This window comes from Rhizobium sp. CG4 (assembly GCF_023701965.1).
Classification (GTDB): Bacteria; Pseudomonadota; Alphaproteobacteria; order Rhizobiales; family Rhizobiaceae; genus Agrobacterium.
Genome location: NZ_JABAEG010000001.1, coordinates 114,361 through 169,911, shown reverse-complemented (window position 1 = coordinate 169,911; position 55,551 = coordinate 114,361). Strand labels below are relative to the sequence as shown.

The 55,551-nt window shown below is 55.8% G+C and carries 57 protein-coding genes (2 of these 57 cut by a window edge); 31 read left to right on the top strand and 26 right to left on the bottom strand.

The window, feature by feature from the left end:
* Nucleotides 1-108: the 3' portion of a ribosomal maturation YjgA family protein gene (locus tag HGO37_RS00840; RefSeq protein ID WP_250981772.1), read on the top strand. The gene continues 333 nt to the left of window position 1, outside the view; the window shows 108 of its 441 coding nt (coding positions 334-441); the start codon falls outside the window, past its left edge; the stop codon is at nt 106-108.
* On the opposite strand, the gene msrQ is transcribed toward HGO37_RS00840, so the two are convergent.
* Both msrQ and msrP read right to left on the bottom strand, forming a co-directional pair.
* Nucleotides 50-709: a protein-methionine-sulfoxide reductase heme-binding subunit MsrQ gene (gene msrQ / locus HGO37_RS00835; protein ID WP_250981771.1), complete on the bottom strand. Its 660-nt coding sequence runs from the start codon at nt 707-709 to the stop codon at nt 50-52. The genes HGO37_RS00840 and msrQ overlap by 59 nt on opposite strands.
* Nucleotide 710: 1 nt before the next feature.
* The gene (gene msrP, locus HGO37_RS00830; protein WP_250981770.1) at nt 711-1,652 is read right to left on the bottom strand and encodes a protein-methionine-sulfoxide reductase catalytic subunit MsrP; all 942 of its coding nucleotides are present in this window, start codon (nt 1,650-1,652) and stop codon (nt 711-713) included.
* A gap of 311 nt (nt 1,653-1,963) precedes the next feature.
* On the opposite strand from msrP, the gene ilvD reads away from it, so the two are divergent.
* From ilvD to HGO37_RS00810, 4 genes are all read left to right on the top strand, one after another.
* Nucleotides 1,964-3,799 (top strand): dihydroxy-acid dehydratase, encoded by a 1,836-nt coding sequence (gene ilvD / locus HGO37_RS00825; protein WP_192488657.1) that lies wholly within the window; start codon nt 1,964-1,966, stop codon nt 3,797-3,799.
* 184 nt (nt 3,800-3,983) lie between these two features.
* Entirely contained in the window at nt 3,984-5,012 is a 1,029-nt protein-coding gene (locus tag HGO37_RS00820) for a serine hydrolase domain-containing protein (RefSeq protein WP_250981769.1), read from the top strand.
* A 109-nt stretch (nt 5,013-5,121) separates the two neighbouring features.
* The gene (locus tag HGO37_RS00815; RefSeq protein WP_250981768.1) at nt 5,122-6,528 is read left to right on the top strand and encodes a DegQ family serine endoprotease; all 1,407 of its coding nucleotides are present in this window, start codon (nt 5,122-5,124) and stop codon (nt 6,526-6,528) included.
* 195 nt (nt 6,529-6,723) lie between these two features.
* On the top strand, nt 6,724-7,995 hold the full coding sequence (locus HGO37_RS00810) for a replication-associated recombination protein A (RefSeq protein ID WP_502941378.1): 1,272 nt from the start codon (nt 6,724-6,726) through the stop codon (nt 7,993-7,995).
* A 69-nt stretch (nt 7,996-8,064) separates the two neighbouring features.
* On the opposite strand, the gene HGO37_RS00805 is transcribed toward HGO37_RS00810, so the two are convergent.
* A complete protein-coding gene (locus HGO37_RS00805) occupies nt 8,065-8,466 on the bottom strand; it encodes a lysozyme inhibitor LprI family protein (RefSeq protein ID WP_250981766.1) in 402 nt (133 codons plus the stop codon).
* A 326-nt stretch (nt 8,467-8,792) separates the two neighbouring features.
* Nucleotides 8,793-9,104: a DUF1883 domain-containing protein gene (locus tag HGO37_RS00800; protein ID WP_192488662.1), complete on the bottom strand. Its 312-nt coding sequence runs from the start codon at nt 9,102-9,104 to the stop codon at nt 8,793-8,795.
* Nucleotides 9,105-9,473: 369 nt separating this feature from the next.
* Here HGO37_RS00800 and HGO37_RS00795 point away from each other — a divergent pair, with 369 nt between their 5' ends.
* The 5 genes from HGO37_RS00795 (at nt 9,474) to HGO37_RS00775 (ending at nt 15,600) form a co-directional block, all read left to right on the top strand.
* The gene (locus HGO37_RS00795) at nt 9,474-11,288 is read left to right on the top strand and encodes a methyl-accepting chemotaxis protein (protein ID WP_250981765.1); all 1,815 of its coding nucleotides are present in this window, start codon (nt 9,474-9,476) and stop codon (nt 11,286-11,288) included.
* Nucleotides 11,289-11,449: 161 nt separating this feature from the next.
* The gene (locus tag HGO37_RS00790; protein ID WP_250981764.1) at nt 11,450-12,664 is read left to right on the top strand and encodes an extensin-like domain-containing protein; all 1,215 of its coding nucleotides are present in this window, start codon (nt 11,450-11,452) and stop codon (nt 12,662-12,664) included.
* A gap of 335 nt (nt 12,665-12,999) precedes the next feature.
* Nucleotides 13,000-13,821 (top strand): sulfite exporter TauE/SafE family protein, encoded by an 822-nt coding sequence (locus tag HGO37_RS00785; RefSeq protein WP_192488665.1) that lies wholly within the window; start codon nt 13,000-13,002, stop codon nt 13,819-13,821.
* 94 nt (nt 13,822-13,915) lie between these two features.
* Entirely contained in the window at nt 13,916-14,842 is a 927-nt protein-coding gene (locus tag HGO37_RS00780) for an ABC transporter ATP-binding protein (protein ID WP_192488883.1), read from the top strand.
* Nucleotides 14,839-15,600, top strand: a complete 762-nt coding sequence (locus tag HGO37_RS00775; protein WP_250981763.1) for an ABC transporter permease — start codon at nt 14,839-14,841, stop codon at nt 15,598-15,600. Before HGO37_RS00780 ends, HGO37_RS00775 begins: the two co-directional genes overlap by 4 nt.
* A 17-nt stretch (nt 15,601-15,617) precedes the next feature.
* Here the strand turns inward: HGO37_RS00775 and HGO37_RS00770 are convergent, their stop codons facing one another.
* A complete protein-coding gene (locus HGO37_RS00770) occupies nt 15,618-16,325 on the bottom strand; it encodes a TIGR02281 family clan AA aspartic protease (protein ID WP_250981762.1) in 708 nt (235 codons plus the stop codon).
* 52 nt (nt 16,326-16,377) lie between these two features.
* Complete coding sequence (locus HGO37_RS00765) at nt 16,378-17,160, bottom strand: adenosylcobinamide-GDP ribazoletransferase (protein WP_250981761.1); 783 nt, start codon at nt 17,158-17,160, stop codon at nt 16,378-16,380.
* A gap of 141 nt (nt 17,161-17,301) precedes the next feature.
* On the opposite strand from HGO37_RS00765, the gene cobT reads away from it, so the two are divergent.
* The gene (gene cobT, locus HGO37_RS00760) at nt 17,302-18,318 is read left to right on the top strand and encodes a nicotinate-nucleotide--dimethylbenzimidazole phosphoribosyltransferase (protein ID WP_250981760.1); all 1,017 of its coding nucleotides are present in this window, start codon (nt 17,302-17,304) and stop codon (nt 18,316-18,318) included.
* Between the two features lie 15 nt (nt 18,319-18,333).
* Nucleotides 18,334-18,738: a diacylglycerol kinase gene (locus HGO37_RS00755; RefSeq protein ID WP_250981759.1), complete on the top strand. Its 405-nt coding sequence runs from the start codon at nt 18,334-18,336 to the stop codon at nt 18,736-18,738.
* 5 nt (nt 18,739-18,743) lie between these two features.
* On the opposite strand, the gene HGO37_RS00750 is transcribed toward HGO37_RS00755, so the two are convergent.
* Nucleotides 18,744-20,282 carry a sensor histidine kinase gene (locus HGO37_RS00750; RefSeq protein WP_250981758.1) on the bottom strand — a complete coding sequence of 513 codons (1,539 nt, stop codon included), beginning with the start codon at nt 20,280-20,282 and terminating at the stop codon, nt 18,744-18,746.
* Nucleotides 20,283-20,390: 108 nt separating this feature from the next.
* Between HGO37_RS00750 and HGO37_RS00745 the strand changes: the two genes are divergently transcribed.
* From HGO37_RS00745 to HGO37_RS00735, 3 genes are all read left to right on the top strand, one after another.
* Nucleotides 20,391-20,969 (top strand): thermonuclease family protein, encoded by a 579-nt coding sequence (locus HGO37_RS00745; protein WP_250981757.1) that lies wholly within the window; start codon nt 20,391-20,393, stop codon nt 20,967-20,969.
* 15 nt (nt 20,970-20,984) lie between these two features.
* The gene (locus HGO37_RS00740; RefSeq protein ID WP_250982376.1) at nt 20,985-21,614 is read left to right on the top strand and encodes a uracil-DNA glycosylase family protein; all 630 of its coding nucleotides are present in this window, start codon (nt 20,985-20,987) and stop codon (nt 21,612-21,614) included.
* A 65-nt stretch (nt 21,615-21,679) separates the two neighbouring features.
* A complete protein-coding gene (locus tag HGO37_RS00735; protein WP_192488673.1) occupies nt 21,680-22,171 on the top strand; it encodes an Lrp/AsnC family transcriptional regulator in 492 nt (163 codons plus the stop codon).
* 2 nt (nt 22,172-22,173) lie between these two features.
* On the opposite strand, the gene HGO37_RS00730 is transcribed toward HGO37_RS00735, so the two are convergent.
* The 6 genes from HGO37_RS00730 to HGO37_RS00705 form a co-directional block, all read right to left on the bottom strand.
* Nucleotides 22,174-22,860, bottom strand: a complete 687-nt coding sequence (locus HGO37_RS00730; RefSeq protein ID WP_250981756.1) for a DNA alkylation repair protein — start codon at nt 22,858-22,860, stop codon at nt 22,174-22,176.
* A gap of 150 nt (nt 22,861-23,010) precedes the next feature.
* Nucleotides 23,011-23,838 carry a class I SAM-dependent methyltransferase gene (locus HGO37_RS00725; RefSeq protein WP_250981755.1) on the bottom strand — a complete coding sequence of 276 codons (828 nt, stop codon included), beginning with the start codon at nt 23,836-23,838 and terminating at the stop codon, nt 23,011-23,013.
* A gap of 89 nt (nt 23,839-23,927) precedes the next feature.
* The gene (locus HGO37_RS00720; RefSeq protein ID WP_250981754.1) at nt 23,928-24,194 is read right to left on the bottom strand and encodes an usg protein; all 267 of its coding nucleotides are present in this window, start codon (nt 24,192-24,194) and stop codon (nt 23,928-23,930) included.
* Nucleotides 24,195-24,354: 160 nt separating this feature from the next.
* The gene (locus tag HGO37_RS00715) at nt 24,355-25,185 is read right to left on the bottom strand and encodes an ABC transporter permease (protein WP_250981753.1); all 831 of its coding nucleotides are present in this window, start codon (nt 25,183-25,185) and stop codon (nt 24,355-24,357) included.
* Entirely contained in the window at nt 25,182-25,985 is an 804-nt protein-coding gene (locus tag HGO37_RS00710) for an ABC transporter permease (protein WP_192488678.1), read from the bottom strand. Before HGO37_RS00710 ends, HGO37_RS00715 begins: the two co-directional genes overlap by 4 nt.
* A 112-nt stretch (nt 25,986-26,097) precedes the next feature.
* Nucleotides 26,098-26,871: an ABC transporter substrate-binding protein gene (locus HGO37_RS00705; RefSeq protein ID WP_250981752.1), complete on the bottom strand. Its 774-nt coding sequence runs from the start codon at nt 26,869-26,871 to the stop codon at nt 26,098-26,100.
* Nucleotides 26,872-27,170: 299 nt separating this feature from the next.
* Here HGO37_RS00705 and HGO37_RS00700 point away from each other — a divergent pair, with 299 nt between their 5' ends.
* Nucleotides 27,171-29,279 (top strand): OmpA family protein, encoded by a 2,109-nt coding sequence (locus tag HGO37_RS00700; protein WP_250981751.1) that lies wholly within the window; start codon nt 27,171-27,173, stop codon nt 29,277-29,279.
* A gap of 76 nt (nt 29,280-29,355) precedes the next feature.
* On the opposite strand, the gene HGO37_RS00695 is transcribed toward HGO37_RS00700, so the two are convergent.
* Nucleotides 29,356-30,282: a pseudouridine-5'-phosphate glycosidase gene (locus HGO37_RS00695; protein ID WP_250981750.1), complete on the bottom strand. Its 927-nt coding sequence runs from the start codon at nt 30,280-30,282 to the stop codon at nt 29,356-29,358.
* A 30-nt stretch (nt 30,283-30,312) separates the two neighbouring features.
* Nucleotides 30,313-31,254, bottom strand: coding sequence for a carbohydrate kinase family protein (locus HGO37_RS00690; protein ID WP_250981749.1), 942 nt, complete (start codon nt 31,252-31,254; stop codon nt 30,313-30,315).
* A 246-nt stretch (nt 31,255-31,500) separates the two neighbouring features.
* Here HGO37_RS00690 and recA point away from each other — a divergent pair, with 246 nt between their 5' ends.
* Together recA and alaS are read left to right on the top strand one after the other, a co-directional pair.
* Entirely contained in the window at nt 31,501-32,589 is a 1,089-nt protein-coding gene (recA, locus tag HGO37_RS00685; protein WP_192488683.1) for a recombinase RecA, read from the top strand.
* Nucleotides 32,590-32,797: 208 nt separating this feature from the next.
* The gene (gene alaS, locus HGO37_RS00680; protein WP_250981748.1) at nt 32,798-35,461 is read left to right on the top strand and encodes an alanine--tRNA ligase; all 2,664 of its coding nucleotides are present in this window, start codon (nt 32,798-32,800) and stop codon (nt 35,459-35,461) included.
* A gap of 75 nt (nt 35,462-35,536) precedes the next feature.
* Here alaS and HGO37_RS00675 read toward each other — a convergent pair whose 3' ends face one another.
* Entirely contained in the window at nt 35,537-36,163 is a 627-nt protein-coding gene (locus HGO37_RS00675; protein WP_250981747.1) for a glutathione S-transferase family protein, read from the bottom strand.
* A 126-nt stretch (nt 36,164-36,289) separates the two neighbouring features.
* A complete protein-coding gene (locus HGO37_RS00670) occupies nt 36,290-37,504 on the bottom strand; it encodes an NADP-dependent isocitrate dehydrogenase (protein WP_192488686.1) in 1,215 nt (404 codons plus the stop codon).
* A gap of 210 nt (nt 37,505-37,714) precedes the next feature.
* Here HGO37_RS00670 and HGO37_RS00665 point away from each other — a divergent pair, with 210 nt between their 5' ends.
* From HGO37_RS00665 to HGO37_RS00650, 4 genes are all read left to right on the top strand, one after another.
* Nucleotides 37,715-38,248, top strand: coding sequence for a hypothetical protein (locus HGO37_RS00665; protein WP_250981746.1), 534 nt, complete (start codon nt 37,715-37,717; stop codon nt 38,246-38,248).
* A 92-nt stretch (nt 38,249-38,340) separates the two neighbouring features.
* On the top strand, nt 38,341-39,186 hold the full coding sequence (locus tag HGO37_RS00660; RefSeq protein ID WP_250981745.1) for an RNA methyltransferase: 846 nt from the start codon (nt 38,341-38,343) through the stop codon (nt 39,184-39,186).
* A complete protein-coding gene (murI, locus tag HGO37_RS00655) occupies nt 39,167-39,970 on the top strand; it encodes a glutamate racemase (RefSeq protein WP_250981744.1) in 804 nt (267 codons plus the stop codon). The genes HGO37_RS00660 and murI overlap by 20 nt, the downstream gene beginning before the upstream one ends.
* Nucleotides 39,971-40,033: 63 nt before the next feature.
* Nucleotides 40,034-40,672 carry a LysE family translocator gene (locus tag HGO37_RS00650; protein WP_250981743.1) on the top strand — a complete coding sequence of 213 codons (639 nt, stop codon included), beginning with the start codon at nt 40,034-40,036 and terminating at the stop codon, nt 40,670-40,672.
* A 71-nt stretch (nt 40,673-40,743) separates the two neighbouring features.
* Here the strand turns inward: HGO37_RS00650 and HGO37_RS00645 are convergent, their stop codons facing one another.
* A complete protein-coding gene (locus HGO37_RS00645; RefSeq protein WP_192488691.1) occupies nt 40,744-40,911 on the bottom strand; it encodes a Thivi_2564 family membrane protein in 168 nt (55 codons plus the stop codon).
* A gap of 126 nt (nt 40,912-41,037) precedes the next feature.
* Here HGO37_RS00645 and HGO37_RS00640 point away from each other — a divergent pair, with 126 nt between their 5' ends.
* Nucleotides 41,038-41,463: an OsmC family protein gene (locus tag HGO37_RS00640; RefSeq protein ID WP_250981742.1), complete on the top strand. Its 426-nt coding sequence runs from the start codon at nt 41,038-41,040 to the stop codon at nt 41,461-41,463.
* A 10-nt stretch (nt 41,464-41,473) separates the two neighbouring features.
* On the opposite strand, the gene HGO37_RS00635 is transcribed toward HGO37_RS00640, so the two are convergent.
* The 3 genes from HGO37_RS00635 to HGO37_RS00625 are packed head-to-tail and all read right to left on the bottom strand — an operon-like array spanning nt 41,474 to nt 44,677.
* The gene (locus HGO37_RS00635) at nt 41,474-41,980 is read right to left on the bottom strand and encodes a peptide deformylase (RefSeq protein ID WP_250981741.1); all 507 of its coding nucleotides are present in this window, start codon (nt 41,978-41,980) and stop codon (nt 41,474-41,476) included.
* 40 nt (nt 41,981-42,020) lie between these two features.
* Entirely contained in the window at nt 42,021-42,365 is a 345-nt protein-coding gene (locus tag HGO37_RS00630) for a hypothetical protein (protein ID WP_250981740.1), read from the bottom strand.
* Nucleotides 42,365-44,677, bottom strand: a complete 2,313-nt coding sequence (locus HGO37_RS00625) for an FdhF/YdeP family oxidoreductase (protein WP_250981739.1) — start codon at nt 44,675-44,677, stop codon at nt 42,365-42,367. Before HGO37_RS00625 ends, HGO37_RS00630 begins: the two co-directional genes overlap by 1 nt.
* Before the next feature lie 401 nt (nt 44,678-45,078).
* Here HGO37_RS00625 and mgtE point away from each other — a divergent pair, with 401 nt between their 5' ends.
* Nucleotides 45,079-46,503 carry a magnesium transporter gene (gene mgtE / locus HGO37_RS00620; protein ID WP_250981738.1) on the top strand — a complete coding sequence of 475 codons (1,425 nt, stop codon included), beginning with the start codon at nt 45,079-45,081 and terminating at the stop codon, nt 46,501-46,503.
* Nucleotides 46,504-46,685: 182 nt separating this feature from the next.
* The gene (locus tag HGO37_RS00615; protein ID WP_192488697.1) at nt 46,686-47,072 is read left to right on the top strand and encodes a MerR family transcriptional regulator; all 387 of its coding nucleotides are present in this window, start codon (nt 46,686-46,688) and stop codon (nt 47,070-47,072) included.
* 51 nt (nt 47,073-47,123) lie between these two features.
* Here HGO37_RS00615 and HGO37_RS00610 read toward each other — a convergent pair whose 3' ends face one another.
* Nucleotides 47,124-48,095, bottom strand: coding sequence for an acetyltransferase domain-containing protein (locus HGO37_RS00610; protein ID WP_250981737.1), 972 nt, complete (start codon nt 48,093-48,095; stop codon nt 47,124-47,126).
* Nucleotides 48,096-48,158: 63 nt separating this feature from the next.
* Nucleotides 48,159-48,851 carry a DUF599 domain-containing protein gene (locus tag HGO37_RS00605; RefSeq protein WP_192488699.1) on the bottom strand — a complete coding sequence of 231 codons (693 nt, stop codon included), beginning with the start codon at nt 48,849-48,851 and terminating at the stop codon, nt 48,159-48,161.
* A 623-nt stretch (nt 48,852-49,474) separates the two neighbouring features.
* On the opposite strand from HGO37_RS00605, the gene cobU reads away from it, so the two are divergent.
* Entirely contained in the window at nt 49,475-49,996 is a 522-nt protein-coding gene (gene cobU, locus HGO37_RS00600) for a bifunctional adenosylcobinamide kinase/adenosylcobinamide-phosphate guanylyltransferase (RefSeq protein ID WP_250981736.1), read from the top strand.
* Between the two features lie 44 nt (nt 49,997-50,040).
* On the opposite strand, the gene HGO37_RS00595 is transcribed toward cobU, so the two are convergent.
* Nucleotides 50,041-50,757, bottom strand: a complete 717-nt coding sequence (locus tag HGO37_RS00595) for a hemerythrin domain-containing protein (RefSeq protein WP_250981735.1) — start codon at nt 50,755-50,757, stop codon at nt 50,041-50,043.
* Between the two features lie 70 nt (nt 50,758-50,827).
* Here HGO37_RS00595 and ccoN point away from each other — a divergent pair, with 70 nt between their 5' ends.
* The 4 genes from ccoN to ccoP are packed head-to-tail and all read left to right on the top strand — an operon-like array spanning nt 50,828 to nt 54,224.
* Nucleotides 50,828-52,450 (top strand): cytochrome-c oxidase, cbb3-type subunit I, encoded by a 1,623-nt coding sequence (gene ccoN / locus HGO37_RS00590; protein ID WP_250981734.1) that lies wholly within the window; start codon nt 50,828-50,830, stop codon nt 52,448-52,450.
* Nucleotides 52,451-52,461: 11 nt separating this feature from the next.
* On the top strand, nt 52,462-53,193 hold the full coding sequence (gene ccoO / locus HGO37_RS00585; RefSeq protein WP_192488702.1) for a cytochrome-c oxidase, cbb3-type subunit II: 732 nt from the start codon (nt 52,462-52,464) through the stop codon (nt 53,191-53,193).
* Nucleotides 53,194-53,204: 11 nt separating this feature from the next.
* The gene (locus HGO37_RS00580) at nt 53,205-53,357 is read left to right on the top strand and encodes a cbb3-type cytochrome c oxidase subunit 3 (protein WP_250981733.1); all 153 of its coding nucleotides are present in this window, start codon (nt 53,205-53,207) and stop codon (nt 53,355-53,357) included.
* Nucleotides 53,358-53,360: 3 nt separating this feature from the next.
* Entirely contained in the window at nt 53,361-54,224 is an 864-nt protein-coding gene (gene ccoP / locus HGO37_RS00575; protein ID WP_250981732.1) for a cytochrome-c oxidase, cbb3-type subunit III, read from the top strand.
* 46 nt (nt 54,225-54,270) lie between these two features.
* Here the strand turns inward: ccoP and HGO37_RS00570 are convergent, their stop codons facing one another.
* Both HGO37_RS00570 and HGO37_RS00565 read right to left on the bottom strand, forming a co-directional pair.
* Nucleotides 54,271-54,621, bottom strand: coding sequence for a VOC family protein (locus HGO37_RS00570; RefSeq protein WP_250981731.1), 351 nt, complete (start codon nt 54,619-54,621; stop codon nt 54,271-54,273).
* Between the two features lie 13 nt (nt 54,622-54,634).
* Nucleotides 54,635-55,039: an SRPBCC family protein gene (locus tag HGO37_RS00565; protein WP_250981730.1), complete on the bottom strand. Its 405-nt coding sequence runs from the start codon at nt 55,037-55,039 to the stop codon at nt 54,635-54,637.
* 130 nt (nt 55,040-55,169) lie between these two features.
* On the opposite strand from HGO37_RS00565, the gene ccoG reads away from it, so the two are divergent.
* Nucleotides 55,170-55,551, top strand: partial view of a cytochrome c oxidase accessory protein CcoG gene (ccoG, locus tag HGO37_RS00560; RefSeq protein ID WP_250981729.1) — the 5' end (the start) only. The gene runs 1,205 nt beyond the window's last position; 382 of the gene's 1,587 nt are visible here — the first part of the coding sequence; its start codon is at nt 55,170-55,172; its stop codon lies off the right edge, out of view.

Below are 55,551 nucleotides of genomic sequence, written 5' to 3'. Positions count from 1 at the left end.
TCGCTGTGGAATATAGCCTGTTACATCACCGGCATAGTGGCTGCCGCATTTATTGCCGAACGGCTTTCTGGTTGGTGGCAACGGCGCTGCGTTTCTTCCATGCCATGATCCTTGGTCGCATCAGCCGGTAGGCAACCAGCAGAACCGGCAGCGCCATGTGGATGAAAGGCCCGAGCGTGATGGACTTGACGGCCATCGAGTAGTGCAGGGCGCCACCCAGGATGATCAGATAGACAAGTTTGTGCAGCCTGATCCAGTTTTTGCCAAGCTTTCGGATCGACAGATTGTTGGATGTCACTGCCAAGGGAATGAGCAGCACAAGACAGGCCATGCCGATGGTGATGTAGGGCCTGCGGGCAATGTCGGCAAGGATCGACAGCATGTCCAGCCGCTTGTCGAGCAGCATATAGGTGGCAAAATGCATGATAACATAATAGAACGCCAGAAGGCCGAGCGCCCTCCGGTAACGCACCCAATTGATGCCGGTAAAGTCACGCAGCGTGGTGATGGCCAGCGTGGCAATCAGAAAGCGCAGCGCCCAGATACCAAGCAGGTGTTCAAAGTCCTTGACCGGGTTGGGGCCAAGCTGCCCGCTGGCGCCCAGGTAGAAATACCACGCGGCCGGACAGAGCCCGATGATGTAGAGCAGCCAGATGCTGGCCGCATGGAAACGGCGTGGAAGTGCTGGAATGGGCAGCTTGGCAGCCATGTCAATAATTCGCCTTGAGGTCCATGCCGCTATAGAGGCTGGCGACCTCATCGTACCCGTTGAACATCAGGGTTGGACGGTTCTGCGTGCCAAAGAAACCACCTTCACCAATGCGCTGTTCGCTCGCCTGGCTCCAGCGGGGGTGGTCGACGTTTGGATTGACGTTGGAGTAGAAACCATATTCGCGGGCATTGGAATTTTTCCACGTGGTTTCCGGCTGAGTTTCCGTCAGTGATATGCGCACGATGGATTTGATGCCTTTGAAGCCGTATTTCCACGGCACGACCAGACGAATGGGCGCACCATTCTGGTTTTGCAGGGTTTCACCGTAGAGGCCAACGGCAAGGATCGTCAGCGGATGGCGGGCCTCATCAAGGCGCAAGCCTTCCACATAGGGCCATTTCAGCGGTTGGAAAAGTCCGGTCTGGCCCGGCATTTCTTCTGGCCTGACAACGGTTTCAAACGAGACATATTTGGCGCTGCCCAGTGGCTCGACCTGATCAAGCAAGGCGGAGAGTTGAAAACCGATCCACGGAATCACCATCGACCAGCCCTCGACACAGCGCATGCGGTAGGTGCGCTCTTCCAACTGAAGTTTCATCAGTTCTTCAAGGCCGAATTCCTTGGGCTTGCCAACCATACCATCAACTTTCACTGTCCAAGGCGTCGGCTTGAAATGCTGGGAATTGTCCTTCGGGTCGGATTTGCCAACCCCGAATTCGTAGAAATTGTTGTAGCTGGTGATGGCATCCAGCGGTGTTACTTTTTCATCGATCTTGTAGGGGCCGGGTTTTGCGGTGAGGGGAGCGGCAAAGGCACTGCCTGCGGCACCTCCGGCGAAAGCAAGACCTGCGGCAGCGCCCATGAACTTGCGGCGGTTCATGTAGGTGTCACGCGGAGTCACATCACGTGCAGCAATATGGGGTGGACGGTAAACAGCCATTTTAATCTCCTCCGCGCCGAGCCTGCCGGCATCATTTCATGTTATGATGCCTACTACGTAGCATGCACAAGATATGTTTCACGGCCGATGCAAAAAATAGGTCGAATGGGTGTACATCGCGTATTCGTGATCAGGGCAGGGCGTACTGGGCGCAAAGAAAAATGCGTACCGTACCGAACCGTACTGTATTTGCCAAAGGTGACAGTGACACATCAGTGGAGATGCGCTAGAGGACTATCAAAAAGTCGGGCAGTTTTGCGCTTACTTATGCGTTTTGCTTCCCGCAAGGCTTGAAGATCGAGGAAAACACCATGCCTGCTTACCGTTCCAGAACGACAACCCATGGCCGTAACATGGCCGGTGCTCGCGGCCTGTGGCGCGCGACCGGAATGAAGGACGGCGATTTCGGCAAGCCAATCATTGCCGTGGTCAACTCATTTACGCAGTTCGTGCCGGGTCACGTACACCTGAAGGATCTCGGCCAGCTCGTGGCGCGCGAAATCGAAGCGGCTGGCGGTGTTGCCAAGGAATTCAACACCATCGCCGTGGATGACGGTATAGCCATGGGTCACGATGGAATGCTGTATTCGCTGCCATCGCGCGAAATCATTGCGGATTCCGTCGAATACATGGTCAATGCACATTGCGCCGATGCGATGGTTTGCATTTCCAACTGCGACAAGATCACCCCCGGCATGTTGAATGCCGCCATGCGCCTCAACATTCCCGTTGTGTTTGTGTCCGGCGGCCCGATGGAAGCAGGCAAGGTTGTTCTGCACGGCAAGACCGTTGCGCTCGATCTGGTTGATGCCATGGTTGCTGCGGCTGATGACAAGATTTCCGACGAGGAAGTTAGCGCGATCGAACGTGCCGCCTGTCCGACATGCGGTTCGTGCTCCGGCATGTTCACGGCCAACTCCATGAACTGTCTGACCGAGGCTCTTGGCCTGTCACTGCCCGGTAACGGCTCGACACTTGCCACGCACTCCGACCGCAAGCGCCTGTTCGTTGAGGCCGGTCATCTGATCGTTGACATCACCCGCCGTTATTACGAGCAGGACGATACATCCGTTCTGCCGCGCACCATTGCCAGCAAGCAGGCGTTTGAAAACGCCATGTCGCTGGACATTGCCATGGGTGGTTCCACCAATACGGTTCTGCACATTCTGGCAGCTGCCTATGAAGGCGGCGTCGATTTCACCATGGAAGACATTGACCGTCTGTCGCGCAAGGTTCCTTGCCTGTCCAAGGTCGCGCCTGCCAAGCAGGACGTGCACATGGAAGACGTTCACCGCGCTGGCGGCATCATGCGTATTCTCGGTGAGCTGGATCGTGGTGGCCTGATCAATCGTGATTGCCCGACCGTCCATGAGGCGACGCTGGGCGATGCAATCGACCGTTGGGACATTACCCGTACCAACAGCGAAACCGTTCGTCAGTTCTTCAAGGCGGCTCCCGGTGGCGTTCCGACACAGGTGGCTTTCAGCCAGTCCTCGCGTTGGGATGAGCTGGATACCGATGGCGAAACCGGCATCATCCGCAATGTCGAACATCCATTCTCCAAGGATGGCGGTCTGGCCGTTCTGTTCGGTAACATTGCGCTGAAAGGCTGCATCGTCAAAACTGCCGGTGTGGATGAATCCATCCTGAAATTCACCGGCCCGGCCGTTGTGTTCGAAAGCCAGGATGCTGCGGTAAAGGGCATTCTCAACAATGAAGTGAAGGCTGGCGACGTTGTTGTCATCCGTTACGAAGGTCCAAAGGGCGGTCCTGGCATGCAGGAAATGCTCTATCCGACCAGCTACCTGAAGTCCAAGGGCCTCGGAAAGGCCTGCGCGCTGATCACCGATGGTCGCTTCTCCGGCGGCACCTCCGGCCTGTCGATCGGCCATGCTTCGCCAGAAGCCGGCCAGGGCGGTGCAATCGGTCTGGTGCGCCAAGGCGACACCATTGCCATCGATATTCCGGGCCGCACCATCAATCTGGTGATCTCGGAGTCGGAACTGGCAGAACGTCGCGCCGAGCAGGACAAGCTGGGCTGGAAGCCGGCCGCACCGCGCAAGCGCAATGTCACCACGGCGCTGAAGGCCTATGCCGCCTTTGCATCTAGCGCCGACAAGGGTGCCGTGCGCATTCTGCCGGAGTAAAATCTGGTTCCTTCGTCAAGCTCTAAACGCCGCTCTGGACACTCCGGAGCGGCGTTTTGCATTCGGTGCAGGGAGGTGGACACCATGAGATATTGCGGTGTGATGCGATAAAATATCCTGTCACGTTTAAGTGACATGCTTTGGTGCCTCTTTTACAGCGATTTTCGCAACATAGATAAAGTCCATGAAAAGAAGAACCGCTCTTGCATTGATCGCATCCCTCCCATTGGCACACAGCGTGCGGGCACAGTCCTCTGGGGCGGCCGCCGCCTTGGCCAGTCCAGCCACTTCATCGCGTCTGGACCCTGTCCTTCGGCAGGCACAGGAGCTTGCGACACTAAAAACCGTTCTTGTCAGCGTTGATGGAAAACGGGTGGCCGAACGTGCCTATAACGGCAACGCCCTCAACGGTTCTGTAAACATCAAGTCGGCATCCAAATCTGTCGTCTCGGCGCTGGTCGGCATGGCGATAGACCGCAAGGTGCTGGAAAGTGCTGATCAGCCGATTGCCAGTGTGTTGCGCAGTGAGTTTCCGCAAAACCCCGATCCAAGGCTGGAGCGGGTGACGATTGGCAATCTGCTGTCCATGCAGTCTGGTCTGGCGCGGATGTCTGGCCCCAATTACGGCCGGTGGGTTGCCAGCCGCAACTGGGTAAGAACTGCACTTGGGTCCGGGTTCGATGGTGAACCCGGCGGTGGCATGTTGTACTCCACCGGGTCCACGCATCTTCTGTCTGCCATTTTGACCAAGGCCTCGGGCAAGAACACGCTGGCGCTGGCGCGAGAGTGGTTCCGGCCACTTGAAGATTTCAGGATCGGCGCCTGGGACCGCGATCCGCAGGGCATCTATCTCGGTGGAAACCAGATGGCGATGACGGCGCGTTCGCTGCTGGCCTTCGGTGAACTCTACCGCAATGGCGGCGTGACACCATCCGGTGACAGGCTGGTTTCGCAAGGCTGGATCGACCAGTCCTGGACGCAGCGGACCAATTCCGTGTTCAATGGCGACGGCTACGGTTACTGCTGGTTCATGCGGGATATGGCGGGTGAAAAGACAATCTATGCCTGGGGTTTTGGTGGGCAGATGTTATACATCGTACCGTCACGAAAGCTCAGTGTCGTCATGACCTCGCGCGAGGATGCGCCATCTGCCAGAACCGGCTACCGCGACCAGTTGCACGGTCTTATGGAAAGTATCATTCAGGCCGTGTAGCGTGTGAAAATCACGCTGTTCGCGCCTGCCTTATTTTCCATGTTTCCGCCTATTTTCGTTTTTAATTTCAGGCATTAAAACCACTTTGAAACAGCATCAAGGGAATCAAATGGACCGTATGTTCAAACGCGCCTGTCTGACGGCAACTGCGCTTATTATGCTGGCTCCCGCCACACTTCATGCGCAAGACACCAAGACGGTGCCCTCCAGCCATACGCAAATGCAGCTTTCCTTTGCGCCGCTGGTCAAGCAGACCGCAGGCGCGGTGGTCAATGTCTATGCCGAGCGCATGGTGCAGCGGCGGGCCTCGCCCTTTGCCGGCGACCCATTCTTTGAACAGTTTTTTGGCCAGCAATTGCCAAACCGCAGTGAAAAGCAGTCTTCGCTCGGTTCTGGCGTGATCCTTGCCGCAAATGGCCTTGTCGTGACCAACAACCACGTCATTGAAGGTGCTGACGAGATCAAGGTTGCGCTGGCCGATGGCCGCGAGTTTGCCTCTAAGATCCTCCTGAAAGACGACCGGCTTGATCTGGCAGTTTTGAAGATTGACTCGAAAGAACAGTTCCCGGCCTTGTCCCTTGGTAATTCGGATGCGGTTGAGGTGGGTGATCTGGTTCTGGCCATTGGTAACCCGTTTGGCGTCGGACAGACGGTGACCAGCGGTATCGTCTCGGCGCTGGCGCGCAATCAGGTCGTACAGGGCGATTTCGGTTTCTTCATCCAGACGGATGCCTCTATCAATCCGGGTAATTCCGGTGGTGCGCTGATGAACATGAATGGCGAACTGATCGGCATCAACACCGCGATCTTCTCGCGTGGTGGCGGCTCCAACGGTATCGGTTTTGCCATTCCGGCCAACCTCGTGCGGGTATTCCTGGCGTCCGCTGAAAAGGGCGACGAGAGCTTCCAGCGTCCTTATGTCGGCGCGACCTTTGATCCGGTAACATCAGATGTGGCCGAGGCGCTTGGTCTCGACCGTGCCCGTGGTGCGCTGGTGGTTGGCGTGGTGAAGGATGGTCCGGCAGAAAAGGCCGGCATTGAGCCGGGGCAGGTGGTGATTGCGGTCGATGGTATTGCTGTCGAACATCCTGACGCACTGGGGTATCGCCTGACGACCGCCGGCATTGGCAAGTCTGCCAAGCTGACCGTTATCGACAAGGGCAAGAGCCGCGAGATTGAAATCGCGCTTGATACCGCACCGGAAACAAAGCCGCGCGATGAGCGTATCATTGAAGGTCGCAATCCGTTTGCTGGCGCAAAGATTGCCAATCTTTCGCCCAAGCTGGCGGATGAGCTGCGTATGCCAACCCAGACGACCGGTGTGGTGGTGACGGATGTGGCCCGCGGTTCGCCGGCGTCCCGCGTCGGTTTCCGTCCAAAGGATGTTGTGCTTGTCATCAACGGCAATGACATCACCTCCACCAAGACGCTTGCCGACGCAATGGATCAAAACACCGGTTTCTGGCGCGTTGAGATCATGCGCGATGGCCAGCGTATCCGGCAGTTCCTACGGTAAATGAAATGCCTCTCCGCTTCTGAAACGGTGACGAATTTACAGGCGTCACCACCCGGATACATTCGGCCAAGCGGAGAGGGGATTTTGCCCTGATGGGGCTTAAGATGATAATCTGTTGTTGAATAACTGGCGGCTTCGGCCGCCGTCCTTATGAATGCAGTTTCGGAGGTGCGGGTGTCGCTTTTTGATCGGGAAATGCCACGACCGCTTGCAGAAGCCTTGCGTCCGAACACGCTTTCAGAAGTTGTCGGGCAGGATCACCTGTTGGCAGATGACGGTCCGATAGGCCGCATGGCCAAGTCAGGTGTGCTGTCATCCTTCATTTTGTGGGGGCCTCCCGGCGTTGGTAAAACCACCATTGCCAGAATTGTTGCCGCCGATGCGCAGGCGCAATTCGTGCAGCTGTCTGCTGTCATGTCCGGCGTTGCGGATTTGCGCAAGGTGTTCGAGGAAGCCAAGAAAGAACGCACGCTCGGTCGGCAAACCATTCTGTTCATCGATGAGCTTCATCGCTTCAATCGCTCAACACAGGATGCGCTGTTGCCGCATGTTGAGAGCGGCCTGATCATTCTGGTGGGTGCCACCACAGAAAACCCAAGTTTTAGCCTTGTGGGCGCGTTGCTATCGCGTGCCCGTGTCTTCACCCTCAATCCGCTCGGTAAGGAGGCGTTGTCGCGTCTGCTTGAGCGGGCCGAAGCGCATATCGGCAAACCGCTGCCGCTTGATGATGAGGCCAAGGAAAGCCTTTTCGATCTGGCTGATGGTGATGGTCGTTATTTTATCGGCATGGTCGAGGAGGTTCTGCGGGCTGGTGCGGGGCAACCACTGTCGCGCAGCGATCTGGCTTCCCTTCTGCAAAAGAGAATGCCGCTCTACGACAAGGCCAATGACGGTCACTACAATCTGTTGAGCTGCTTCCATAAAAGTCTGCGTGGCAGCGATGTGAATGCGGCGCTCTATTGGGCGGCACGCATGATCGAGGGTGGTGAAGACCCGAATGTATTGTTCCGGCGGCTGGCCTGTGCGGCCTCTGAAGATGTCGGTCTGGCGGATCCGCAAGCGTTGCAGCAGGTGATTACCGCATGGGAAGCCTTTGAGCGTATCGGCTGGCCCGAAGCGCGGCTGTTCATGGCACAAGCTATCGTTTATGTCGCGACCGCTCCCAAATCCAACGCCACGTACCGCGCCTTTGATGCGGCAACGGCGCTTGCGCGGCAGACCGGGTCTGTGCCTCCGCCCAAAAACATCCTTAATGCCCCGACAAAGCTGATGAAGGAGCTGGGGTATCATGAGGGGTATAAATACGACCATGACTACCCGGATGCTTTTAGCGGCCAGTCATTCTTTCCGGCAGAACTGAGCGATAAAAATCTTGAGTTCTATCAGCCCAATGAGCGCGGCTTTGAACGAGAGCTTTCAAAGCGGGTGCAGTTCTGGAGCAGGCGCAAAAGTCAGAAGCCTGAATAAAACCGGGCCTTTACCGATAATGTCACTCACGACGCATGTCGTTTGAATAGTGCAATCGCGCGGGTTTACTTATTTGGCCGGGACTGGGCAACTCATGTCGCCTTCTTCGCATGACAGATAGCCGTTGAGGTCTTTGATCCGATTTTGCGTCAGTCCGTCCAGACATGAATTCTGAACGAATGGATAGACAGTTCCCTGTGCGACCATGGAGCTTGAAAAGCTGCATTCGCCATCTCGAAAAGCAATCCAGGCACGCTGTGCTGTCACGAGCAGCTTTGTCGTGTCCGCATCATCTTTCAGCCTGGTTTGTATCTGCTTGTAGAGTTTGTTGAGCTCTCCATCTGACTTTTCGAAGGCTTTCTGTGCGCACACATTCATCGCCGTCTGATCCGTCAGGTCGCCACAATTTTGATCCGCGTAGGCAGGTGTGACGATCAAACCGATATATGCGGCTGCCAGAATAAATTTCATGCCGACCTCCCGATGTCGTAGCGTTTCACGTTGCAGAATAGAGGCTTTTGTACGCGCCGCAATGCCTTGTGATGGTGATGGTTGTCATCTCGTGAAGCTTGCTGCCCATGGACATCTGGCGAGTGGTGAGTGAGGTGGGACGTCGGGTAAACCGGCCTCCAAGATGCGCTTTACCCTACGTCCCACCCAGCGCCACCGGAGTGAGCAGCGTGATTAACCAACAATGGTGCGTTCGACGCGACATGTCTGGACAGGTAAAATTTATGAAGAGCGGCTCTTCCGGCAGCTTTTTGTGCTGGGCAGATCACTTAGCCGCAGGCAGATCATCAGGAAGCCTTGCGCTGTACCTGCTGGGGTATGGCAGGCAGCATTTTGACCGAGGATTCTGCCAGAGCGGCATGGCCTTCCATGTCGACGATCAGGTGCCAGTGTGCGCTTTCGGGAATGGCAATGCGAACAGGTGATTTTTTGGCGACACCGCCGAGATACTTGAAATCAAGCAGTTCGGTAAATCGCTGATAGTTCACAGCTGTCATTAGCCGAACGTTGTTGACGCCGTTAAGGCTCACTTCAATTGTCGAACCCGCGCGGAGTTCTTTCAGGTCGTAATGGGTAAAGCGGAAGCTTGGCTTTGCCATTTTATTACTCGTGTCTGCTTGCAATCGTTACGTCCTGTCATCGTAAGCGCGGATCGTTAACGAGGTCTTTAGATGCCAGGACAGGTCAGGCTTTTGTGCCGGCCTGGCACAGAAACAAACCACTAATCGTGGGTTACTGGTCGCTTAGAGAACCAATTACCTGGTTTTGACGTATGTAAAAATCACCTGTCATAATTTGCATTTTTGTGCGTTGCGGTATTAATATTTACAGTTGCTTGCATTCTGCAGTGTTTATTTTTGTGTTTGTTTGGCTGCAGCGCATTACTTATGTCTAATTTAAATTTATTCATAATAAATGTTTCCGGATGATCACTTTATCTATCGAAATATATTCAAGTGGTCCGACATATGAAAAACACAACGATATCCATGCGCTTTTATATGCTTGTCGCTTTGTTTCTTACGCTGCTGGCGGCTGCTTTAACATTTAGCCTGTTTGAAAGTTACCGCGGAATGGAGCGGGAGCGGAAGGCAGGACTTGAATCCCTGAACCACACCGCTATCGCTATTCTTGAGCAATACTACAAAATGGAGCAGAGCGGCGCTTTGACCCGTGAAGCCGCTCAGGAACAGGCCAAGGCAACGATTGCCACAATGCGCTACGGCAAGGGCAGTGGTTACTTCTGGATCAATGACATGGTGCCGACCATGGTTATGCACCCTATCAAGCCGGAAATGAATGGCAAGAACCTGACCGGTGACAAGGACCCGAATGGCAAGTTCCTGTTCGTGGAATTCGTTAAAACCGTTCAGGCCAGCGGGCAGGGCTTTGTCGACTATTACTGGCCAAAGCCGGGTTCGCCTGATCCGGTCGAGAAGTTCTCACATGTGGCCGGCTTTACGCCGTGGGGCTGGGTTGTCGGCACCGGCGTTTACGTTGATGACCTTGCTGCGATCTTCTGGAAGGAAGCCCAGCTTTATATTGCCATCTGTGTCATCGGCTCGGCCGCCATCACTGCTGGCGCTTATTTCATCGTCCGCAGTGTGACTGGACCAATCGCGCGCGTTCGTGACGTGATGACAAGCATTGCCGATGGCAATGGCGCTGTCGACGTACCGTTCCTGGATCGCACCAATGAGATTGGCTCCATGGCCAAAACCTTGCTGGTACTGCGCGATTCCGTCAATGAACGTAGCGCCTTGCAGCAACGAGAAGTGGCCCAGCAAAAGCAGATAGAAGAAGCACGGCACGGCAACGAACTGGCGCTGCGCTCGGTGTCGGAGAAACAGGCCTATGCCATGGACGCCCTCGGTTCTGCGCTGGAGCGTCTTTCCAATGGTGATCTGACTGTGCATGTCGACGATATCGGTGTCGAATATGCGAAGCTACGCGCTGATTTCAACAAGGCGTCCAGTGCACTGCATCAGGTCATTTCTTCGATTTCGCGCACCAGCCACGTGGTCAGTGACAGTGCAAGCGACATCAATGAGGCAACGGGCAACCTGTCGCGTCGTACCGAACAGCAGGCGGCCGCACTGGAAGAAACCGCTGCGGCGCTGGATGAAATCACCGCCACCGTTCGCACTGCATCGGACCGTGCCAATGAAGCGCGCACCATGGTGGGTGAGACCAAGCTGAGTGCTGGTCGCTCAGGTGATATTGTTCGCAATGCCGTTGATGCTATGGGCCGCATCGAGGACTCGTCGCGCCAGATCAACCAGATCATCAGCGTTATCGACGAGATTGCCTTCCAGACCAATCTGCTGGCGCTGAATGCCGGTGTCGAAGCCGCACGTGCCGGTGAGGCCGGTCGTGGTTTTGCGGTGGTGGCCCAGGAAGTGCGTGAACTTGCGCAGCGTTCCGCAAATGCTGCCAAAGAAATCAAGACGCTGATCAACAGCTCTGCCAATGAAGTTGAAAACGGCGTGTCGCTGGTGCGTTCCACCGGTGAGGCGTTGGTAGAGATCGTCAAGCTGGTCAACCGGGTGGATGAACATGTCAACACCATTGCCACTGCTGCCCGCGAACAGGCAACTGGCCTGCATGAGATCAACACCTCCGTCAACCACATGGACCAGATGACCCAGCAGAATGCGGCAATGGTGGAGGAAACCACGGCTGCAAGCCAGACGCTGGCCAATGAAAGCCGTGAATTGCGCTCTCTGCTATCAGGTTTCGTGCTGGAGCAGGAGCGTTATGGCGCAACGTCGCGCGCCGCCTGACACTGGTTTCGACACAGGAAAAAGGCGGCTTTTGCCGCCTTTTTTGTTTGTTCTAAATTATGCCGGGTGGATTTACGGTCGGGGTCGAAAGGTTTCGTTTACCTCGTTTCGTTAATATTTTAGCGATTGCCGCATTGTGCGGCCGCAGAAGTGGTTATCGTATGGCGTTTATTTCCCTTCCGCGCCGCCCAGTGGCGTTGCTCATGATATCGACGGTATTGACGGCCTGCTCGGCAGAGGGTCTGGTGCCGCCTGCGTCGATTGACGGCACCACCCGTGTGGGCGCGATTCAGCCATCCCGTGAACCTGCGCGGCAGGCTTATCCCGCCAATGGTGTCGCCTCCGCCGGTTCGGCCATGCACATGAATGACGGCACGTATCGTGAGCCGCAGTTGATGTCGGCGCCAACGCCGCAGCCTTTGCCGCGCATAGACAGCGAAGAGGCCATGGGTGTCTCCTCGGCGTCGAATGGAAATCCCGCCAATGGATCGCTTGGCGTGCTGCGGACGTCGCAGGATGGCGTCAACATGGATGCGATGCTCGGCGTAGAGCCGGTTACAGGTCTTGCCGAAGAACAGCAAAACCAGATTGGCGACAATCAGTTGGCCGAAGGCATGACCAACCAGCCGGTTGTGGACGGCATTGGCACTGACAATCCGGTACAGACGAGTGGTAACGTTTTGCCTGCCGGCTGGGGCATGCCATCGCGGGCAGCGGCGTCTCCACGCCCGCAATCATCTGGTCAGCCGGTCCAGGACGTGGCGATGTTGATGCCGCAAAACCCGGCGCAGTCAAACCGTTCTTCCGCACCTCCCGGCATGATGCCGCAGTCGGAAGTGGCCTGCCGGTCGGAGCTTCGTCGTCTGGGTGTGTCCTTCCGCGATGTGGCACGTATTGCCGATGGCCCGACCTGCGGTATCGATTACCCGCTGGAGCTCAATGGTCTCGCCAGCGGTGTGGCGATCAAACCTGCGGTCAAGCTCAACTGCCAGGTGACGCTTGCCTTTGCCAAATGGGTAAAGTTCGAACTCGTGCCGTCGTCGCGTTTCCGCTACATGTCCGGTGTCGGGCGCATTACGCCGATGGGCGGTTATTCCTGCCGCAAGATGAATTCGCGTGCCAGCAATCCGTGGTCTGAACATGCCAAGGGCAATGCCATCGATATCGGCACAATCACGTTGAAGAACGGCAAGGAAATCGATGTTCGCAAAAAGGGCTTCTTTGCCTTCCGCGAAAAGGGTCTGTTGAAAGCTGTCCGCAGCGACAGCTGCAAATATTTCTCGACGGTGCTTGGGCCTGGTAGTGACAAGGACCACTGGAACCATTTCCACTTTGATCTGCGCACCCGCAAATCCGGTTATCGCCACTGCGACTAACGTAATGCGGTACATAGGTGAGTAGCGATCTTGCGATAACAACATGACTTCGAGGTTGTAAAAAAATGCCGGCGCTAAGGCCGGCATCATGATGAGGCAGTGACGCGGGGTGTCGCTGCCGCTGAAATGATAAAACCAATAATCTGTGACGACATTCAAAACACGTTCGTCACCGAATATATTTTCGTACTGAAACCTTGTAGTCGTACCGCAAGCCTGATCAGTGTGCTTGCGACGGGTGTTCTATACGGTAAGACCATCACATATTGATGACAGTCCTTGCCCCATTTCCTTGAAAACAAGTTTTTCAAAATTCCAGATATCAGGAGAGTACCGTGCCGCCTGTCACCGAGATTGCCATGTTTGCCGCAGCCCTCGCCACGGCAGGAGTTGTTGCCGGTTTGCTGGCCGGTCTGTTCGGCATTGGTGGCGGTGCGGTTCTGGTGCCGGTGTTTTACCATGTGTTCGGTCTGCTGGATGTGCCGGAGGCCGTGCGCATGCATCTGTCACTGGGAACGTCGCTGGCCATCATCGTTCCGACATCCATTCGCTCGTTCATGACGCATAAGCAGAAAGGTGCCGTTGATACCGCGCTGTTGAAAGGCTGGATTATCGCGGTGCCGCTCGGCACGCTGATTGCCTCTGCCATCGCTGCCTATGCGTCCAGTGTCGCGCTTCGACTTATCTTTGCCTGTATCGCATTGGTGCTTGCCTTCCGCATGATTGCCAACCGTTCAAGCTGGCATCTGGGCAATGACCTGCCGCCAAACCCGGCAAAGTTTCTGGTTGGCACATCAATCGGCATTCTCTCAGGCCTTATGGGTGTTGGTGGCGGTGTGCTCAACAACACCTTCATGACGCTCTATGGTCGCTCCATCCATCAGGCCGTTGCCACATCTTCCGGTGTCGGTGTGCTCATTTCTCTGCCGGGTCTTGCCGGTTACATCTGGGCTGGATGGGGCGCTGCCGGTCTGCCGCCTCTTTCGACCGGTTATATCAACTGGATTGCGGTGGCATTGCTGATCCCGATCACGCTGATTGTTGCACCCTATGGTGCGCGGCTGGCACACGCGCTGAGCAAAAAGCAGCTGGAACGCGCGTTCGGCGTGTTTCTGGTCGTTGTCGCGGCGCAGTTTTTCTACAGCGTGTATGGTTGAGATGATCGCTATGCGATGATTTCGTGTCAGGGTGGTTTTGCGCGATACGAAGCCCTATATGGCAATCGACAATCTATCCTGCGAAAGAATCATCATGAATGCCATTGTTTCGATCCGGAACCTGACGAAAACCTATGCCAATGGGTTTCAGGCGCTGAAGGGCGTCAATCTCGACATCATTGAAGGTGAAATCCTGGCGCTGCTTGGGCCGAATGGTGCCGGGAAAACGACGCTGATTTCCATTATTTGCGGCCTTGTGAACCCCGGCGATGGCCAGGTTCTGGTGGCGGGCCATGACGTGGTGCGCGAGTTTCGCAAGACCCGCGAACTGATTGGCCTCGTGCCACAGGAACTGACAACCGACCAGTTTGAAACGGTGTGGAACACGGTTAGCTTCTCACGTGGCCTGCACGGCAAGAAAAGCAATCCAGAGCTGATCGAAAGCATCCTGAAATCGCTGTCGCTCTGGGAGAAACGCAACAACATGCTGCGTGAACTCTCCGGTGGCATGAAGCGTCGCGTGCTGATTGCCAAGGCGCTGGCGCATGAACCCAAGGTGCTGTTCCTGGATGAACCGACGGCAGGTGTCGACGTGGCGCTGCGCCGTGACATGTGGCGGGTGGTGGAAAAGCTGCGTGCCAATGGCGTCACCATCATTTTGACCACCCACTATATTGAAGAGGCCGAAGAAATTGCCGACCGGGTTGGCGTCATCAATGGCGGTGAGTTGTTGCTGGTGGAAGAAAAGACGGCCCTGATGCGCAAGCTTGGCCGCAAGCAACTGTCGCTTGAACTGACGACGCCGATAACAGTCATTCCCGACAGTCTTGGTTCGTTCAACCTGCTGCTGTCTGCCGATGGCTCCTGCCTGACCTATGAATATGACGGCAATGGCGAGCAGGGGCGTATTGCCGGCCTGCTGTCGATGCTGTCGGCCGAAAACATCCAGTTTCGCGATATCTCAACACGGCAAAGCTCTCTGGAAGATATATTCGTGGCACTTTTGGAGGACGCGAAATGAATTTTGAAGCGGTCAAATCCATCTATCTGTTTGAAATGGCGCGGACGCGCCGCACGCTTCTGCAAAGTGTCGTGTCTCCAGTCATTTCGACATCCCTTTATTTCATCGTTTTCGGAACGGCGATCGGTTCGCGGATTCAAGAGGTTGGTGGCGTTTCCTACGGTGCCTTCATCACGCCAGGCCTGATCATGCTGACGTTGTTGACCCAGTGTATTGGCAACGGTTCCTTTGGTATCTATTTCCCGAAATTCACCGGCACGGTCTATGAGATCCTCTCGGCTCCGGTGTCGATGGTGGAAATTCTGCTCGGTTATGTCGGGGCGGCGGCCACCAAGGGGTTGATGATCGGGACGATCATTCTGATCACCGCATCATTCTTTGTGGACATATCGATTGCCCATCCCGGCATGATGGTACTGTTCTTTGTGCTGACGGCGGTCAGTTTCAGCCTGTTCGGTTTTATCATTGGCATCTGGGCCACCAACTTCGAACAGCTGAACCTTATTCCGATGCTGGTGGTGCCACCGCTGACATTCCTCGGTGGGAGCTTCTATTCCATCGATATGTTGCCGCCATTCTGGCAGACGGTCAGCCACTTCAATCCTGTGCTTTATCTCATCAGCGGTTTCCGCTGGAGTTTCTATGAGATTGCCGATGTGAACCCAGTGATCAGCCTTGTGATGATCACACTGTTCCTGTCGGCATGCCTTGCGGTTGTCGGCTGGATTTTCCACACTGGCTACAAGCTGCGCAACTGACAGCCCGGTTCTGCGGTTTACCAGTCTCTAAGCCGCAGCTCATCTGTCTGCATTTGCAGGGAGCCGAGGGTAGACAGGAAGCTCATGCCCAGCAGGCTTTGGTCAAGTTGACCATCGCCTGCGACAAGGGCCGGAATGTTGGAGCGGGAAATCGGACCGATCGACAGTTCCGAAAGCATGGCATGGGCGGCAGTGGTGCGCCCATTCGCCGTCATGACGGTGACGGTATAATTCAGATTTTCTGGGTGCAGGCCAATCTTGCGGGCATCACTGGCTGACAGCACGACCGAGCTTGCGCCGGTGTCCACCAGCATATGCACCGCGATGCCGTTGACCTGCGTATTGGCTTCAAAATGGCCATTCATCGATTTGTGCAGAATGATTTCCTGTCCGCCTTCGCTGGTGGTTACCACAACAGCGCGGCCCGGCATCAGGCCAGCCAGCAGGCGTTCGCCGAAACGGCGGAAATCATCGCGGTAAAGATAACCGGACACCAGTGCGAGAATGATGGCCAGCCAGATGGCGATCTGGCGCAGTACCAGCGGCAGGTTGCCGCGGCTGGCATTGAGAACGCCGACAGACAGAAGTCCGGCTATCGGCAGTAAATAGAGCAGGCGGCCGAACTGGTCGTTTTCAATTCCGAAGGTTTGGCCGGTGTCATTGTTGAGAATAAGCAGTGCAAGACCGATGCCCAGTACGACGAGAACAACCACCAAACGGCTCATGCAAATCGGCCTTTCACATATTCCATAAATGCTCACTCACAATATTTGTGTTTCAGCTTGTCAGAGCAAGGGTGCATAGCCAGACAATCACCGAGATTTGTTGTGTCGCGCCAATGGTGTCACCGGTATGGCCGTTGATCTTTTTCACCACGAAACCATTAAAAATTGTGATGGCAACGGCCACGGCAGCAAATGCCAGCACAAGTGCAAAGATGGAGACGAATGGCAGTGCCAGAACCGACGCAATCACCACTCCCGATATCACAGCGGTGTTGCGGGCAGTGCTGTCCGGCTGACCGACCGATGATGCGAGCCCTTGCTGCCGCGCAGAGGGTGTTGCCGTCCAATGCCACACCATCAGGCCGCGGCTGAGCGCTGCCGCGCCCAGAAAGACCGCAGCGGCACCGACGGGTGTCAGCGTTTCACCAAGTGTCGTCAGTGCGGCCGCCCGCAGGCCAAAGGAAAAGAACAGCGCAACGGAACCGTAGGTGCCAAGGCGGCTGTCTTTCATGATCTCGATGATGCGGTCGCCGGTGCGGCCGCTGCCGAGACCATCGGCCGTATCGGCAAAACCATCCTCATGCAGAGCGCCTGTCGAAAAAACCATAACTGCCAGTGTTATCATGCTGGCGAGAAGCGGTTTGGCATCCAGCGACAGCAAGATCAAAAACACCAGAGCGGCGGGCAGGGCAATCAGCAGACCTGCAAAGGCAAAGGTGCGAGACAGGCGGACCATCTTGCCGTCATAACCGTCAAAGAAGTGCTGCGGCACCGGAAAGCGTCCGAGAAAACCAACGGCTCTTGCCAGATCGGTTATGAACGCGTTGATGTCCATGATGCAGTTCCTGTCTTGACGGAATTCAAAAGGGGCGATTTCCGGTTGTTCCTGAAACATTCCCCGACTATGAGAGGGGCAACAAAGACTGATTTGCCGGAAAATTACAAGTTTCCGGAATGAACGAGGAAGATTGATATCATGAGCATGAGCGGCCTGCCTTTCGACGATTTTCGTACGCTGCTGCACGATCTGCCCGGTCCCTCGACCCATGCGCTGGTTGACGCCAAGGAGCGTAATGCCAAGCTGACCAAACCGGCGGGTTCTCTCGGTCGGCTGGAAGAAATTGCCATGTGGCTTGCCGCATGGACGGGACGGGCACCGTCCGTCACCCGTCCGCTGGTGGCAATCTTTGCCGGCAACCACGGCGTTACCAAACATGGTGTCACGCCTTATCCTTCTTCCGTGACCCAGCAGATGGTCGAGAATTTTGCAGCCGGTGGTGCGGCAATCAACCAAATCTGTGTCAGCAATGACCTGGGCTTGAAGATCTTTGATCTGGCGCTGGATTATCCTACCGGTGACATTACCTCTGAAGCGGCTCTTTCCGAGCGTGACTGCGCGGCCACCATGGCCTTTGGCATGGAAGCGATTGCCGGTGGCACCGACTTGCTGTGCATTGGTGAAATGGGCATTGGCAACACCACGATTGCGGCAGCTATCAACCTGGCGCTTTACGGCGGCACGGCTGAAGACTGGACCGGTCCCGGCACCGGGTCTGAAGGTGATGTCATGGCGCGCAAGATTGCTGCCGTCAAAGCCGCCGTCGAATTCCACAAGGACCATCTGTCTGACCCGCTTGAAATCATGCGCCGTCTTGGCGGTCGTGAAATTGCGGCGATGGCTGGTGCCATTCTGGCGGCACGCATGGAAAAGATCCCCGTGCTGATCGATGGTTATGTCGCGACAGCGTCTGCGGCCCTTCTCAAGGCCATGAACCCGTCCGCACTCGACCACTGCCTGATTGGCCATGTGTCGGGTGAACCCGGCCATCTGGCTGCCGTTGAAAAGCTGGGCAAGACACCGCTTCTGGCACTTGGCATGCGGCTGGGTGAGGGTACCGGCGCTGCACTTGCTGCCGGTATCGTCAAGGCCGCTGCAGCCTGCCACTCCGGCATGGCAACATTTGATGCCGCTGGCGTTTCCAACCGCAGCTGAAGTGAAGACCGCTGAATGACAAAAACACAATCAACCGACAAGCCGGCAGCTTTCGTCAAGGAAAAGGGTATCAGGCATTTGTTTGCCGCCCTGCGCTACTCCGTTCAGGGGCTTCAACGCCTGTGGCAGGAGGCTGCATTCCGCCACGAGGTTATTCTGCTGTTTGCAGGTCTGGTGCTGTTTGCAGTGATTGGTGCACCCTTCGTGCACTATCTGATTTTTGTCATGCTGATGTTGCTGATGGTTGCGTTTGAGGCCATCAATACCGCGATCGAAGAACTGGTTGACCGTATTTCGCCGGAGATTTCATCGGTCGGTCGCCACGCAAAGGACCTCGGTTCACTTGCGGTCTTCTGCCTTATCCTGATCAATGCCGGATTTGTCGTTTACGCACTGGTCGTCAACCTGTTTCCGGGCTGACGATCTTAGGCGAATGAGCGTTTGCGCGGCTGGACTGCCTGCGTGTCTTCAACGGCAGGCAGGCTCTGCAGCACGCGTTTGGCCGGAAGAATGGCGATGACTTCCGTTCCCTCACGCAGTTTCGATTTCAGAATGAATTGGCCATCATGTTTGGCCAGAATGGCCTGCACGATCGGCAAGCCAAGACCAGTGCCCTGTTCGGCACTTTTAATGGCAATCGATCCCTGACCGAATGCTGACAGCACGACCGGGATTTCTTCCTCGGGAATACCGGGGCCATTGTCCTTGATGGAAATGTATTGGCCGCCACCGGCGGTCCAGCCGACCTTCATCATGATTTCACCGCCCTGCGGGGTAAACTTCACGGCGTTGGACATCAGGTTCAGAACCACCTGACGGATAGCCTTTTCATCGGCCCAGACCAGCGGCAGGCTGCTTTCGAACTGCTGGGCAATGGAAATGTTCTTGGCGCGGGCACGAAGCTGGATCATGCCGATGCAATCTTCTGCCAGATCCAGCAGCGACATGGTTTCTTCATGCAGGTCGTAACGACCGGCTTCGATGCGCGACAGGTCGAGGATTTCATTGATCAGGTCGAGCAGATGTTTGCCGGACCGATGAATGTCGCCCGAATATTCCTTGTAGAGCGGGTTGTTGAGTGGCCCCAGAACCTCAGTTGCCATCACTTCGGAGAAACCGAGAATGGCGTTGAGTGGGGTACGCAGCTCATGCGACATGGAGGCCAGGAAGCGCGACTTGGCAAGGTTTGCCTCTTCAGCGCGGCGACGGGCCTCGTCTGACATGGACTTTGCCACTTCAAGCTCGGCAATCAGATCGTCCTTTTCCGATTGGAAGGACAAAAGCTTGATGTTGGATTTGGCAAGCCGGTCAGTGAGGTAATGGAAAAACAGCATGGCAACGATGAACATCGCAGCAACGCTGATGCCAGTAACAGAACGCGATGTGGCCGCTACGATAATCAGTGCGGTCAAAACCGGCAGGAATGTCATCATTGCCGCACGCGGCAGCATGGCATTCGACATGGAGATGATTGCCAGCGCAATCAGCAGGGTCGCGCCCTTGAAGAACAGGAAATAGGCGGGTTGCACCGCAGGCGGCGCTTCATAGGCGGCGATGTAGGCCCAGACGCAGCCGGTAATAATCTGGATTGCCAGGAAGATATTGTGCCACCGGGTGGTGGAAATGGCCGTCAGTTCCTGCTTGTTGGCCCGTTTGGCAGCAATCAGCGACACAGCGTGAATGCCAAGCGCACAGATGGCCCAAGCCACAAGATTGGCTTCGCGTGTTAAATACACACCCAAACCTGTGACCAACACAATGAAAAGCGGCATGATCGTTGCGCCGTGCAGTGCTGTGCTTATATGCATTTCCAGCATGTCACGGTCAAAGGTGTGATTTCCGCCCTGACCATATTGCAAGCGTTCGCGTGTCAACTTCACTGCCTTCGCCACCGCCTTGTTACGGTGCGTTTTGGAGCGGTCGACAATGTTCTTGTCTGTTGATGTGCTGACGCTTTTACTCATTGATACAACAGGAATGACACGAATGGCTGAAACACTAACCGCGAAATCTTAAGAAGATGCTGCTGTGAAACTATTTGTTTGCCATTTGTGAAAAGGATTTGTTGGCATATGAGACAAAACAAGGGCAGGCGGTTGGCTTTTTTGCGCGACGGAATTGTGCTGATTGCCATTTTTCTGCTGGGAATTCTGATTGCTGCCAAGCTGGACAGCGACAACATGCAGCGGCATGCTGGAGCCTATTATGTCATTGACGGTGATACGCTGGCGCTGAACGGAAAACGTTTCCGTCTGCTGGGTATCGATGCGCCTGAACTTGACCAGCAATGCCAGCGCAATGGTTCTGACTGGCCCTGCGGGCAGGCCGCCAAACAGGCGCTGGCCAGCCTGGTTTCTGTCGGACTGGAATGCCGTGGCAATGACATGGATCGATATCAGCGTTTGCTCGTCCGGTGTTTCCTGGATGGTCAGGATGTGGCGGCTGAAATGGTGCGCCGGGGACTGGCCGTGCGGACAGAATATTTTCTGTTTTCGGACGAGGAAAGCGAAGCAAAGGCCAGTGGGCTTGGCCTGTGGGCAGGGGCGTTCGAAGCGCCGGCCAATTGGCGCAAGTTGCGCAAGACGGCGGAAATGGACGTACCATTGTCCGGTTTCCTTGCGGCGGTTCGCCATCTGCTTGGCTGGGAGTGAGTGTGAGTGCCTGACATCAGGGACAAGGATCTGGATATCTTAAGGGCCGAGATTGCCGCCTGTCGTATCTGTCGTGACACGCCGGCGCGCGGTGGGGCCTATCGCTTGCCGCATGAGCCGCGTCCGGTGGCGGTGATTTCCTCCAAGGCGCGTATTTTGATTGCCGGTCAGGCGCCGGGGCTTCGGGTGTATGAAAGCGGACTGCCATTCAATGACGCGTCGGGTGATCGGCTGCGCAACTGGCTGTCTGTCGACCGCGACCAGTTTTACAATCGTGACCTTTTCACCATCGTGCCTATGGGGTTCTGTTTTCCCGGTTACGATGCCAAGGGTAGCGACCTGCCACCGCGCAAGGAATGCGCACCGTTCTGGCGTCAGCGGGTGATGGATGCCATGCCACAGATAGAGCTGGTTCTGGCGATTGGCGGCTATGCGCAGGCCTGGCACATGGGCAAAACGCGCAGTGGCAATGTCACGGAAACGGTACGCGACTGGCGCACGACATTTTTCAGGAATGAGGGCATTCGTATGCTGCCAATGCCGCATCCAAGCTGGCGCAATACAGCCTGGATACGGAAAAATCCATGGTTTGAAGAGGACCTGTTGCCAGTTTTGCGACAGTCTGTTGAAATGCTAATTAAGTGAAAAATTTTTCTGTTTTTTTCTTTTGAATCGTGTATCTAAAGGAAAATAATTCAGGAGGAATGGAATTGGATCGATTAGACCGCAAAATCCTGCGCATACTTCAGGAGGATTCAACCCTGGCTGTTGCTGACCTTGCCAAGAAGGTCGGCCTTTCCACGACGCCCTGTTGGCGGCGTATCCAGAAGATGGAAGAAGATGGTGTCATTCGCCGTCGTGTCGCTCTTCTGGACCCGGCCAAAGTCAACACCAAGGTTACGGTTTTTGTCTCCATTCGCACGGCATCCCACTCCATTGAGTGGCTGAAGCGTTTCTCGGAAGTGGTTTCCGAATTCCCTGAGGTTGTCGAATTCTACCGCATGAGCGGTGACGTGGATTACCTGCTGCGCGTGGTGGTGCCTGACATCGGTGCTTACGATGCTTTCTACAAGCGCATGATTGCCAAGATCGAAATCCGCGACGTGTCGTCTGCCTTCGCCATGGAGCAGATCAAGTACACGACTGAACTGCCGCTGGATTACATGCTGCTCGACAACACCAAGTCGTCGGGTGAAGAATAAGACTACTTCAGACGGGCGAGCAGTTTTTCGCCCGTCAATTGTTTGACGGCATCCTTGCCAACCCATCTTTCCGTTTTGTTTTTGCTGTCTGCCAAAACCTGCGCCAATGCCAGTGCGGGGGTGTGGCAATTGGTGCTGCGTTTGCCGATATTGCGCAGCGCCCAGTTCACTGCCTTGCACACAAAATTCCTGTCGTCATTTGCGTATGTCTTGATGAGCGGCAAAAATCCGAGCATGGTTTCGTCCGGTTCTTTTTTTAGGTGAACCGTTGCGCCGGCAATCATCGCAAAGGCGGTGCGCCGGACAAATTCCCTGTCGTCGGCGCTGAATGTGTCGATCAGGTCTTTCCAGAATGACGTCTGCGTGAAGAGATCGGCAGCGGCATCGACAATTTCCCAGGAGTTGAAATCGCCCGCCCAGGCCAGACATTCGTTCTGTGTCAACAAGGTTGGGTCGGCGGTATAGATCGCCATCAACCGCGCTTCACGAATGTCACTATTCCATAATTGCAAGGCCCGCTGGTGGTTGTTGCCGACCTGCCGGGCCAGTTTTTGCAGGTCGGGATTGCTGATGCCGAGCGCGGTATCGGTGACAATGGAAAAGCGGCGCATGCCATCAATGGCATCCTGCGATGTCATGGTTTGAAGGTGGTGAATGATGTCTTGTGCGGATGCGTTTTTGTCGAGCATTGCCTGTTCACCTCAAGGCCGCATATCGACCGTTGAGACACCATGCCGTTTTTCAGGACATCATGCCATGCGACATGTCGTGACAGGACCGCAAATCGCGAAACATAGGCAAAGAAAAAGGCGCGATTTTCGCCGCGCCTTTTTTGAGGGTTAAGCCTTGAGCTTTGCCACCACCAGATGGCCCGGTGTCGGGTTGCCATCCTGCATGCGCACATTGATGTCGGTGACTTCGAGAATTTCGAAACCAGTCGCCTCGAGACGTTCCTTCACGTAGCTTTCTGCATGGGCAAAACGCTGGTGCGGACCAACCATGTAGGTCCGTCCGGCCAGAACATCGTCTGGCAGCGTTTCAGACGAGAACACAAAGATACCGCCAGGAGCCAAGTTTTCGGCCGCACCGAAAAACAGCGGCTCAAGCGCACCAAGGTACGGCAGCACATCGGTGGCGGTGATCAGGTCGAAAGCGTCATCGTCATTGTCCTCAAGGAAATCCTCGACTTCCGCTACGTAAAGCGTTTCGTAGATTTCCTTTTCATGAGCGATTTCAACCATGTTCTCGGAAATGTCGATACCGGTGCTGTCTTCCACCATGTCCCGCAGGGCGGCACCCGTCAGGCCGGTGCCACAGCCGAGATCAAGCAGGCGCTTGAATGGGCCAAGGTTGAGAGACTGCAGGCGCTGGCGCACGATCATCGGAACCGCATAACCCAACTGCTCGACCAGAATGTCTTCAAAGGCTTCGGCGTGCTGGTCAAACAGTGTTTCGACATAGGCATCGGGAGCCTTTGGCGGTGTCTCACCACGACCAAGTGAAGCAAGGCGAACAGCCGCACCACCATGATCTTCCGGATCAAGGCCCAGAACTTCCTGGTAGGCTGCTACGGCAGCATCGATCTCGCCAGCCTTCTCATGGGCCAGTGCGCGGTTATAGGCTTCGGCAAGGGCCTCTTCGTCGATCTTCTGTTGTTTTCCGGTCATTGCAGTACCCTTGGCTGAATTTTTGGTGTTCAGCCTTGCTGTAAGCTGCCCGCCGGGCACGCGCAATGTTTATCTCGAAAAGCCGTTATTCAGTGGAGAATGAACTCGCCCTTCAGTGCGCGCCATTCGCTGGCCGAAATCAGTTGCCGATGCACATATTTTACCGAATGCAGGGGACCATCGAGCTTTTCACGCCAGAACTTCAGAAAGCCGTTCATTTCTGGAAAGTCCGGTGCCAGATCGTAATGCTGCCAGACATAGGTCTGGAGAAAAGCGGGGTGATCGGGCATGCGGTAGAAGATCTGGGCAGTGGTGAGGCCGTAACCTTTTAGCATCATTTCCATGTCTGTGTTCATGATACTTGTTCCCGTTTTTTTGGCGGTGCTGAACTTGTGTTCAACATCACCATGGGAGCATGACATGGTTAACCGAATCTTGAAATTGTATTTATCTGGCTAAAAAGAAATTATTTTTCAGTGTGTTAGCAGCTCTCGTCGTGGAGTGCTGCTAACAGCTTCAGCGCTTCAGGTGGCGCGTCAGGCGGGCTTCAAGCCATGCCCAGACGTGACGCAGTGTCTCGACGATCGTCAGGTAGAAAATCGCGGCCCACAGATAAGTCTGGTAATCGAAGGTGCGGGAAAAGGCGTAACGTGTCTGGCCCATCAGGTCGAATACGGTCACGACGGAGACAACAGCCGAACCCTTGATCAGCAGAATGATTTCATTGCCATAGGGGCGCAGGGCAACAATGAGTGCCTGCGGCATGGTAATCTTGCGGAAGATGATGGATTTCGGCAGGCCAAGCGCAAAGGCGCCTTCGCGCTGGCCGATCGGCACGCTGGCAATGGCACCGCGCAGGATTTCAGCCTGATAGGCCGCTGTGTTGAGCGTCATGGAGAGCAGGCCGCAATACCAGGCTTCCCGGAAGAACCACCACAGGCCAATGCTTTCCAGTTCCGTGCGGAATGTGCCAAGGCCGTAATAGATCAGGAACAGCTGCGCCAGCAGCGGTGTGCCCCGAAACACGTAGACATAGGCATAGGCCGGTGCCGCCAAAAACGGGTTTTTCGACATGCGCGCAAAGGCAATCGGCAGCGACAGGATAGCGCCGAGAATGATCGAAACCGTGACGAGAATGATCGTTGTTCTCAGTCCGTCGAGATAACGCGGTCCGTAACGTTCCACCTTGGCCCAGTCCCAACCGTTGATGATGGTGTAGACGAGGCCAAGAGCCACAAGGCACCAGATGCCAATGATAACGTAACCGCTGGCGCGGGCCAGTGTCATCGGCTTTTTTTCGGCAGGAGGCGCAGGGCGGGCTGCAATCAGATGTTCGGCATGGCTCATCGTTTGGCCTCCGATTTGCGTGACCAGCGATCAATGTAACCGAGACCAATCGACGACAGCATGGCGAGAACCAGAAACAGCAGGCAGGCAAGCCCGTAGAAGAAGAAGGCTTCCTTGCTGACGCGGGCCGCAACGCCGGTCTGGCGCAGGATGTCGGTCAGGCCGATTATCGATACGTAGGAGGTGTCCTTCAACAGGATCATCCACAGGTTCGTCATGCCGGGCAGGGCAATTCTGACCAGTTGCGGCAGTACGATCAGCAGCATGGTGCGGCTGCGTCGGAGACCTAGGGAATCGCCCGCTTCGTACTGGCCTTTGGGTATGGCCTTGAAAGCTGATAACAGCACTTCGGAGGAATAGGACGAAAACACCACGGCCAGTGCAATCATGCCCGCGACAAAGGCGTTGATTTCAATCGGTCCGCTGAAACCAAGCGAACCGGCCACCGATTGCAGCAGCATCTGTATGCCGTAATAAACGATGAACAGCGTCAAAAGCTCAGGCAGGCCGCGGAAGATCGTGGTGTAGATACCGGCAGCGATCCGCAGCGACTTTTCGCTGGACTGGGCTGCAAGTGCGATCATGAAGCCGATGATCAAACCGACCGGCAAAGTTGCCAGTGCCAGTGTGATGGTGACCTTGACGCCAAAGGCAACTTCGTCACCCCAGCCTGTCGGGCCACAGGAAATGATGCTGGACTGATCCAGAAACGAGAAGACACCAACAGGGCCGCAGAATGGATCAAATAGATGCGTAATGTAGGCCCAAAAAGAGCCTACCGCGGAAAACAATCCGCTCATGCCAACTTCCCCTGCGGTCTTTGCCGCTTCTTTTGAATCTATCCATGTTTTTCAAACAAAAATGGCGGAAGGGCAAGCCATCCGCCATCAACTTTCAACAGATCAGCACTGATTATTCGCCGTAAACGTCGAAATCGAAGTACTTGTCGTTGATTTCCTTGTATTTGCCGTTCGCACGGATGGCGGCGATAGCGCCAGACAGCTTGTCAGCAAGTGCAGTGTCGCCCTTGCGCACAGCAATACCGGCACCATTACCATTGATTTCAGGATCGACCTTCAGTGGTGTCAGGATCTTGCAGCAAGCGCCAGCGTCAGACTTGACCCATTCCGACAGAACGACGATGTCGTCGATAACGCCATCAATACGGCCGTTGGTGATGTCGAGCTTGTATTCGTCAGCGGTTGGGTAGAGCTTGAGGTCAGAATCAGCCAGATGCTTTTCGGCGTAGTTGGCATGGGTTGTGGAACCCTGCGCGCCGAGGCTCTTGCCCTTGAGGTCTTCAAGCGTCTTGATTGGCGAATCCTTCGGAACCGCAATGGCCGGCGGTGTGTTGTAGTACTTCTTGGAGAAGTCGACCTTTTCCAAACGCTCAGGTGTAATCGACATGGACGCGACGATTGCATCGAACTTCTTGGCCTGCAGGGCCGGAATAATGCCATCCCAGTCGTTGGTTACGAAGGTGCATTCGGTTTTCATCTCTTCGCAGAGCGCCTTGGCGATATCGATATCAAAACCGGTCAGCGTGCCGTCCGCTTCAAGGTTGTTGAAGGGAGGGTAAGCGCCTTCCGTGCCGATAACGAGCTTGTCTTGCGCAAGGGCTGCGCCGGAAAACAAAGATACTGCCGCGATGGAAGCGGCGGCAAGAAGACGGGTAGAAATACGCATTGCGATCCTCTCTTTTGGTTTTCACTGGCGGGCTGTTGTTTTTTTCCGTGCCAGTGTCTGTTGCGTGGGGTCATTGCACCTCGCTGGCCGGATACTCATACCGTTGCAAATAAAATGCAACCTCAATTCCGCGATCTGTCAAACAGCTTCGGCATGGTTGTTGTCCGTTCATTCTGCGTACAGGCTTCTCCGTTCATGATTGGAACAATGTCATGATTGGCGCGTTGCGCTGACCGGGCACAAAAAAGCCCTGAATGACGCAGATGACAACGAAGCATTCAGGCACATGAGGAAACACGATGCTGAATAAAACCATGTTGAGGGCCGGGGTTGTTCTTCCCCTTATGTCCATTGTCATGACGGCTCAACCAGCCGGCGCCATGACATTGAGGCCCACCGTTTCTTTCCAAGCTGAGAGCCGGGATGTTATTCGCGTACAGGTCAGCGTTGAAGGCGCGCGCCAGCAATTGCAGGCAGCGCAGCAGGCACTGGCTGATGTACAGGCAAGCGGTGGTGACACTTCTGCCGCACAGGCGGCCGTAGGGGCCGCGCAGGCTGAGCTTGATGCAGCGCTTGCCGCGCAGAACGCAGCGCCACCACCAGCACCGGAACCCGCACCACCAGCGGCCGAGCCTGCGCCGGAGCCAGCACCACCCGCCGCTGAGGCACCACCTCCGCCACCAGCACCAGAACCTGCGCCGCCTGCGGCTGAGCCAGAACCGGCACCAGAGGCTGCTCCTCCTGCCGCCGAACAGGCACCTGAGCCGAAGCGCCGACCAAAACGTGAGCCAGCCGCCGAAGCACCGGCACCTGAACCGAAGGAAGCTCCAGTACCGCAGGAATCACCAGCGCCTGAGAAAGCTCCGGTGCCGGAGCAGCAGGCAGACCCACAGCCGGGCCGCCAGCCGGGTGATGACCAGTCCAAGCAGCGCCCACGCCCGAACCGTGAAAAACCTGCTCCACGTCCCGCCGCTGAAGAGCCGGCTCCTGTGCCAACACCGGCACCTGCACCAGATGCTGCGGCACCTGCGCCGGACGCTGATGCACCTGCACCCACCCCGGCACCAGCCCCAGACGCGCCGCCAGCCCCTGACGCACCGCCACCACCACAGGACGGTGCTGCAAGTGGCCAGGCCCCAGCCGGTGAAGCCGTGCCGGATCAGGTTGCTACTCCGCAGGAAGAAGCTCCTTCCATGACCAAGGAACAACTGGACCAGGCCAAGGCCATTGCTGCGGACCCGTCCAAGACCGATGAAACGGTTATTCTGCCGGTCGACAAGGGTGCTGCCGTTCTCGACAGCGACAAGGAAGCGGAACGTTCTGGCGACAGAAAGTCTCGTGACGAACGTCGCAAGGAGCGTGAGCAGGCCGGTGAAGTGAAGGTTCCGACCTCGGACGCCGAAGCACAGGCTATGCGGCCCGATGGCAAGGCACCACCGCCACCGGTCAAGATGGAAGCTGCAACGGCCCAGCAGGGTGAGCGCATTGCCCGTCCACCACGTTTTGAACGTCCGGAAGGCGTGCGTGAGTGGCAGCCACGCGATGGTGGCCGTCGTAACAACAATGAAGATGGCGCCCGTATCATCCTGCAGCTAGGTGACCGCATCATCGTGCGTGGCGACGATACCAGCCGCTTCATACGTGAAGGTGAAGAGCCGTATTACGAGCGTCTGCCAGGTGGCCGTATCCGCGAAACTGTGGAGCGTAACGACGGCACGCAGGTTGTGACGATCCGTAACCGTTACGGCGACATCATCCAGCGTTCGCGCATCGATAATCGTGGCCGTGAATATGTGCTCTTCTACGCACCGGAACTGATGGAGCGTCCTGACCGCGAATATGCTTATCGCGATCCGGGCCTTGACCTTCCACCGATGCGCCTGCGCATTCCGGTTCAGGACTACATCATCGACACGACAAGCGATCCGGACCGTGACTATTACGCGTTCCTCGAACAGCCGCCGGTCGAACCTGTCGAGCGTGTCTACTCGCTGGACGAGGTGAAGTACTCTGCGCGTATTCGTGACAAGGTACGTCGTATCGACCTCGATACGGTGACCTTTGCAACGGGCAGTGCCGATATTCCGATGAACCAGGCACGCACACTTCGCAAGGTGGCAGACGCGATCAACAAGACGCTGGACCAGAACCCGGCCGAAACCTTCCTCATTGAAGGTCATACGGACGCTGTCGGTTCTGACGAAAGCAACCTGATCCTGTCGGACCGTCGCGCTGAATCGGTCGCCAATATCCTGACCGACGTTTACGGCATTCCGCCGGAAAACCTGGCAACGCAGGGCTATGGCGAACGTTACCTGAAGGTACGCACACTTTCTGCAGAACAGCAGAACCGCCGTGTGACCATCCGCCGTGTCACGCCGCTGGTTCGTCCGGTCGCACAGAACTGATAATGTTCTGATGACAATAAAAAGCCCGGCTCCGAAAGGAACCGGGCTTTTTTTCATGCCTGAAATGTCGAACAAATCAGCCGTTGAGGGCAACCGCGATTTCAGCGGCCAGGCGTGCATTGTTGCGCACCAGGGCAATGTTGGTCTTGAGGCTGCGGCCGCTGGTCAGACGGAAGATGTTGTCCAGCAGGTAAGGCGTTACGGCCTTGCCGGTGATTTCCTCACGCTCTGCATTGGCAATGGCGCGGCTGATGTAGATTTCCATCTCTTCGCGCGGAATTTCATCTTCTTCCGGAACCGGGTTGGCAATCAGCATGCCGCCGTCGATGCCGAGCTGTTCGCGGGTCGTCTGGAAGTTGGCAATCGCGGCCGGGCTGTTCAGTGTCAGCGGGCTTTGCAGGCCGGACGAACGCGACCAGAAGGCCGGGAATTCAGTGGCTTCATAGGTCACGACAGGAACGCCGCCGGTTTCCAGAACTTCCAGCGTCTTTGGAATGTCGAGAATGGCCTTGGCGCCAGCGCAAATGACGATCACGCCGGTTTTGGCAAGTTCGGTCAGGTCGGCAGAGATGTCGAAGCTTTCTTCGGCGCCGCGGTGTACGCCACCAATGCCACCGGTTGCGAAGACCTTGATGCCAGCGCGTGCGGCGGCAATCATGGTGGCGGCAACGGTGGTCGCACCGGTGCGGCGCTCGGCAATCGCAAAGGCGATATCGGCGCGCGAAACTTTCATGGCACCAGTGGTCTGGGCGAGGGTTTCCAGCTGGGTCTTTTCAAGACCGATATGCAGAACGCCATCGATAACAGCGATGGTGGCCGGTACGGCACCTTCCTGGCGGATCAGTTCTTCCACGCCCTGCGCCATTTCAATGTTGCCAGGGTAAGGCATGCCATGGGTGATGATGGTCGATTCAAGGGCAACGATTGGTGCGCCGCGCTGTTTGGCAGCAGCAACTTCGTCGGAATAGACAATCGGAAGGAGAGGGGAGATTGGCTTTGTCATCGGGTATTTCCAATTTCTGTTATCAATGTCTCATGACAGGGTTTGTGCTTCGGGCACAAGACGTAACATCAGGTCAATGTTGTCTTGTGACATTTCATGCGATGTGGCGAAGGGTGAAAGGACCGTAATGGCTGCCGCTGCTGTGCCCCAACGCAGGCTTTCGCCTATGTTCTGGCCCTGAAGATGGCCTGCCAGAAAACCGGATGCAAGGGCATCACCAGCCCCTGTGACATCACGTACCTCTTTCAGGACTGGTGGCTGCAGCGATGCAGTGTTTTCGCCGACAAAGGCAATCACTTCATTGGAGCCGCGCGTTACCACGCCACCCCTCACACCGGCTGCGCGCAGCTGGGCTGGCCAGTCGGCGGATTTTTCCGGGCTGTGGGCGGTAATGGTGCGGGCTTCGGCCTCGTTCATGAAGAGAATGTCGATATTCTCAAGCGCGCCTTGCAACTTGACGACCTTGGCTGGCGAAATCGCAATGGCAGCCAGAAGCTTGCCCTGTTCCTTCGCCGCTTTGCCGAGTGCCGCAAGTGTATCCTTCGGCAGATTGGCGTCGCACAGAATGGCGTCGGTTGCCTCAATTGCATCCCTGACAGCCCGCACGCGCAGGCGGCGGGGCGAAAACAGGTCATAGAGGTCCATGTCGGCCAGCGCGATGATCAGATTGCCGTCGCGCTCAAGGATCGCGGTGTAGCTGGGTGTCTTGCGGTCCAGAAAGACAAAAGGCGTGTCTTCGACATCAGCTTCAATGGCCGCTGCCGCGACTGCTTCGCCGGTGGCATCGCCGCCGCGCGGCGAGATGATGCGAACGTCAAAACCGAGGCGGGAAAGGTTGCGGGCAGCATTAAAGCCGCCACCGCCTGCCTCTTCCATCCAACGTCCGGGGTTACTGGCAGCCGGTGAGGTTTCACCTGTTATCAGACCTCGGCGATCTATGTGGGCACCACCGAGTACGAGTATTTTTTTCATCGTCCGTTCCCGTATTCCACCGGTCTGATGCAGGGGTGCGATTCGACCCTTTTGCGGTTTGACCTGTGGTTTTTCATCTTTTTTGCCGTGGCTTCCACGAAGAAAAACAAAAATAGAACAAACCACTTATCCATTATTGTTTTCAATATGATGATCTGCTCTTGTCGAATGAGAACAAACAAGGTACAAAATCTTCACGGAACGCTTCATTGCCTGTGGGGCTTCAATAACCTAAAGGTGGATCAGATGGCACAAAATTCTTTGCGTCTTGTAGAGGATAAATCGGTGGATAAAAGCAAGGCACTGGAAGCGGCGCTCTCCCAGATCGAACGTTCGTTCGGCAAGGGATCGATCATGAAGCTCGGCTCCAATGAAAACGTCGTTGAAATTGAAACGGTTTCGACGGGATCTCTTAGTTTGGATATTGCCCTTGGGATTGGTGGACTTCCCAAAGGTCGTATCATTGAAATTTACGGCCCTGAAAGCTCGGGTAAGACAACGCTTGCGCTGCAGACAATTGCAGAAGCCCAGAAAAAGGGTGGCATTTGCGCCTTCGTGGATGCGGAACACGCGCTTGATCCGGTCTATGCCCGCAAGCTTGGCGTCGATCTGCAGAACCTGCTGATTTCCCAGCCTGATACAGGTGAGCAGGCACTTGAAATTACCGATACGCTTGTTCGCTCCGGCGCGGTGGATGTTCTGGTTATCGACTCCGTTGCGGCCCTGACGCCGCGTGCGGAAATTGAAGGTGAAATGGGCGACAGCCTGCCGGGTCTTCAGGCTCGTCTGATGAGCCAGGCGCTGCGCAAGCTGACCGCATCGATCTCCCGTTCAAACTGCATGGTTATCTTCATCAACCAGATCCGTATGAAGATCGGTGTGATGTTCGGTTCGCCGGAAACGACAACCGGTGGTAACGCGCTGAAGTTCTACGCCTCCGTTCGTCTCGACATTCGCCGTATCGGCGCCGTCAAGGAGCGTGAAGAGGTTGTTGGCAACCAGACACGCGTCAAGGTCGTCAAGAACAAGATGGCACCTCCGTTCAAGCAGGTCGAATTCGATATCATGTACGGCGAAGGCGTTTCCAAGACCGGTGAGTTGGTCGATCTGGGCGTCAAGGCTGGCATCGTTGAGAAGTCGGGTGCCTGGTTCTCCTATAACAGCCAGCGACTGGGGCAGGGGCGTGAAAACGCCAAAACCTTCCTGCGTGAAAACCCGGCGCTTGCCAATGAAATTGAGCTGTCACTCCGCCAGAATGCCGGTCTGATTGCAGACCGCTTCCTGCAGAATGGTGGTCCGGAAGGTTCTGAAGACGGCGACGGTCCTGACGCCTGATCGAACGGGTCGCTGTCTCTCATTTGAAACGGCGCTGTATGAATTGAAACAAAAGGCCGCGTGACACCGTTCATGCGGCCTTTTTTGTGCCATGGTTGCGGCCCGAATGGCTGGACAGGGCCAGACGTGAACGATAAAAGCCAGTGGTTTTGATGGTTAGCCGTATTGCAAACGGCAATGAAGGACTCAGTATGAGCGGTGTGTGGGCATGAGCGGCGTAAATGAAATCCGGTCGACCTTTCTCGACTACTTCAAGAAAAATGGTCATGAAATCGTAGCCTCCAGCCCTCTGGTGCCGCGCAATGACCCGACCCTCATGTTTACCAATGCGGGCATGGTTCAGTTCAAGAACGTGTTCACCGGTCTGGAAAGCCGTCCTTACTCCACGGCTGCATCGTCGCAGAAATGCGTACGAGCCGGCGGCAAGCACAACGATCTCGACAATGTCGGTTACACCGCCCGTCACCACACATTCTTCGAAATGCTGGGTAACTTCTCTTTTGGTGACTACTTCAAGGAAGAGGCGATCACGCACGCCTGGAACCTGATCACCAAGGAATACGGCATCGACAAGAACCGTCTTCTGGTAACTGTCTACCACACTGACGACGAAGCCTTTAACCTGTGGAAGAAGATTGCCGGTTTCTCGGATGATCGCATCATCCGTATTCCAACCAGCGACAACTTCTGGGCCATGGGTGACACCGGTCCTTGCGGTCCATGTTCGGAAATTTTCTACGACCACGGCGATCATATCTGGGGTGGCCCTCCAGGCTCTGCCGATGAAGATGGTGACCGTTTCATCGAGATTTGGAACCTCGTCTTCATGCAGTATGAGCAGGTGACGAAGGAAGAGCGCATCAATCTGCCGCGTCCATCTATCGATACTGGCATGGGTCTTGAGCGTATTTCCGCGCTGCTGCAGGGCAAACACGACAACTACGACACGGATCTGTTCCGTGCGCTGATTTCCGCTTCGGTTGAGGCAACCGGTGTTGCTGCTGAAGGCGAAAAGCGCGCCAGCCACCGTGTTATTGCTGACCACCTGCGTTCATCCGCCTTCCTGATTGCCGACGGTGTTCTTCCGTCCAACGAAGGCCGTGGTTACGTGCTGCGCCGTATTATGCGTCGCGCCATGCGCCATGCGGAATTGCTGGGTTCGAAAGAGCCATTGATCTGGAAGCTGCTGCCAACGCTCGTTCAGCAGATGGGCCGTGCCTATCCGGAACTGGTGCGCGCAGAGGCGCTGATCTCTGAGACGCTGAAGCTGGAAGAAACCCGTTTCCGCAAGACGCTGGAGCGTGGTCTTTCGTTGCTGTCCGACGCAACCTCGACATTGCACAAGGGCGACATGCTGGACGGCGAAACAGCATTCAAGCTTTACGACACCTACGGCTTCCCGCTTGACCTGACGCAGGACGCTTTGCGTGCCCGTGAAATCGGTGTCGATATCTCCGGCTTTACAGATGCCATGGAGCGCCAGAAGGCCGAAGCACGTTCGCACTGGGCCGGCTCCGGCGACAAGGCAACGGAAACGGTGTGGTTTGAACTGAAGGAAAAGCTCGGTGCATCCGAATTCCTCGGTTACGACACCGAAACGGCAGAAGGCGTAGTTCAGGCCATCGTCAAGGACGGCAAGGCTGTTGATGCCGCTGCTGCAGGCGAAACCGTGCAGGTTGTCGTCAACCAGACCCCGTTCTACGGTGAATCCGGTGGCCAGATGGGCGATACCGGTATCATCTCATCTGACAATGGCGCATTTGCCGTGTCCGATACCCAGAAGAAGGGCGAAGGCCTGTTCGTTCACATCGGTACGGTTGAAAAGGGCGGTCTCAAGGTCGGCGACGCTGTTCAGTTGACGGTTGATCATGACCGCCGCTCGCGTCTGCGTGCAAACCACTCGGCAACCCACCTGCTGCATGAGGCGCTGCGCGAAATCCTCGGCACGCATGTTGCCCAGAAGGGCTCGCTGGTTGCGCCTGAGCGTCTGCGCTTCGACGTATCTCATCCTAAGCCAATGACGGCAGAGGAATTGAAGATCGTTGAGCAGATGGCCAACGAAATCATTCTGCAGAATGCGCCTGTTACCACGCGTCTGATGAGCGTTGACGATGCGATTGCCGAAGGTGCCATGGCGCTGTTCGGTGAAAAATATGGTGACGAAGTGCGCGTTGTGTCGATGGGCACTGGCATTCACGGCGCCAAGGCCAACCGTCCGTACTCGGTAGAACTTTGCGGCGGTACGCATGTGTCAGCAACCGGTGAAATCGGTCTGGTGCGCGTGTTGGGCGAAAGCGCGGTTGGTGCTGGCGTTCGTCGTGTTGAAGCTGTCACCGGCCAGGGCGCTCTGGCCTACCTCGCCGAGCAGGACGAACGTGTGAAGGCGTTGGCTTCTTCGCTGAAGGTTCAGCCGGGCGAAGTGTTGTCGCGCGTTGAAAGCCTGCTGGATGAGCGCAAGAAGCTTGAAAAGGAACTGACGGATGCCCGTCGCAAGCTGGCCATGGGCGGCGGTTCCGCTGACGGCGCTGCAAGCGACGTGCAGGAGATTGGCGGCGTAAAGCTGCTGGCCAAGTCGCTGTCCGGTATTGAAGCCAAGGACCTCAAGGGCCTTGCTGATGATGCCAAGGCAGGCATTGGTTCCGGCGTTGTGCTGCTGATTGCCGTCTCCGACGATGGTAAGGCAAGTGCCGTTGTGTCTGTGACCGAAGACCTGACATCGCGCTTCAGCGCCGTTGATCTGGTGCGCGTTGCTTCTGCCGCTCTCGGCGGCAAGGGTGGCGGTGGCCGTCCTGACATGGCGCAGGCCGGTGGCCCTGATGGTGCCAAGGCATCTGAAGCCATTGAGGCTGTTGCGGCGGCACTCGCTGGCTGAGACTGGACCATCCAAGAAAAAAGGCGGGTTTGACCCGCCTTTTTTTATTTTCTGATCGCCGTCCGCTAAGCCATGTCAGCCGGTGGGATGCAAATCTTTCGAGGCTTCCTCATCCAGTTGCAAGGCACGCTTGAATGCCGGGCGTTCGCTGATATGGCTGAGATATTCCACAAAATGTGGACGTTTTTCGACCGTGCCGACCTGCATGCCCCAGCCGATATGGGAGGCGACATAAACGTCGGCCGCTGTAAACTGATCGCCAGCCACAAAGCGGTTTTCGCTGACAGCCAGTTCCAGTGTGTTCATGACATCTGCATAAGCGCCGCAGCCAACCATGCGGTATTTGTCTGGCGGCACTTCAACACCGAGCGCCTTGAAGCAACCTGCCATTTCCAACGGGCCCGCCGTAAAAAACAGCCAGCGGTAATAAAGGCCGCGCTGTTTGGTGGGTGGTGCAAGATTTGCGCCGGGAAAAGCATCGGCAAGATAGGCGCAGATCGCCGCGCATTCGGTGACGATGGTATCACCATGTTTGATGGCTGGCACCTTGCCCATCGGGTTTATCGCCTTGTAGGCGTGTGATTTCATGTCGGTACTGAAGGCCAGAATTTCGGTGCGGTAGGGCACACCAACCTCTTCCAGCATCCAGCGGGCAATGCGACCGCGAGACATGGGGTTGGTATAAAATGTCAGGTCACTCATAACGTCTCCTCCATTTTGGCAAATTCTGCGCCTGACCTGTGATGTAATCAAGACATTGCACTCGTAGCCAAAAGAAAACCCGGCGCGAAGGCCGGGTTCTCGAAGTTCTCTTCAGGTTTGGCTGTCTCAGGCAGCCATAGCCTTCTGAAGGTTTTCGTCGATCTTATCGAGGAAGGCAGTGGTGGACAGCCATGGCTGATCAGGACCGATCAGCAGTGCCAGGTCCTTGGTCATGAAGCCGGCTTCAACGGTGTCAACGCAAACGGTTTCCAGCGTGGCAGCGAACTTTGCCAGATCGGCATTGTCGTCCAGCTTGGCACGGTGTGCGAGACCACGTGTCCATGCGAAGATCGAAGCGATCGAGTTCGTGGAGGTTTCCTGGCCCTTCTGATGCTGGCGGTAGTGGCGGGTAACCGTACCGTGTGCAGCTTCAGCTTCAACCGTGCGGCCATCTGGCGACAGCAGAACGGAGGTCATCAGACCAAGCGAACCGAAGCCCTGTGCAACGGTGTCGGACTGTACGTCGCCGTCGTAGTTCTTGCATGCCCAAACGTAGCCGCCGGACCACTTCAGAGCGGAAGCAACCATGTCGTCGATCAGGCGGTGTTCATAGATGATGCCGACTTCGTCGAACTTCGCCTTGAACTCGGCCTGGTAAACTTCTTCAAAGATGTCCTTGAAGCGACCGTCATAAGCCTTGAGAATGGTGTTCTTGGTGGACAGGTAAACTGGCCACTTGCGCATCAGGCCGTAGTTCATTGATGCGCGTGCGAACTCGCGGATCGACTCATCCAGGTTGTACATGGCCAGAGCAACGCCGGCGCCCGGTGCGTCGAATACGTCTTTTTCGATAACCTGGCCGTCTTCACCAACGAACTTGATCGTCAGCTTGCCCTTGCCAGGGAATTTGAAGTCGGTTGCCTTGTACTGGTCGCCGAATGCGTGACGGCCAACAACGATTGGCTTCGTCCAGCCTGGAACCAGACGTGGAACGTTTTTGCAGATGATTGGCTCGCGGAAGATAACGCCGCCGAGAATGTTGCGGATGGTGCCATTCGGGCTCTTCCACATCTGCTTGAGGCTAAATTCCTCAACGCGGGCTTCATCTGGAGTAATGGTTGCGCACTTGATGCCAACGCCGTGCTTCTTGATGGCGTGAGCCGCATCAACAGTCACTTGGTCATTGGTCGCGTCACGGTTTTCGACCGAAAGGTCATAATATTCGATGTCGAGATCGAGGTAAGGCAGGATCAACTTGTCCTTGATGAGCTGCCAGATGATACGGGTCATTTCGTCGCCGTCGAGATCGACAACCGGATTTGCAACCTTGATCTTTGCCATGAATTCCTCGCCATGAATGAGGCGGAACAAGTCCGCGGTATCGGAAAAATATCCGGTGCGGCTATAGCATCGCATGCGCCGTCCGCAAAGGCTTGGAGCATGTTTTTCTGCATGGCTGCCCAAATGAAGTTGGGTGGGTGACAAATGGCAGGATGGGAATACAGTCTGGCGAATCATTCCTTCATTGTCGATTTGCGACCGGACATCTTCATGCGTACTTTTTTCACAGCCACCCTTGTTTTTCTGGCCTCAAGCTGCGCATTCGCAGCAGATGCGACGGCACCCGTGCGTCAGGTGATGGATATCACCGTCAAGAACTGGTCCGGTGAGCAGGAGGAATGGAAATACATTTTTGACGAGGACATGCTGAACAGCCTGTTCAGCAAGAGATTCGTCGAAACCTACCATCAGGCGGCAAAAAAGCCGGCCTATGACACCGAAAACAACGAGCCGGGCGACCCCTTTGGCTACGACGTTGTGACCAGTTCACAGGATGGATGTCCAATACAGGAACTGGCGATCGCACCCGCTCAGCCAAAGGATGGCAGCGTCAATGACGTAAAGGTCAGTTTCAAGCTGTGGTCCTGCATGGACGAAAACGACATGAAGAACATGGTCAACGAAGTGCATTTCGATGTGATCGAAGAAAATGGCAAGCCTGTCATCGATGACATTCACCGGGTTGGCGACGACGGCACAGATTCCCTGGTTGTCGAGATGGATGGCATCATCAAGGGTGAATAGTGCCGGTCTTCAATTCGCCTTTTTCCGCTGCACACTTTGATTTGCGCTGCATTTTGTGCCAGTGAAGCGCCCGTGTAATCTGGAAGAAGAATATGGCTGGTACCAATAGCGAGCTGGAACTTGTGGCAGAAGGCCCGGCAATCATCCTCGTTGAACCGCAACTGGGCGAAAACATCGGCATGGTTGCCCGTGCCATGGCCAATTTCGGCCTGGCGGAACTGCGTCTGGTCAACCCGCGGGATGGCTGGCCAAGCGAAAAGGCACGCGCTGCGGCCTCCAAGGCAGACCATGTGATTGACGGCACGCGGGTGTTTGCGACGCTGGAAGAAGCGATTGCCGACCTGAATTTCGTTTATGCCACCACTGCCCGTGAACGTTACGGTTTCAAGCCGGTTCGCGCACCTGTTGATGCCGTTGCTACGCTGCGCGGTAAATTCGTTGGCGGCGAAAAGACCGGCATTTTGTTTGGTCGTGAGCGCTGGGGTCTGACCAATGAAGAAGTGGCGCTTGCCGACGAGATCGTGACCTTCCCGGTCAATCCAGCCTTTGCATCGCTGAACATTGCGCAGGCTGTGTTGCTGATGTCCTATGAGTGGATGAAATCGGGCATGGAAGACGTGTCTTCGACGCTTTTCCAGCCGATCGAGCAGCGGCCGGCGACAAAAGAAGAGCTGCATGGCCTTTACGAACAGGTGGAAGAAGCGCTGGATGCCCGCGGTTATTTCCGCCCCGAAGGCAAAAGGCAGCGCATGACTGAAAATCTTCGTGCCGTTCTGTCCAGACGCGCGCTGAGCTCGCAGGAGATCAGCGTTTTGCGTGGCGTGTTCGGCACCTTTGACCGTTACACGCGCAACTCGCCGCGTGGAGCTTTTTATCAGCCTCCCAACAACAATGCCGGCGGCAAGGGCGTTTCGGAAGATGACAGCACAGACGCATGAGCTGAAACCAATTCTGGTTTTTGATTCCGGAATTGGTGGCCTGACGGTTTTGCGCGAAGTTCGCGTTCTGATGCCGGAGCGCGAATTCATCTATATTGCCGATGATGCCGGTTTTCCCTATGGCGGCTGGGAAGAAGAGGCGCTGAAAGAGCGCATTCTGGCGCTGTTTGCCCGGCTGCTGGTAGAACACGATCCCGAGGTCTGCGTCATTGCCTGCAACACCGCCTTTACGCTGGTTGGTGCGGCATTGCGTGAAGCATTTCCTGCCATGACCTTTGTCGGCACCGTACCGGCGATCAAGCCTGCAGCAGAGCGAACACGCTCCGGCCTTGTATCGGTTCTTGCCACGCCCGGCACGGTCAAACGTGCCTACACGCGTGACCTCATCCAGTCCTTTGCCACCCAGTGCCATGTGCGACTGGTCGGTTCGGAAAATCTGGCCCGGATGGCGGAAAGCTGGATCCGGGGTGAGCCGGTATCGGATGAGGCGGTGATGGCTGAGATCACGCCGTGTTTTGTCGAGCAGGAGGAGCGCAAGACCGATATCGTCGTGCTGGCCTGCACCCATTACCCGTTCATGTCCAATCTGTTTCGTCGTTTGGCACCGTGGCCAGTCGACTGGCTGGACCCGGCTGAAGCCATTGCACGACGGGCACGCCATCTGGTGCCACTGGTTCAGGGTGCCGTACATCCCGATGGTTTTGATGTGGCGATTTTCACCTCAGGCAATCCAGATTTCGCCACCCGTCGCCTGATGCAGGGCTTTGGCCTGCGCGCCCAATAAACGGCGCTTGAACTTCAGTTAAAATGGTGGCTTGGTGGCGTTTCTCTGGAGCGAGGATTTGCCATGCCGTTTGAAAACTGGATTGCGTTTGCTGCTGCGTCAATTGTCATGCTGGCCATTCCCGGGCCAACCATCCTGCTTGTCATTTCCTATGCGCTTGGCCATGGCCGAAAGGCCGGTACGGCAACGGTTGCCGGTGTGGCGCTGGGTGATTTTACGGCGATGACCGCCTCCATGCTGGGGCTTGGTGCCTTGCTGGCGACGTCTGCTGCATTGTTTACGGTGCTGAAATGGGTGGGTGCGGCCTATCTGATCTATCTCGGGATCAAGCTGTGGCGTGCGCCTGTTATTGGTGGCGATGCCTCACAGGGCGATGTGACGGGCAAGGAAAGGCCGATGCGGATATTCCTGCATACCTATATCGTCACTGCGCTCAACCCGAAAAGCATCGTGTTTTTCGTGGCGTTTCTGCCGCAGTTTCTGGTGCCGGCGTTGCCCTGGCTGCCGCAAATGGTTATCTTTGAAACGACGTTCCTGGTGCTCGCCATCATCAATGCGGCACTCTATGGGCTGCTGGCGTCTGCGGCGCGTAACACCATTCGCAAACCATCAGTGCAAAAGGTGGTCAATAGAACAGGCGGAAGCCTGCTGATTGGCGCCGGCTTGCTGACGCTGGGTTGGAAGCGGGCGGCAAATATCTGAAATTCAATTTAAATAAAAAAGAACAGGCGGTGTTATTGCCGCCTGTTCTTTTTGTTTCCTGTCGCGATCGATCAGAATACGGCGAGATATTTCAGAAGCGAAATAATACCGATAATGATGACGATAACCTGGACGATCTGCTTCGCGCTGCCAGCAATTGGCAAGCGAGCGACCAGCCATAGAATCAGCACGATAACAAGAAACGTGATCAAAATGCTGATGAGGGTGGATGTAACCATTGGTCCCAGCTCCTTTAATTGTCCAACGGTTCTTGACCGTTGCGTATCAAATGCGTTCATCACCACATTGGTTCCATTGCGGACAATACAATTGAAAAAAATCCTATCGGCCGACGGAGACAACACATGACCCAGGTAAAAGTGAAAACAAGGCCCACGGGCGCAACGGCCGTTCTGGCAAGAATGGGCCAGCCGGACCTGACAACGCCAACCGGCGGCACGCTTGGCGTCACCACCAGCGCTTCCGATCCGGGCTTCAATCCGATTGATCTGCTTTATTCATCGCTGGCGGCCTGCATGGTGCTGAGCGCGCGCATCGCAGCCAGCAAGCTCGGCATCCTCGACAGGTTTGAGAACGTGACGGCTGAAGTAACCGGCGAGAAGGCAAAAACGGAACCGTCCCGCATCGAGACCTTCCATATCGCGCTTGATATCAAGGGTAATTTTAACGACGACGAGCGTCAGGCCATCGGCCATATGGCGGAAGATATCTGCACCGTCAGCAACACGCTGCGTGGTGCTGTGTCCTTTGACCTAACGGTTAAAGCGTAATCGTCTCTGCTTATGATTTTGGTGCGTGAGCGGCCTTTTGCCATTTGCGCACCAGACGGTCTCTCTTGAGGCGCGACAGTTTCTGCAGCCAGAAAATACCATCAAGCTGATCGATTTCATGCTGGATGCAGATGGCATGAAATCCCTCTGCCTCTTCTTCGTGAAATGCCCCGGTGATATCCTGATAACGTACGCGAACGGCCGCTGGGCGTTCCACTTCCTCCGTATAGCCGGGCATCGAAACGCTGCCCTCAGTGTGACGCATGGTGTGTGCGGACTGCGAGAGGATTTCCGGGTTGATATAATTGCGGACGCCGTCCTGTGGCGACAGTTCCAGCACAAACACCCGCTGAAATACACCAATATGGGCAGCCGTGATGCCGACGCCGGGCGCGGCGCGCATGGTATCCAGCAAGTCGGTGCACAGCGTTTTTACCGCATCGTCAAACACCGTCACCGGCTGGCAAGGTGTAGAAAGCCCGCTATGCGGGTAGGGCAGAATGGGCCTGATTGCCACTGTATGCTCCGGTTTTGCGCCTGATAAAACCCAGAAGGCGTCAGGCTTGCGGTGTCATGTTTTCGATGTCATGCGAGGTTCCAGAGGTGGCATAGGCGACCTCGGTCAGTTCCTTACCAACAGCTGATAATTCCACAAAGGTTCTTTGTGTCCGGTCATCACGTTTTGTCACGGCAAGGAAGCGGCCAGACATGGCGGTGATTTCACGTAACACCAGCGCATGGGCAATGCCGAGCTTTTTCGACAGGCTGCGGCTGTCGGAACCGATGCCGAGGTGAATAGCGCACAGAAGTGCGGCCCCGGTGGTGTCCAAACCATCCAGGGCCGTTTCCATGACCTTTTCCACCATCGCCATGAAGCGTTCGGCGGAAGTATCTTCAGACATTATGCAGCCTCGGTATCAGCCTCGATGCGCAGACGAACCGACACCAGAACCGACTTCGAGGTTGGGGTGAAGCTGCCTTCGCCGTAGCTGTGCAGTGGCACAAGCACGTTCAGTTCCGGGTAATAACCGGCAATGCTGCCTTCTGGAATGTTGTAAGGTACAAGGCGGAAGTTTTCGGCAATTCGCTCAATGCCATCGCCATATTCTCCGACAACATCAACGCGCTGCTTGGCCTTCGCGCCCAGCTTTTCCATGTCCTTTGGGTTCATGAACACGACCTGGCGTTCACCGTAAACGCCACGGTAACGGTCATCCATGCCGTAGATGGTGGTGTTGTACTGGTCATGGCTGCGGAATGTCTGCAGCACGAAGATGCCTTCTTCGCCAAGCGCCTGCTGGTGCTCGGTTTTTGCCGGCAATTCGCCGGTAAAGAAGGTTGCCTTCTTGGCTGGTGTGTTCCACTCGCGCTCTGCGGCGGCGTTGCGCAGGTGGAACCCACGCGGCACGCGCACGCGCTCATTGTAGTTCTCAAAGCCCGGCAGGACACGCTCGATCATGTCACGGATCAGGTCGTAATCTTCGGCCATGGCGCGCCAGTTGACATGGGCGTTGCCAAGCGTTGCTTCGGCAATCCCGGCAACGATTGCAATTTCCGACTTCAGCTCTGGCGAGGCCGGCGTGTTGATGCCGCCGGAACCGTGAACCATGCTCATGGAATCTTCCACGGTGATGATCTGCGAGACGCCCTTGGAATTACGGTCGATTTCCGTGCGGCCAAGGCATGGCAGAACGTAGGAGACCTGACCCGGCACCAGATGCGAATGGTTGAGCTTGGTGGCGATGTTGACCGTCAGGCGTTGCTTTTCAAACGCCTTGATGATCAGCGGGCTGTCCGGTGTGGCGCGCAGGAAGTTGCCGCCCAGCGCGATGAAGGTTTCGGCAGTCCCGTCCAGCATGGCGCTAATGGCTTCAACCGTGTTGTGGCCGCGATTGCGCGGCATTGGCACGCCTAGTTCTTTCTCAAGCGCGTCCAGCAGGGCAGGTGGTGCCTTTTCATCGATACCAACTGTGCGGTCGCCCTGCACATTGGAGTGGCCACGCACCGGGCAAAGGCCCGCACCTGGACGACCGATATTGCCGCGCAGCAATATGAAGTTGGTGATTTCGCGGATGGTGATGACAGAATGTTTGTGCTGAGTAATGCCCATCGCCCAGGTGGCGATAACGGCATTCGACGTCATATAGATGTTTGCGGCTTCTTCGATCTGCTCGCGGGTCAGGCCAGACTGGTCGAGAATGGCATCCCAGCTGGTGGCATCCACGGCGGCACGGTAGGCGTCAAACTCGACAGCGTGTTCGTTGATGAAGTCGTAATCGATGATGGCGGGCTGGCCAGCGGCACGTGCTGCGTCATCGGCGGCAAAGATAACCTTGCTCATGCCGCGCACGGCAGCCATGTCGCCGCCCTGGCGTGGCTGGTAATAGTTGGTGGCGATCTTGGCGCTGCCGCCGGTGATCATCTCAACCTTGTCCTGCGGGTCGGTAAAGCGCTCAAGGCCCTTTTCGCGGATCGGGTTGAAGACAACGATGCGGGCACCGCGAAGGGCTGCACGGCGCAGGTCACCCAGCATGCGCGGGTGGTTGGTGCCGGGGTTCTGGCCAATGCAGAAAATAGCATCGGCATGTTCGAAGTCTTCCAGCAGAACTGTGCCCTTGCCAACGCCGACGGAAGCCTTCAGGCCAACGCCGCTGGCCTCATGGCACATGTTGGAACAGTCAGGGAAGTTGTTGGTGCCGTAAAGGCGGACCATCAGCTGATACAGGAAAGCTGCTTCGTTGGACGCGCGGCCGGATGTGTAGAATTCGGCGCGGTTGGCATCTGGAACGCTTTTCAGCACCGAGCCGATTTCGGCAAAGGCTTCGTCCCAGGACACGGCGACATATTTGTCGGTGGCGCGGTCATAACGCATCGGGTTGGTGAGGCGGCCTTGCAGCTCAAGATCGTAATCGCTCCAGCCACGCAGTTCAGTGACGGTGTGTTTGGCGAAGAAGTCGGGCGGGACGCGCTTTTCAGTTGCTTCCCACGCCACGGCCTTCACGCCATTTTCGCAGAATTCGAAGGAGGAACCGTGCTCCGGGTCACCCCAGGCGCAGCCTGGACAGTCAAAGCCATCGGGCTGATTGGCTTTGAGAAGGGTACGGGCGCCGGATATTGGTGCGCCGGATTCCAGCAGTCTCTTGCCAACACTTTTCAGTGCGCCCCAGCCGCCAGCTGCGGAGGATGCCTTGCCGATGAAATCCATCTTGCCCATGAACGTGGTCTTTCCCAAAAATTATTCTTTAGCTCTTTGTTTTTTTGCATGTCGTTATCGCAAAACCGCTGAACACTTTTGCGCGACATGCTTCAGCGCAATTCCTGCGCCTTCTGGTCGCATTGCCTCATTGGCAATGTCTTGTTGTATTCTCCAGATTCCCCCATGTGTACCATATGTCAACTTGTATCTTAGTCTGAGTTTTTCAACTCTTGGTCATCGGCGTCGCGATTTCGTCGCAGGAATCTGTTTAAAGCGGTTGTTTATGACCGCATGATATTGTCTCTCCGATCAAAATTTTCCTTGGCATCCATCTTGCCTGATCGTTGACAATGCGGTTTTAAGAGCCATTCTCCAGCCAGCCCGTAATTCGGGACATTCACGTAAAACAGGGGGCGCCAATGACTGATGTTGACGACGATCGTCACGAGCCTCTCGATGTGACACCTTCCAATAAAGCCTCTGACATTTATTCGGATGACGGCTCTATCCGCTCCGACTTTTTGACCATGGTTGGTGCAGCAATCGCCGATCGTGACCTGCTGTTCCTGCGTAAAAATGTCGCAAGGCTGCACGAGTCCGAATTGGGCGATCTGCTCGAATCAATCCTGCCGGAACAACGCCATGCGCTGGTGCGGTTGCTGGGTGACGACTTCGACATGACCGCCTTGACGGAGGTCGATGAGGCCATTCGTCTGGATATCGTTGAGCAGATGCCGAATGAGCAGATTGCTGCCGGTATCGGTGAACTGGATTCGGATGACGCGGTCTACATTCTGGAAGACCTTGACCACGCGGACCGCGAAGAAATTCTCGCCAAGCTGCCGTTTACCGAGCGTGTCAGGCTTCGCCGTGCGCTGGATTATCCGGAAAGCTCTGCCGGTCGTCGTATGCAGACCGAGTTCGTGGCCGTGCCGCCATTCTGGACGGTTGGCCAGACCATCGACTACATGCGCGAGGAAGAAGAACTTCCCGAAAGCTTCACCCAGATTTTCGTGATCGACCCGACTTTCAAGCTGGTTGGCGCGCTTGATCTCGACAAGCTGCTGCGGTCCAAGCGGCAGGTGAAGGTCGAAACGATCATGCATGAAACCAACCACCCGATTGCGGCGGAGATGGACCAGGAAGAGGCCGCGCAGCTGTTTGAACAGTATGACCTTCTGTCCGCTGCCGTGGTGGATGAGAACGGCCGTCTGGTCGGCGTACTGACCATTGATGACGTGGTTGACGTTATCCAGGAAGAGGCGGAAGAAGACTTGCTGCGCCTTGGTGGTGTCGGTGACGAAGAACTGTCTGACTCCGTGGCCAGCACGTCGCGCTCACGTATGCCGTGGCTTGCCGTCAACCTGTTTACCGCTTCCATGGCCGCCTCCGTCATCGGCCTGTTTGACGCAACCATTGAAGAGATCGTCGCGCTGGCCATTCTGATGCCGATCGTGGCGGGCATGGGCGGCAATGCCGGTTCGCAGACCATGACGGTGTCTGTGCGGGCGCTTGCCACCAAAAACCTCGATATTCACAATGCCAGACGTATTATCCGTCGTGAGGCGGGCGTTGGTATTCTCAATGGCCTGCTGTTTGGCTGTACCATCGGTACGTTGGCTGCCCTTTGGTTCCACGATATCCAAATCGGTGGCATTCTGGCAGCGGCCATGATGATCAACATGTTTGCGGCGGCACTGGCCGGAATTCTCATTCCGATCGTGCTGGACCGTTTTGGCGCCGACCCGGCGGTGTCTTCAGCGGTGTTTGTGACGGCAGTGACCGATACGGTGGGCTTCTTCTCGTTCCTCGGTCTTGCAACCTGGTGGTTCGGCATACATTAGCGACGCTCACGTGCAGGAATTGTTTGCACAATTACGGGTTTCAAGTCCTTGTTTTTGCAAGGGCTGGTATTCTTGTGTTGAAGGCGAGACGTCGCGATTATGTTAGGTGAGGATCAATTGTAAAATTGACTTTTACGTGAAGGTCAATATACTCAATTGCCTGACATGAAGCGGATCGGCACGTGAATAAATATTATAGCATCACAGAGCTTACACGGGAATTTGGTGTTTCGACAAGAACGCTGCGTTTTTACGAAGACGAGGGGCTCATTCATCCTGAACGTCGTGGTCGGACCAGATTGTTCAGAATGGCCGACCGCAGGCTTATTCAGGAAATTCTCAGAGGCCGTCGTATCGGCTTCACCATCGCAGAAATCCGCGAAATCATTCAGGTCTACAAAGAGCCGCCGGGCGAGTCCGGCCAGCTCGAGATGCTGATGAAAAAGGTTGATGAAAAGCGCAATGAGCTTCGCCAGAAGCGCAAGGACATTGAAGAGACGCTGGCGGAACTCGACAATGTCGAAGAAGCCTGTCTGACCCGCCTTGCGGAAATTGGTGTCGGCACCTGACGGTTTCGAAATTCGGATAGTGTGAAGCCGCTGTTTGTCACAGCGGCTTTTTTATTGCTGTACTTCCTGGGCGCACATAAATGAGATGTCGCCCATCTTCACCTGTTCCTGCTCGTTGACCTTGTTGGCCATCATATTGTCGAAGATACCTTCGGCCTGTAGCTTTTCCAGCTTGCAGCCACAGAAGCTTTCACAAATCTCAGTGCCGTTTTCGCTGTTAACGCATGAGCGCATGCAGAGGTTCTTGTATTGCTCTACCATATCGACCGGTGGGGGCGGTGCAACCAGCGATGCGAGATAAACAATACCAACCAGAATGGGCTGGTGGATCAGGTAAAAGGCAAGGCTGTGTTTGCCGGCAAGGGCCAGCGGATTGCGCGGATGGCTTGGGGTGCGAAAACGATCAAGCCAGCCAGCGGGCAGGGCGATTTTTGCAGCGCTGAGGCCGAGCAGAAACGGCGCAAGCCACGGCAGCAGCGGCACATAGTCATTTGAGCGTGGCATGACCGGCGAAAGGCCGATCCAGAGTAGCCATGGCGTGCTGAAAATATCCGCCGTCAGATAAAATGGTGCGGCAAGTGCAGCCGCGGCAACGATCAGCGTGACGACGACAGGCAGTCGCAGGAACAACAGGCCAACAAGGCTAGCGGCGGCAATATTGTGTAATATGCCGAAAAAGATCATGCCATCAGGCGTCGCAATGCCCGTTGCGACGGTGATTACCACCGCAGCCGCAGCGATCATGGCAAAGCGTTTGCGGAAAGACGGCCAGTTTATGCCTTTGGAATGGGCAAGATACAGGCTGAAACCGGCCAGAAACAGGAAGCTGCTGGCAATACCGCGCGCATAGATCTTCCAAAGGCCTTGGGTTGCGGTGCCCGGCTCGAGATAACCGAACAGCTCCAGATCCCACGTGAAGTGGTAGGATGCCATGGCAATCAGGGCAATACCGCGCAATGTATCGAGTGCGCCGATCCGGCCTTTCGGGGCGGGTGGCGTTGTCCCGGTGATCGCTTCGGTCATTCTCTCATCCCTGATTTTGTCGTTCTGCAAAGATTATCGCAACGCCTTCAAAGTGAGGCAATTTCAAGGCTGTTCATCTTCCATGATCGCCAGACGTGCTTCGGAGAAAAATTGACGGCGCGTCAGCACCACGATGATGAAGAGCGTGCCGCCAATGAACACGTAAGGACCGATGAACCAGCCGAGGTAACCGATCGACAGGAAAATGGTGCGCAGGCCGTCATTGAAGTTCTTGGCGGCGATGATGTTCATGCGGATGACGTTTTCGGCTGCCTGTTCTGCTGCGCGCCGGTCACCCAGACTGTCCTCGACCATCGGAATGGCGCCAAACAGAATGGTGCAATAGTTGAACAGGCGGTAGGACCAGCCAAATTTGAAAAAGGCATAACCGAAGATGGTCGTCAGTCCGATGACCTTCAGTTCAAAGGCCGTGCGTCCGGCATAATGCACAAAGGGCATGTCCTTGAACACGGATTCAACCTGATCTGTCGCGCCCAGAAGCGCAAAACAGCCACCAATCGCAAAGATCGAGGTCGAGGCAAAAAAGGCGGTGCCATTCTGCAGACCGGCCATGATCTGCGTGTCGATCATTTTCAGGTCACGGCGCAGCGAATTGTAGATCCATTTGCGGCGGCGCTCAGCCATCGCCTGGTTGAGGCTGAGCCGCGCAAAACGAGGCTTGCCTGATGTCAGCCAGGCGTAACTGCTCCAGGAGAGGATGAAGATTACAAAAGCCGTATAGTCGATAATTGTCATGATGTTGTGAGACCGCCAATCGAATCCGTGCCGCTTCAGACCGGGCGATAATGGCCGCATGCGGTCCGTCAGGCAATGTGCTGACATCATCTATCTCAACGGTCTGAAAAAACGGTGTCTATTTTGTCGGCGAGATGGTTCGCGATAAAAATGCAAAAAACGACAAAGTTTTTTCGAATGTGAGTCGCTTGCTAACTCTCCGGTAAGAATGTCTGGTTAATTGTAGTCGTGCAGACGGCGAGACCGTCAGTCCGGCTCCGGAAAAGGTATTGCGTACCGGTCGCCGTTGCCTCTGTTCGAGGTGTTTTCAGGAGGCGTGCAAGCTTGATGGCTCGCGCGCTTTTTGATTTTTATCTACTCCCAGATGTCATTGACACGCGCCCGGCCTGATCCTAGATTCTGGTTGTCCGGACCTTTTGCTGCTGGCCTCCAGTTTCCTTGCGGTTTGTAATGGTGCAAACCGGGGAAATGACAGCAGGCAGACAAACCGGCGTGTTGAGCATGATCGACCGGGGGACGCCTCCTATCTACGAATCGTCCCTTTTCATGACTTGATGCAATGGCCTTGCGCCTACGCGCATTGGGGTCCGGACATAATTTCATACATGACAGAGCGGATTTTCATGTCGCACCAAAATCGAACGGTTCTTGTGCTGGGTGGTGCGCGTTCCGGCAAATCTTCCTTCTCCGAAAAACTGGTTCTAGCAAGCGGCCTCGACGCCCATTATGTGGCGACCGGGCGGGCCTGGGACGATGAAATGCGAGAGCGCATTCGTGAGCACCAATCCCGGCGTGGTGCTGTCTGGACCAGCCATGAGGAGCCGGTTGATCTGGTGGGTCTGCTGCAAAAGATTGATGATCCCAAACGGATCATTCTCATTGATTGCCTGACATTGTGGGTCACAAACCTGATGATGGACAACAGGGATATGCCCGCCGAATTCGAGGCTGTTTGCCGTCACATTGCGGTGGCCAAGGCGCAGCTGGTGTTTGTGTCCAATGAAGTCGGGCTTGGCATCGTGCCTGACAATCGCATGGCGCGAGAGTTTCGTGACCATGCTGGCCGCCTGCATCAAAATGTGGCCGAAGTTGCCAACGAAGTTTATTTCATCGCGGCTGGATTACCCCTTAAAATGAAGGGGTAAGGGCTGGTTCCTCATGTTTTGAATCGGGTACTTAAGTTTTTGATTCAATGCGTCTGCTCGTTTTCCAGCTCTTCGAGAAGACAGTCGCTTTCAAAGGCTATGTGTCGACGCGTTGCTTCAAAAAAACCACGCAGCATGTAGCCGACCGCTTCCATGTTGACCGGATTGCCCGAGCCGACCTTCAGCAGGGCATCGGTCAGTTCCTCGGCAAAACATTCATCCTCGAAATGCTCAAAGCGCAGACGTTCCAGCGTTTCAGAACGAGCGCGCTGGCCGGTGCGGTGTTCGATCCAGGGAAACAGCACGGTTTCCTCATAATGGTGGGCGCCGCGGATAACGGGTCCAAGCGCCTTGGCAGCATAGATGCATTTTTGCCGGTTGACGTTGGAGGGCAGGGAATCTGCGATCTCTTCCAGCTCCCGGCACAGTGCCAGCTGTTCCGTATGTGCCCGGCGCAGCCAGTCCAGTTTGGGGAAATCCTTTTCCGCCCGCGAAAGCGGTGTGATGGTTTCCTGTTCAGGTCGCCCTGAAAGATTGCCTTTCTGTGCCATGGTCATGACCTCGTTCTTGCCCTTCAAGCGCAAGACTGGCTGCGCTGCCACGCCTGTCGTGCGGCATGATGTCCCGAAGGACGCATCCAGTTGCGAAAATGCCGCTATTTCCAGTTCGTTTCTATTTCTCCCACAGTCTGCCGCGTCTGCCTTGATTTGGATCAAGGTAAGTTTGGCCCGCGAATGGCACTTCTCCAAACGACGCGACATGCCGCACGACTCTGCACAGGGCAGATGTCTGGCCGCGTCGGATCAGCCAGGACGTTGGGGGAAACCAACAATGAACTACACTTTGGAATTCGTGATAGTGGCTCTGGGAGCCTTTATTGCGTTGCTAGGGGCGGCATTCGCCCATGATAATCAGTTTGCATCTCACATGTGGGTGCTGTTTTTCGTGCTGCTCATCGGCGCGGTCGTGTTGCTGCGACGCACATCCTTTGCGCCGATCGATGCCGCCGCCAAGCAGCGTCAGCAGTCGGAGTACTTCGATGAAGTCATCAAATACGGTGTCATTGCCACCGTGTTCTGGGGCGTTGTCGGTTTCCTCGTCGGTCTGATCGTTGCGCTTCAGCTGGCATTTCCCGACCTGAACATTGAGCCATGGTTCAATTTCGGTCGTGTACGCCCGCTGCACACCTCGGCGGTTATCTTTGCCTTTGGTGGTAACGCGCTTATCGCGACGTCTTTCCATGTGGTTCAGCGCACATCGCGCGCACGCCTGTTTGGCGGTAACCTCGGCTGGTTCGTTTTCTGGGGCTACAACCTGTTCATCGTCATGGCCGCCACCGGCTACCTTCTCGGCATTACGCAGGGCAAGGAATATGCCGAGCCGGAATGGTACGTCGATATCTGGCTGACAATAGTCTGGGTCTGTTATCTCATTGCGTTTCTGGGCACGATCCTGAAGCGCAAGGAACCCCACATCTACGTGGCCAACTGGTTCTACCTTGGCTTCATTGTCACCATTGCCATGTTGCATATCGTCAACAATCTGGCGGTGCCGGTCTCGTTCCTCGGTGTCAAAAGCTACTCGGCCTTCTCGGGCGTGCAGGATGCGTTGACGCAGTGGTGGTACGGCCATAACGCCGTGGGCTTCTTCCTGACCGCCGGCTTCCTGGGCATGATGTATTATTACATTCCCAAGCAGGTTAACCGTCCGGTCTATTCCTACCGCCTGTCGATCATCCACTTCTGGGCCCTGATCTTCATGTATATCTGGGCCGGCCCGCACCACCTGCATTATACGGCGCTACCGGACTGGGCGCAGACACTGGGCATGGTGTTCTCTGTCATGCTGTGGATGCCTTCGTGGGGTGGCATGATCAACGGTCTGATGACGCTTTCGGGCGCATGGGACAAGATCCGTACCGACCCGGTCGTTCGCATGATGGTCATGGCAGTTGCGTTCTACGGCATGGCAACATTTGAAGGTCCGGTCATGTCGATCAAGGCCGTCAACTCGCTCAGCCACTATACCGACTGGACCATTGGTCACGTTCACTCCGGTGCGCTTGGCTGGAACGGCATGATCACCTTCGGTGCCCTCTATTACATGGTGCCAAAGCTGTGGAACCGCGATCGTCTGTATAGCCTGCAACTGGTCAACTGGCACTTCTGGCTGGCGACACTTGGTATCGTTGTCTATGCCGCTGCCATGTGGGTTGCCGGTATCCAGCAGGCTCTGATGTGGCGCGAATATGATGCGCAGGGCTTCCTGGTTTACTCGTTCGCAGAATCTGTAGCAGCCATGTTCCCGTACTACGTGCTGCGTGCCGGTGGCGGTCTGCTGTTCCTCAGCGGTGCAATCATCATGGCCTACAACATTACCAGAACCATTCTCGGCCATCAGCGCCAAGAGAGTGTTCGCCAAGATGCCGCGCCTGCGCTGCAACCGGCTGAGTAAGGAGTTTGACGATGTCTATTCTTGATAAACACGGCGTCATCGAGCGTAATGCAACATTGCTTCTGGTGGGATCGCTCGTTGTGGTCTCCATCGGCGGTATCGTTGAAATCGCACCGCTTTTCTACCTCGAAAACACCATTGAAAAGGTGGAGGGCATGCGGCCTTACTCGCCGCTCGAGCTGGCCGGACGCAACATCTACATTCGTGAAGGGTGCTACACCTGCCACAGCCAGATGATCCGTCCGTTCCGCGACGAGGTTGAGCGTTACGGTCACTACAGCCTTGCCGCTGAATCGATGTATGACCATCCGTTCCAGTGGGGTTCCAAGCGCACCGGGCCAGATCTCGCCCGCGTCGGTGACCGTTATTCGAACGAATGGCATGTGCAGCATCTGGTCGAGCCACGCTCTGTCGTGCCGGAATCGGTTATGCCCAGCTATTCCTTCCTGAAGGAAACACCGCTCAAGATCACCGACGTTTCAATGGAGCTCAAGGCCAACCGTGCCGTGGGCGTTCCATACAGTGACGAGATGATCGAAAACGCCGCTGCCGATCTTGCCGCACAGGCAGATCCCAATGCGGATACTTCAGGTATCGAAGCGCGCTATCCCAAGGCAAAGCTCGGTGACTTCGACGGCGACCCAGCCAAGTTGACGGAAATGGATGCTCTGGTTGCCTATCTGCAAATGCTCGGCACGCTGGTCGATTTTTCGACCTACGACGATGCCGCTGGCTACCGCTAAGGAGAGATGACGTGGAAACCTACACAGCCATGCGTCACTTCGCGGACAGTTGGGGCTTGCTGGCCATGACACTGTTCTTTCTTGCGGTCGTCCTCTTCACATTGCGTCCCGGTGGCGGAAAGCAGGCCAAAGACGCAGCCAATATTCCTCTCAAGGAGGACTAGGATATGTCGGAAAAACACATTGACGAAATTAGTGGCGTGGAAACCACCGGTCACGAATGGGATGGCATTCGTGAGTTGAACAACCCCATGCCACGCTGGTGGGTATGGTGCTTTTACCTGACGATCATCTGGGCAATCGGTTACACGATTGCCTATCCGGCATGGCCTTTGTTGACCGAAAACACCAAGGGCCTGCTTGGCTGGAGCAGCCGCGCTGACTTTGCCGGTGAAATGGTGGAAGCCAAGACGGCGCAGAGCGTCTACCTCGACAAGATTGCCGCATCGTCGCTGGCCGACATTCAGGCCGACAATGAGCTGTTGCAGTTTGCCGTTGCCGGTGGTTCTGCCGCGTTCAAGGTCAACTGCATCCAGTGCCATGGTTCGGGTGCTTCGGGTGGCGCAGGCTTCCCCAACCTCAACGATGACGACTGGCTGTGGGGCGGTAGCGCTGACGACATCTACACAACGATTACCCATGGTATTCGTTTTGCCGATGATGACGATACACGCCTGTCGGAAATGCCAGCCTATGCCGACATGCTGCAGTCGCAGGAAATCAAGCAGGTTGCGGCCTATGTCGTCAGTCTGACCGGCACGCCGCGTGACGCCAGCATGGTTGAACCGGGCAAGCAGATCTTTGCCGACAACTGTGCTTCGTGTCACGGCGAAGATGCCAAGGGTAACCGCGAGTTTGGCGCGCCAAACCTTGCAGATGCCATCTGGCTGAAGGTTGAAGGCGAAGACGGCATTGCCGCACAGGTCCGCGCACCAAAGCATGGCGTGATGCCTGCCTGGGGCGAGCGCCTTGGCGATGCCACCGTCAAGCAGCTGGCACTGTTCGTGCACTCGCTGGGCGGCGGTGAATAACCACCCGACCAGACAATGACAAAAGGGCCGCTTTCGCGGCCCTTTTTTAGTTCGCGGTCCAGACGGCCAGTTCGTAACCGTCCAAATCCCTGAAATGGAAACGGCGACCGCCGGGAAATTCAAAAATATACTCGACAATTGTGCCGCCAGCTTTTTTGACAGCCTCCAGCGTTGGTTCGAGATTATCGGCGTAGAGAATGACCAGTGCGCCACCTTCTGCCTTGACCGGTGCCGTTGTGGTAAAACCGCCCGTCATGTTGCCATCGGAAAACTCGCAATATTGCGGGCCGTAATCCTTGAACTGCCAGCCGAATACGGTGCCATAAAAGGCCTTGGACGCTTCGATGTCACTGACGTTGAATTCGACGTAATTGATGGTGTTGTTTTTACCGGCCACGGCAGGTCTCCAATCAGGTTGTTTCCAGCATTTTTTTTAGCGTTATCAGATCCTTGTAGACGAGATCCGCATCATTTTTAAAGTCGTCATCACTCATGCCGGGCAGCTGCAGGACGGTAAAGGTTATTTCGCAGCCGTCGCCGTTTGGCGTGACCCTGAGGGCATTATAGACTTCCAGGCCATCTGGCATGGTGACGACATGGTCGATAACGCCGAGGTCATTTGGTTTTGCGAATCGCACCGTGACATCACCGAGCGGCCCCGAAGCGATCCAATCGTCACCCTGCGGCGTAAGGCCGCTGGCCAGGCCCGCGGCCCATAATGGCATTTTTGAATGATCGGACGCGAACGCATAAACGGCCGTCCATGGGCGATTAATCGTCAAATGCACGATCTTTGCGGTCATACTATCGGGCATTGCGGTCTCCTTGCTGCGGGGCGACGTTCAAACCTGCCACATGCGCCACTTTGTCCATGCTTGACTTAAGTCAAGGATGAAACGGCTGCGAAATGAGAAAAGGCAAATACAGAAATCTGGATATTGCCCCATGAACCTCTACAACGCCGAGCAGGATAGCAGTCGGCCCGCGAATGTCGAACAGCTTGACGCTTTACCTGTCAATTCCGCCAAAATTCGTCAGCCACTGTATGAAGCCCGAAAGAAGATCTTTCCGAAACGGGTAGAGGGGCAATTTCGCCGTTTCAAATGGATCGTGATGCTGATCACGCTCGGCATCTATTATCTGACGCCATGGATCCGCTGGGACCGTGGTGCTTATGCACCGGATCAGGCGGTTCTGATCGATATTGCCAACCGCCGCTTCTATTTCTTCTTCATCGAGATATGGCCGCAGGAATTCTTTTATGTGGCTGGCCTGCTGGTCATGGCGGGCTTCGGGCTGTTTCTCATCACCTCGGCCGTTGGCCGTG

What these genes read in the sequence shown, in the direction of transcription:
- msrQ (WP_250981771.1), bottom strand. Translation starts at nt 709, where the DNA reads ATGGCTGCCAAGCTGCCCATTCCAGCACTTCCACGCCGTTTCCATGCG.
- msrP (WP_250981770.1), bottom strand. Translation starts at nt 1,652, where the DNA reads ATGGCTGTTTACCGTCCACCCCATATTGCTGCACGTGATGTGACTCCG.
- ilvD (WP_192488657.1), top strand. Translation starts at nt 1,964, where the DNA reads ATGCCTGCTTACCGTTCCAGAACGACAACCCATGGCCGTAACATGGCC.
- HGO37_RS00820 (WP_250981769.1), top strand. Translation starts at nt 3,984, where the DNA reads ATGAAAAGAAGAACCGCTCTTGCATTGATCGCATCCCTCCCATTGGCA.
- HGO37_RS00815 (WP_250981768.1), top strand. Translation starts at nt 5,122, where the DNA reads ATGGACCGTATGTTCAAACGCGCCTGTCTGACGGCAACTGCGCTTATT.
- HGO37_RS00810 (WP_502941378.1), top strand. Translation starts at nt 6,724, where the DNA reads ATGCCACGACCGCTTGCAGAAGCCTTGCGTCCGAACACGCTTTCAGAA.
- HGO37_RS00805 (WP_250981766.1), bottom strand. Translation starts at nt 8,466, where the DNA reads ATGAAATTTATTCTGGCAGCCGCATATATCGGTTTGATCGTCACACCT.
- HGO37_RS00800 (WP_192488662.1), bottom strand. Translation starts at nt 9,104, where the DNA reads ATGGCAAAGCCAAGCTTCCGCTTTACCCATTACGACCTGAAAGAACTC.
- HGO37_RS00795 (WP_250981765.1), top strand. Translation starts at nt 9,474, where the DNA reads ATGAAAAACACAACGATATCCATGCGCTTTTATATGCTTGTCGCTTTG.
- HGO37_RS00790 (WP_250981764.1), top strand. Translation starts at nt 11,450, where the DNA reads ATGGCGTTTATTTCCCTTCCGCGCCGCCCAGTGGCGTTGCTCATGATA.
- HGO37_RS00780 (WP_192488883.1), top strand. Translation starts at nt 13,916, where the DNA reads ATGAATGCCATTGTTTCGATCCGGAACCTGACGAAAACCTATGCCAAT.
- HGO37_RS00775 (WP_250981763.1), top strand. Translation starts at nt 14,839, where the DNA reads ATGAATTTTGAAGCGGTCAAATCCATCTATCTGTTTGAAATGGCGCGG.
- HGO37_RS00770 (WP_250981762.1), bottom strand. Translation starts at nt 16,325, where the DNA reads ATGAGCCGTTTGGTGGTTGTTCTCGTCGTACTGGGCATCGGTCTTGCA.
- HGO37_RS00765 (WP_250981761.1), bottom strand. Translation starts at nt 17,160, where the DNA reads ATGGACATCAACGCGTTCATAACCGATCTGGCAAGAGCCGTTGGTTTT.
- cobT (WP_250981760.1), top strand. Translation starts at nt 17,302, where the DNA reads ATGAGCATGAGCGGCCTGCCTTTCGACGATTTTCGTACGCTGCTGCAC.
- HGO37_RS00755 (WP_250981759.1), top strand. Translation starts at nt 18,334, where the DNA reads ATGACAAAAACACAATCAACCGACAAGCCGGCAGCTTTCGTCAAGGAA.
- HGO37_RS00750 (WP_250981758.1), bottom strand. Translation starts at nt 20,282, where the DNA reads ATGAGTAAAAGCGTCAGCACATCAACAGACAAGAACATTGTCGACCGC.
- HGO37_RS00745 (WP_250981757.1), top strand. Translation starts at nt 20,391, where the DNA reads ATGAGACAAAACAAGGGCAGGCGGTTGGCTTTTTTGCGCGACGGAATT.
- HGO37_RS00730 (WP_250981756.1), bottom strand. Translation starts at nt 22,860, where the DNA reads ATGCTCGACAAAAACGCATCCGCACAAGACATCATTCACCACCTTCAA.
- HGO37_RS00725 (WP_250981755.1), bottom strand. Translation starts at nt 23,838, where the DNA reads ATGACCGGAAAACAACAGAAGATCGACGAAGAGGCCCTTGCCGAAGCC.
- HGO37_RS00720 (WP_250981754.1), bottom strand. Translation starts at nt 24,194, where the DNA reads ATGAACACAGACATGGAAATGATGCTAAAAGGTTACGGCCTCACCACT.
- HGO37_RS00715 (WP_250981753.1), bottom strand. Translation starts at nt 25,185, where the DNA reads ATGAGCCATGCCGAACATCTGATTGCAGCCCGCCCTGCGCCTCCTGCC.
- HGO37_RS00710 (WP_192488678.1), bottom strand. Translation starts at nt 25,985, where the DNA reads ATGAGCGGATTGTTTTCCGCGGTAGGCTCTTTTTGGGCCTACATTACG.
- HGO37_RS00705 (WP_250981752.1), bottom strand. Translation starts at nt 26,871, where the DNA reads ATGCGTATTTCTACCCGTCTTCTTGCCGCCGCTTCCATCGCGGCAGTA.
- HGO37_RS00700 (WP_250981751.1), top strand. Translation starts at nt 27,171, where the DNA reads ATGCTGAATAAAACCATGTTGAGGGCCGGGGTTGTTCTTCCCCTTATG.
- HGO37_RS00695 (WP_250981750.1), bottom strand. Translation starts at nt 30,282, where the DNA reads ATGACAAAGCCAATCTCCCCTCTCCTTCCGATTGTCTATTCCGACGAA.
- HGO37_RS00690 (WP_250981749.1), bottom strand. Translation starts at nt 31,254, where the DNA reads ATGAAAAAAATACTCGTACTCGGTGGTGCCCACATAGATCGCCGAGGT.
- recA (WP_192488683.1), top strand. Translation starts at nt 31,501, where the DNA reads ATGGCACAAAATTCTTTGCGTCTTGTAGAGGATAAATCGGTGGATAAA.
- alaS (WP_250981748.1), top strand. Translation starts at nt 32,798, where the DNA reads ATGAGCGGCGTAAATGAAATCCGGTCGACCTTTCTCGACTACTTCAAG.
- HGO37_RS00675 (WP_250981747.1), bottom strand. Translation starts at nt 36,163, where the DNA reads ATGAGTGACCTGACATTTTATACCAACCCCATGTCTCGCGGTCGCATT.
- HGO37_RS00670 (WP_192488686.1), bottom strand. Translation starts at nt 37,504, where the DNA reads ATGGCAAAGATCAAGGTTGCAAATCCGGTTGTCGATCTCGACGGCGAC.
- HGO37_RS00665 (WP_250981746.1), top strand. Translation starts at nt 37,715, where the DNA reads ATGCGTACTTTTTTCACAGCCACCCTTGTTTTTCTGGCCTCAAGCTGC.
- HGO37_RS00660 (WP_250981745.1), top strand. Translation starts at nt 38,341, where the DNA reads ATGGCTGGTACCAATAGCGAGCTGGAACTTGTGGCAGAAGGCCCGGCA.
- murI (WP_250981744.1), top strand. Translation starts at nt 39,167, where the DNA reads ATGACAGCACAGACGCATGAGCTGAAACCAATTCTGGTTTTTGATTCC.
- HGO37_RS00650 (WP_250981743.1), top strand. Translation starts at nt 40,034, where the DNA reads ATGCCGTTTGAAAACTGGATTGCGTTTGCTGCTGCGTCAATTGTCATG.
- HGO37_RS00645 (WP_192488691.1), bottom strand. Translation starts at nt 40,911, where the DNA reads ATGGTTACATCCACCCTCATCAGCATTTTGATCACGTTTCTTGTTATC.
- HGO37_RS00640 (WP_250981742.1), top strand. Translation starts at nt 41,038, where the DNA reads ATGACCCAGGTAAAAGTGAAAACAAGGCCCACGGGCGCAACGGCCGTT.
- HGO37_RS00630 (WP_250981740.1), bottom strand. Translation starts at nt 42,365, where the DNA reads ATGTCTGAAGATACTTCCGCCGAACGCTTCATGGCGATGGTGGAAAAG.
- HGO37_RS00625 (WP_250981739.1), bottom strand. Translation starts at nt 44,677, where the DNA reads ATGGGCAAGATGGATTTCATCGGCAAGGCATCCTCCGCAGCTGGCGGC.
- mgtE (WP_250981738.1), top strand. Translation starts at nt 45,079, where the DNA reads ATGACTGATGTTGACGACGATCGTCACGAGCCTCTCGATGTGACACCT.
- HGO37_RS00610 (WP_250981737.1), bottom strand. Translation starts at nt 48,095, where the DNA reads ATGACCGAAGCGATCACCGGGACAACGCCACCCGCCCCGAAAGGCCGG.
- HGO37_RS00605 (WP_192488699.1), bottom strand. Translation starts at nt 48,851, where the DNA reads ATGACAATTATCGACTATACGGCTTTTGTAATCTTCATCCTCTCCTGG.
- cobU (WP_250981736.1), top strand. Translation starts at nt 49,475, where the DNA reads ATGTCGCACCAAAATCGAACGGTTCTTGTGCTGGGTGGTGCGCGTTCC.
- HGO37_RS00595 (WP_250981735.1), bottom strand. Translation starts at nt 50,757, where the DNA reads ATGTCGCGTCGTTTGGAGAAGTGCCATTCGCGGGCCAAACTTACCTTG.
- ccoN (WP_250981734.1), top strand. Translation starts at nt 50,828, where the DNA reads ATGAACTACACTTTGGAATTCGTGATAGTGGCTCTGGGAGCCTTTATT.
- ccoO (WP_192488702.1), top strand. Translation starts at nt 52,462, where the DNA reads ATGTCTATTCTTGATAAACACGGCGTCATCGAGCGTAATGCAACATTG.
- ccoP (WP_250981732.1), top strand. Translation starts at nt 53,361, where the DNA reads ATGTCGGAAAAACACATTGACGAAATTAGTGGCGTGGAAACCACCGGT.
- HGO37_RS00565 (WP_250981730.1), bottom strand. Translation starts at nt 55,039, where the DNA reads ATGCCCGATAGTATGACCGCAAAGATCGTGCATTTGACGATTAATCGC.